The organism is Castellaniella sp. GW247-6E4 (assembly GCF_040276065.1).
Classification (GTDB): Bacteria; Pseudomonadota; Gammaproteobacteria; order Burkholderiales; family Burkholderiaceae_B; genus Castellaniella.
This window is the reverse complement of record NZ_JBELOI010000006.1, coordinates 171,255-226,788: the sequence shown is the minus strand read 5'-3', so window position 1 is coordinate 226,788 and position 55,534 is coordinate 171,255. Positions and strand designations below refer to the sequence as shown.

55 protein-coding genes (2 of these 55 only partly in view) are annotated in these 55,534 nt (G+C 69.0%); 24 read left to right on the top strand and 31 right to left on the bottom strand.

Annotation, left to right across the window (positions count from 1 at the left end):
* From ABS761_RS09675 to ABS761_RS09660, 4 genes are all read right to left on the bottom strand, one after another.
* On the bottom strand, positions 1-314 hold the 5' portion of the coding sequence (locus ABS761_RS09675) for a phasin family protein (protein ID WP_350408105.1). 262 nt of this gene lie to the left of the window's left edge; only the first 314 of its 576 coding nucleotides appear in the window; the start codon lies at positions 312-314; its stop codon lies beyond the left edge, outside the window.
* 146 nt (positions 315-460) lie between these two features.
* Positions 461-1,300, bottom strand: a complete 840-nt coding sequence (locus ABS761_RS09670; RefSeq protein WP_350408104.1) for an IclR family transcriptional regulator — start codon at positions 1,298-1,300, stop codon at positions 461-463.
* 129 nt (positions 1,301-1,429) lie between these two features.
* Positions 1,430-2,233 (bottom strand): competence/damage-inducible protein A, encoded by an 804-nt coding sequence (locus ABS761_RS09665; RefSeq protein WP_350408103.1) that lies wholly within the window; start codon positions 2,231-2,233, stop codon positions 1,430-1,432.
* A 5-nt stretch (positions 2,234-2,238) separates the two neighbouring features.
* Positions 2,239-3,030 (bottom strand): EI24 domain-containing protein, encoded by a 792-nt coding sequence (locus ABS761_RS09660; protein WP_350408102.1) that lies wholly within the window; start codon positions 3,028-3,030, stop codon positions 2,239-2,241.
* A 75-nt stretch (positions 3,031-3,105) separates the two neighbouring features.
* Between ABS761_RS09660 and ABS761_RS09655 the strand changes: the two genes are divergently transcribed.
* Positions 3,106-3,489 (top strand): thioredoxin family protein, encoded by a 384-nt coding sequence (locus ABS761_RS09655; protein WP_350408101.1) that lies wholly within the window; start codon positions 3,106-3,108, stop codon positions 3,487-3,489.
* Here the strand turns inward: ABS761_RS09655 and ABS761_RS09650 are convergent.
* The gene (locus ABS761_RS09650) at positions 3,460-4,854 is read right to left on the bottom strand and encodes a DEAD/DEAH box helicase (protein ID WP_350408100.1); all 1,395 of its coding nucleotides are present in this window, start codon (positions 4,852-4,854) and stop codon (positions 3,460-3,462) included. The two genes, ABS761_RS09655 and ABS761_RS09650, sit on opposite strands and share 30 nt — an antisense overlap.
* 126 nt (positions 4,855-4,980) lie before the next feature.
* Between ABS761_RS09650 and ABS761_RS09645 the strand changes: the two genes are divergently transcribed.
* Genes ABS761_RS09645 through ABS761_RS09630 form a run of 4 tightly spaced genes read left to right on the top strand, consistent with a single transcriptional unit; the run spans position 4,981 to position 7,689 of the window.
* Entirely contained in the window at positions 4,981-5,901 is a 921-nt protein-coding gene (locus ABS761_RS09645; RefSeq protein ID WP_350408099.1) for a branched-chain amino acid transaminase, read from the top strand.
* Between the two features lie 2 nt (positions 5,902-5,903).
* Positions 5,904-6,113 (top strand): zinc-finger domain-containing protein, encoded by a 210-nt coding sequence (locus tag ABS761_RS09640; RefSeq protein WP_350408098.1) that lies wholly within the window; start codon positions 5,904-5,906, stop codon positions 6,111-6,113.
* Between the two features lie 53 nt (positions 6,114-6,166).
* Complete coding sequence (locus ABS761_RS09635) at positions 6,167-6,589, top strand: YybH family protein (RefSeq protein ID WP_350408097.1); 423 nt, start codon at positions 6,167-6,169, stop codon at positions 6,587-6,589.
* A gap of 14 nt (positions 6,590-6,603) precedes the next feature.
* Positions 6,604-7,689, top strand: coding sequence for a YheT family hydrolase (locus ABS761_RS09630; RefSeq protein WP_350408096.1), 1,086 nt, complete (start codon positions 6,604-6,606; stop codon positions 7,687-7,689).
* Here the strand turns inward: ABS761_RS09630 and ABS761_RS09625 are convergent.
* Together ABS761_RS09625 and ABS761_RS09620 are read right to left on the bottom strand one after the other, a co-directional pair.
* Positions 7,679-9,154, bottom strand: coding sequence for a M48 family metalloprotease (locus ABS761_RS09625; protein WP_350408095.1), 1,476 nt, complete (start codon positions 9,152-9,154; stop codon positions 7,679-7,681). The two genes, ABS761_RS09630 and ABS761_RS09625, sit on opposite strands and share 11 nt — an antisense overlap.
* Positions 9,151-10,008 (bottom strand): cytochrome c oxidase assembly protein, encoded by an 858-nt coding sequence (locus ABS761_RS09620; RefSeq protein WP_350408094.1) that lies wholly within the window; start codon positions 10,006-10,008, stop codon positions 9,151-9,153. Before ABS761_RS09620 ends, ABS761_RS09625 begins: the two co-directional genes overlap by 4 nt.
* 141 nt (positions 10,009-10,149) lie before the next feature.
* On the opposite strand from ABS761_RS09620, the gene ABS761_RS09615 reads away from it, so the two are divergent.
* The 7 genes from ABS761_RS09615 (at position 10,150) to ruvB (ending at position 16,690) form a co-directional block, all read left to right on the top strand.
* Positions 10,150-11,301 (top strand): FAD-dependent monooxygenase, encoded by a 1,152-nt coding sequence (locus ABS761_RS09615; RefSeq protein ID WP_350408093.1) that lies wholly within the window; start codon positions 10,150-10,152, stop codon positions 11,299-11,301.
* A gap of 47 nt (positions 11,302-11,348) precedes the next feature.
* The gene (gene dusB / locus ABS761_RS09610) at positions 11,349-12,368 is read left to right on the top strand and encodes a tRNA dihydrouridine synthase DusB (protein WP_350408092.1); all 1,020 of its coding nucleotides are present in this window, start codon (positions 11,349-11,351) and stop codon (positions 12,366-12,368) included.
* Between the two features lie 18 nt (positions 12,369-12,386).
* Complete coding sequence (locus ABS761_RS09605; RefSeq protein WP_502881404.1) at positions 12,387-12,626, top strand: helix-turn-helix domain-containing protein; 240 nt, start codon at positions 12,387-12,389, stop codon at positions 12,624-12,626.
* A 66-nt stretch (positions 12,627-12,692) separates the two neighbouring features.
* Positions 12,693-14,285 (top strand): bifunctional phosphoribosylaminoimidazolecarboxamide formyltransferase/IMP cyclohydrolase, encoded by a 1,593-nt coding sequence (gene purH, locus ABS761_RS09600; RefSeq protein WP_350408091.1) that lies wholly within the window; start codon positions 12,693-12,695, stop codon positions 14,283-14,285.
* Between the two features lie 69 nt (positions 14,286-14,354).
* Positions 14,355-14,903, top strand: a complete 549-nt coding sequence (gene ruvC, locus ABS761_RS09595; protein WP_350408090.1) for a crossover junction endodeoxyribonuclease RuvC — start codon at positions 14,355-14,357, stop codon at positions 14,901-14,903.
* Between the two features lie 40 nt (positions 14,904-14,943).
* A complete protein-coding gene (gene ruvA / locus ABS761_RS09590) occupies positions 14,944-15,525 on the top strand; it encodes a Holliday junction branch migration protein RuvA (protein ID WP_350408089.1) in 582 nt (193 codons plus the stop codon).
* 103 nt (positions 15,526-15,628) lie between these two features.
* On the top strand, positions 15,629-16,690 hold the full coding sequence (gene ruvB / locus ABS761_RS09585; protein ID WP_350408088.1) for a Holliday junction branch migration DNA helicase RuvB: 1,062 nt from the start codon (positions 15,629-15,631) through the stop codon (positions 16,688-16,690).
* Between the two features lie 87 nt (positions 16,691-16,777).
* On the opposite strand, the gene recQ is transcribed toward ruvB, so the two are convergent.
* From recQ to ABS761_RS09570, 3 genes are all read right to left on the bottom strand, one after another.
* On the bottom strand, positions 16,778-18,598 hold the full coding sequence (gene recQ / locus ABS761_RS09580) for a DNA helicase RecQ (RefSeq protein ID WP_350408087.1): 1,821 nt from the start codon (positions 18,596-18,598) through the stop codon (positions 16,778-16,780).
* Positions 18,599-18,679: 81 nt separating this feature from the next.
* Positions 18,680-19,729: a cytochrome d ubiquinol oxidase subunit II gene (locus ABS761_RS09575; RefSeq protein WP_350408086.1), complete on the bottom strand. Its 1,050-nt coding sequence runs from the start codon at positions 19,727-19,729 to the stop codon at positions 18,680-18,682.
* Complete coding sequence (locus ABS761_RS09570) at positions 19,726-21,063, bottom strand: cytochrome ubiquinol oxidase subunit I (protein WP_350408085.1); 1,338 nt, start codon at positions 21,061-21,063, stop codon at positions 19,726-19,728. The genes ABS761_RS09575 and ABS761_RS09570 overlap by 4 nt, the downstream gene beginning before the upstream one ends.
* A 55-nt stretch (positions 21,064-21,118) precedes the next feature.
* Between ABS761_RS09570 and ABS761_RS09565 the strand changes: the two genes are divergently transcribed.
* The 4 genes from ABS761_RS09565 to minE all read left to right on the top strand — a co-directional run bounded on the left by ABS761_RS09565 (position 21,119) and on the right by minE (position 24,885).
* Entirely contained in the window at positions 21,119-22,876 is a 1,758-nt protein-coding gene (locus ABS761_RS09565) for a glutamine--tRNA ligase/YqeY domain fusion protein (RefSeq protein WP_350408084.1), read from the top strand.
* 5 nt (positions 22,877-22,881) lie between these two features.
* Positions 22,882-23,667, top strand: coding sequence for a septum site-determining protein MinC (gene minC, locus ABS761_RS09560; RefSeq protein ID WP_350408083.1), 786 nt, complete (start codon positions 22,882-22,884; stop codon positions 23,665-23,667).
* Between the two features lie 130 nt (positions 23,668-23,797).
* On the top strand, positions 23,798-24,613 hold the full coding sequence (gene minD / locus ABS761_RS09555) for a septum site-determining protein MinD (protein WP_350408082.1): 816 nt from the start codon (positions 23,798-23,800) through the stop codon (positions 24,611-24,613).
* A 2-nt stretch (positions 24,614-24,615) separates the two neighbouring features.
* Complete coding sequence (gene minE / locus ABS761_RS09550; RefSeq protein ID WP_350408081.1) at positions 24,616-24,885, top strand: cell division topological specificity factor MinE; 270 nt, start codon at positions 24,616-24,618, stop codon at positions 24,883-24,885.
* An 89-nt stretch (positions 24,886-24,974) separates the two neighbouring features.
* On the opposite strand, the gene ABS761_RS09545 is transcribed toward minE, so the two are convergent.
* A complete protein-coding gene (locus ABS761_RS09545) occupies positions 24,975-25,859 on the bottom strand; it encodes an AEC family transporter (RefSeq protein WP_350408080.1) in 885 nt (294 codons plus the stop codon).
* 134 nt (positions 25,860-25,993) lie between these two features.
* Here ABS761_RS09545 and ABS761_RS09540 point away from each other — a divergent pair, with 134 nt between their 5' ends.
* Complete coding sequence (locus ABS761_RS09540) at positions 25,994-27,049, top strand: XdhC family protein (RefSeq protein ID WP_350408079.1); 1,056 nt, start codon at positions 25,994-25,996, stop codon at positions 27,047-27,049.
* Positions 27,050-27,122: 73 nt separating this feature from the next.
* Here the strand turns inward: ABS761_RS09540 and ABS761_RS09535 are convergent, their stop codons facing one another.
* The 13 genes from ABS761_RS09535 to ettA all read right to left on the bottom strand — a co-directional run bounded on the left by ABS761_RS09535 (position 27,123) and on the right by ettA (position 41,041).
* Complete coding sequence (locus ABS761_RS09535) at positions 27,123-27,755, bottom strand: nucleotidyltransferase family protein (RefSeq protein WP_350408078.1); 633 nt, start codon at positions 27,753-27,755, stop codon at positions 27,123-27,125.
* Positions 27,756-27,761: 6 nt separating this feature from the next.
* Positions 27,762-28,529 carry a GntR family transcriptional regulator gene (locus tag ABS761_RS09530; RefSeq protein WP_350408077.1) on the bottom strand — a complete coding sequence of 256 codons (768 nt, stop codon included), beginning with the start codon at positions 28,527-28,529 and terminating at the stop codon, positions 27,762-27,764.
* Positions 28,530-28,538: 9 nt separating this feature from the next.
* Positions 28,539-31,334, bottom strand: coding sequence for a xanthine dehydrogenase subunit D (gene pucD / locus ABS761_RS09525; protein ID WP_350408076.1), 2,796 nt, complete (start codon positions 31,332-31,334; stop codon positions 28,539-28,541).
* Complete coding sequence (locus ABS761_RS09520) at positions 31,325-32,203, bottom strand: FAD binding domain-containing protein (protein ID WP_350408075.1); 879 nt, start codon at positions 32,201-32,203, stop codon at positions 31,325-31,327. Before ABS761_RS09520 ends, pucD begins: the two co-directional genes overlap by 10 nt.
* A 23-nt stretch (positions 32,204-32,226) precedes the next feature.
* Positions 32,227-32,745, bottom strand: coding sequence for a nucleoside deaminase (locus tag ABS761_RS09515; protein WP_350408074.1), 519 nt, complete (start codon positions 32,743-32,745; stop codon positions 32,227-32,229).
* Between the two features lie 32 nt (positions 32,746-32,777).
* A complete protein-coding gene (locus ABS761_RS09510; protein WP_350408073.1) occupies positions 32,778-33,698 on the bottom strand; it encodes an ABC transporter permease in 921 nt (306 codons plus the stop codon).
* Positions 33,698-34,792, bottom strand: a complete 1,095-nt coding sequence (locus tag ABS761_RS09505; protein WP_350408072.1) for an ABC transporter permease — start codon at positions 34,790-34,792, stop codon at positions 33,698-33,700. Before ABS761_RS09505 ends, ABS761_RS09510 begins: the two co-directional genes overlap by 1 nt.
* Entirely contained in the window at positions 34,782-36,362 is a 1,581-nt protein-coding gene (locus ABS761_RS09500; protein ID WP_350408071.1) for an ABC transporter ATP-binding protein, read from the bottom strand. The genes ABS761_RS09505 and ABS761_RS09500 overlap by 11 nt, the downstream gene beginning before the upstream one ends.
* Before the next feature lie 32 nt (positions 36,363-36,394).
* On the bottom strand, positions 36,395-37,468 hold the full coding sequence (locus ABS761_RS09495; RefSeq protein WP_350408070.1) for a BMP family ABC transporter substrate-binding protein: 1,074 nt from the start codon (positions 37,466-37,468) through the stop codon (positions 36,395-36,397).
* 300 nt (positions 37,469-37,768) lie between these two features.
* A complete protein-coding gene (gene bamE / locus ABS761_RS09490) occupies positions 37,769-38,065 on the bottom strand; it encodes an outer membrane protein assembly factor BamE domain-containing protein (RefSeq protein WP_350408068.1) in 297 nt (98 codons plus the stop codon).
* A 357-nt stretch (positions 38,066-38,422) separates the two neighbouring features.
* Positions 38,423-38,650 carry a YMGG-like glycine zipper-containing protein gene (locus tag ABS761_RS09485; RefSeq protein WP_269497361.1) on the bottom strand — a complete coding sequence of 76 codons (228 nt, stop codon included), beginning with the start codon at positions 38,648-38,650 and terminating at the stop codon, positions 38,423-38,425.
* A 110-nt stretch (positions 38,651-38,760) separates the two neighbouring features.
* On the bottom strand, positions 38,761-39,312 hold the full coding sequence (locus tag ABS761_RS09480; protein ID WP_350408067.1) for an isochorismatase family protein: 552 nt from the start codon (positions 39,310-39,312) through the stop codon (positions 38,761-38,763).
* Positions 39,313-39,367: 55 nt separating this feature from the next.
* On the bottom strand, positions 39,368-41,041 hold the full coding sequence (gene ettA, locus ABS761_RS09475) for an energy-dependent translational throttle protein EttA (RefSeq protein WP_350408066.1): 1,674 nt from the start codon (positions 41,039-41,041) through the stop codon (positions 39,368-39,370).
* Between the two features lie 182 nt (positions 41,042-41,223).
* Here ettA and ABS761_RS09470 point away from each other — a divergent pair, with 182 nt between their 5' ends.
* Complete coding sequence (locus ABS761_RS09470) at positions 41,224-41,748, top strand: hypothetical protein (protein WP_350408065.1); 525 nt, start codon at positions 41,224-41,226, stop codon at positions 41,746-41,748.
* Here the strand turns inward: ABS761_RS09470 and ABS761_RS09465 are convergent.
* The 3 genes from ABS761_RS09465 to ABS761_RS09455 all read right to left on the bottom strand — a co-directional run bounded on the left by ABS761_RS09465 (position 41,720) and on the right by ABS761_RS09455 (position 43,586).
* Positions 41,720-42,670 (bottom strand): glycosyltransferase family 2 protein, encoded by a 951-nt coding sequence (locus tag ABS761_RS09465; RefSeq protein WP_350408063.1) that lies wholly within the window; start codon positions 42,668-42,670, stop codon positions 41,720-41,722. The genes ABS761_RS09470 and ABS761_RS09465 overlap by 29 nt on opposite strands.
* 107 nt (positions 42,671-42,777) lie before the next feature.
* Positions 42,778-42,906 carry a hypothetical protein gene (locus tag ABS761_RS09460; RefSeq protein ID WP_350408061.1) on the bottom strand — a complete coding sequence of 43 codons (129 nt, stop codon included), beginning with the start codon at positions 42,904-42,906 and terminating at the stop codon, positions 42,778-42,780.
* A 107-nt stretch (positions 42,907-43,013) separates the two neighbouring features.
* Complete coding sequence (locus ABS761_RS09455; protein WP_350408059.1) at positions 43,014-43,586, bottom strand: YceI family protein; 573 nt, start codon at positions 43,584-43,586, stop codon at positions 43,014-43,016.
* Between the two features lie 218 nt (positions 43,587-43,804).
* Here ABS761_RS09455 and uvrA point away from each other — a divergent pair, with 218 nt between their 5' ends.
* Positions 43,805-49,504, top strand: a complete 5,700-nt coding sequence (uvrA, locus tag ABS761_RS09450; protein WP_350408057.1) for an excinuclease ABC subunit UvrA — start codon at positions 43,805-43,807, stop codon at positions 49,502-49,504.
* On the top strand, positions 49,501-50,205 hold the full coding sequence (locus tag ABS761_RS09445; protein ID WP_350408055.1) for an aminotransferase class IV: 705 nt from the start codon (positions 49,501-49,503) through the stop codon (positions 50,203-50,205). The genes uvrA and ABS761_RS09445 overlap by 4 nt, the downstream gene beginning before the upstream one ends.
* On the opposite strand, the gene ABS761_RS09440 is transcribed toward ABS761_RS09445, so the two are convergent.
* Positions 50,202-51,116 (bottom strand): tRNA threonylcarbamoyladenosine dehydratase, encoded by a 915-nt coding sequence (locus ABS761_RS09440; protein WP_350408053.1) that lies wholly within the window; start codon positions 51,114-51,116, stop codon positions 50,202-50,204. The two genes, ABS761_RS09445 and ABS761_RS09440, sit on opposite strands and share 4 nt — an antisense overlap.
* 149 nt (positions 51,117-51,265) lie before the next feature.
* Between ABS761_RS09440 and ABS761_RS09435 the strand changes: the two genes are divergently transcribed.
* The 4 genes from ABS761_RS09435 to purU are packed head-to-tail and all read left to right on the top strand — an operon-like array spanning position 51,266 to position 53,901.
* Positions 51,266-51,865 carry a gamma-glutamylcyclotransferase gene (locus ABS761_RS09435; protein WP_502881403.1) on the top strand — a complete coding sequence of 200 codons (600 nt, stop codon included), beginning with the start codon at positions 51,266-51,268 and terminating at the stop codon, positions 51,863-51,865.
* Positions 51,866-51,882: 17 nt separating this feature from the next.
* Complete coding sequence (pdxH, locus tag ABS761_RS09430) at positions 51,883-52,512, top strand: pyridoxamine 5'-phosphate oxidase (protein WP_350408051.1); 630 nt, start codon at positions 51,883-51,885, stop codon at positions 52,510-52,512.
* A gap of 8 nt (positions 52,513-52,520) precedes the next feature.
* A complete protein-coding gene (locus tag ABS761_RS09425) occupies positions 52,521-53,051 on the top strand; it encodes a flavin reductase family protein (protein WP_350408050.1) in 531 nt (176 codons plus the stop codon).
* Position 53,052: 1 nt separating this feature from the next.
* The gene (gene purU, locus ABS761_RS09420; protein WP_350408048.1) at positions 53,053-53,901 is read left to right on the top strand and encodes a formyltetrahydrofolate deformylase; all 849 of its coding nucleotides are present in this window, start codon (positions 53,053-53,055) and stop codon (positions 53,899-53,901) included.
* 23 nt (positions 53,902-53,924) lie between these two features.
* On the opposite strand, the gene ABS761_RS09415 is transcribed toward purU, so the two are convergent.
* The 3 genes from ABS761_RS09415 to ABS761_RS09405 all read right to left on the bottom strand — a co-directional run.
* The gene (locus tag ABS761_RS09415) at positions 53,925-54,428 is read right to left on the bottom strand and encodes an Lrp/AsnC family transcriptional regulator (RefSeq protein WP_350408046.1); all 504 of its coding nucleotides are present in this window, start codon (positions 54,426-54,428) and stop codon (positions 53,925-53,927) included.
* A gap of 73 nt (positions 54,429-54,501) precedes the next feature.
* Positions 54,502-55,263 (bottom strand): SDR family NAD(P)-dependent oxidoreductase, encoded by a 762-nt coding sequence (locus ABS761_RS09410; RefSeq protein WP_350408044.1) that lies wholly within the window; start codon positions 55,261-55,263, stop codon positions 54,502-54,504.
* Positions 55,264-55,275: 12 nt separating this feature from the next.
* Positions 55,276-55,534: the end of a zinc-binding dehydrogenase gene (locus ABS761_RS09405; RefSeq protein WP_350408042.1), read on the bottom strand. It continues 761 nt past the right edge of the window; the window shows 259 of its 1,020 coding nt (coding positions 762-1,020); its start codon lies off the right edge, out of view; it ends in the stop codon at positions 55,276-55,278.

The following is a 55,534-nucleotide window of genomic DNA, read 5'->3' as shown; positions in this document are numbered from 1 at the left end:
TCGCTGAACTGGGTTTCCGCCAGCTTGCTCAGGTCGCCTTGCACGTCGGACAGAATTTCGTAGACATGCTTGCTATAGGCCACGGCCTGGTCGGGACGGACCAGCGAAGAGGTGAAGGCCAGGACTTCCTGGGCGTCCTTCAGCTCGATGGCTTCCTGGGACTTGACGGCGGCGTCCTCGAACACGGCCTTGGTGGCCTTGAGGTTCAGGTCGACCAGCTTTTCAAAGCCGCTAAAGAAGGTGCCTTGGATGGCCAGCAGGTTTTCGAGGGCGGCTTTCTGGCCGGCCAGCAGGTTTTGGGGGGTTGCGCTCATGATGACTCCTGTAAGTGAAGAAGGTCGTCCTCGAGGCAGGTGCCCGGCGCCTTCTATGCTGCATTGCACAATTGAAATTGTACGCTGATCACAGGTCATGTCAAGAAAAATTTGTTGCGGTGCAACAAAAACGGAAAAAAGCGGATTCAGTGGGCGGCTTCGTAGCCCAGGGCCTCGGAAATCCGCGAGGCGGTGCCGAGCAGGACGGGGATCCAGTCGTCGCGCATGCGCTCGGCGGGCGCCGAGAGCGACAGCCCGGCCAGCAAGGCCCCGGTGTCGTCGTAGACCCCGGCGGCGATACAGCGCACGCCCAGTTCGAGTTCCTCGTTGTCGCGCGAATAGCCGTGGCGTCGCACCAGCGCCAGCTCGCGCTCGAGCGAGTCGAGCTGGGTGATGCTGTTGCGCGTGGTGCCGGCCAGGCCGGTGCGCATGGCGTAGCTGCGCACATTGCGCTGATCCCACACGGACAGGAACAGCTTGCCGGTCGAGGTCAGGTGCAGCGGCGCCCGCCCCCCGATGGCGCGCACGACCTGCATGCCGGAGCGCTCGCTCCAGGCGCGCTCGATGTAGACGATCTCGTCGCCCTGCTGCAGGGACAGGTTGACGGTCTGGCCGGTCTGTTTGTGCAGCTCGCGCATCGGGCCGATGGCCGCCGCGCGCACGTCCAGCCGCCCTTTGACCAGCGAGCCGAGCTCGAGCAGGCGCATGCCCAGCCGGTACAGGCCGCTGTCGACGCGCTCGACATAGCGCCCGGCGGCGAGGTCGCTGAGGATGCGGTGCGTCGTGGAGGCGTGCAGGCCGGTCGCGGCCGACAGGTCCTTGAGGGCGACGGGGTCGGACTGGCACGCCAGGACGTCGAGGATGCGCATCGCGCGATCCAGCACCTGGATGGTGATCGGACCATGATGCTCGACGCCTGCGGCCGTCGTGGCGCCGTTGGCGAAAGAGCTGGAGGACTGAGATGGAATGCTGTGGAGGCGGGCCATGGTGGACGGTTGATGCGACGCAACAATTCCATACTATGAAATATCCATGCCGCTGGCAAGCACTTTTTCAATCCGGCGGGGCCGGTGAGGGGTGAAAGCGGGTCCCGCGGCCGAGGGCGGGACCGGGGCTCACGCCTGGGGTGGAATCAGCAGGCCGCCGACACGCTGGGCCTCGGCGCGCAGATAGGCCAGGGCCTCGGCCGCCGGGCCGGGCGGGCCTTTGACACCCAGCTCGATGTGCGGGCGGGCGCCCTCGCCGCCCACGCTGGGCAGGCTGAATGCCTTGACGCCGACCCAACGGGCCTCCAGCGCCTCGAGCGCCGGGGCGATGCGCGATTCGGGCAGTTCGAAGACCAGAAAGGAATGCTCGATGCGTTCGACCTGGTGGTGCCAGCGGATGTAGCGGGTGTCCAGGGTCCAGGCCATCATGGGCTCGGCCATGACGGGAAAGCCCGGCATGAAGGTGTGGTCGCGGACGAAAAAGCCGGGAATCTTGTTGTACGGGTTGGGGACGATCTCGGCGCCGATGGGGAACACGCCCATCTGCAGGCGCTGGAGATTTTCCGGGGTGCGCATGTCGGCGCTGCCCTGGCCGCGCGCGGCCATGTCGGCGCAACGCTCGCCGATCAGGCGCTCGGCCTCGGGGTGCAGGGCGAGGCCCACACCCAGGGCGCGGGCGCAGGCCTGGCGGGTGCGGTCGTCGGGCGTGGCGCCGATGCCGCCGCAGCAAAAGACGATGTCGCCGGTGGCGAAGCTGCGCGCCAGGCACGCGGCGATGTCGTCCTCGTCGTCCGAGATGAACTCGGCGGCGTCCAATGACAGGCCCCGCGCCGACAGCAGCGCGATGAGCGTGGACAAATGCTTGTCCTGCCGGCGGCCCGACAGGATTTCATCGCCGATGGCGATCAGGCGGATTTTGGGCGGCTGGGGCATGGGCTTCAGACGTCGATGACGGTTTCGGCGCGCAGCCGGCGGATGGCCTCGAGGCAGAAGTGCGCATACACCAGGGCCGAGAACACCGGGATCACCAGCCAGGCGGGGGGGATCAGGTTGATCAGCGCGAGGCACCCGCCTATCAGCCAGAATTGGCGATTGTGGCGCCGCCACAGCAGGCGGCGCTCGGCCGGGCTGGCGTGCTCGATCATGGCGTCCACGCGCAGCATGCGTGTAAAGGCAAAAGCCCACCAGAACACCGGCAGGATCAGGGCGAGCGGCGGAATCAGCCACAAGGGCATGGTGAGCAGCCAGCCGATGCAAAACAGCACGCCGACCCAGATGGCGTTCCAGGTGCCCAGCACCAGGGCGTTTGCGCCCTGGCGCCCCACACCCTTGTATTCGCGAAGCTCGAGGTGCCGCAGCACCAGCGGCATCACGAACACCGCCGCGATCACCAGGCCGAGGATGCCGGCCATGGGCAGCAGGATGCCGGCGGCCATGACCGGCACCAGCCAGAGCTTCAGCGAAAACAGGCCGGCGGCGACCAGCCAGCCGTCGATGGTGTTGAGCACGCCCCAGCTCGAGGCCTCGCCGTTGAGCCAGGCTGTCAGGGGATCCCAGAACAGCCACAGCAGCACCACCGCGCCCAGGAACGCGATGACGAAGGGCAGCAACAGGGCCGCCAGCATGCGGGGATGCAATTGACTGATCAGGGCGCGGCGAAAGGCCTGCGCGACCAGCGCCAGGCCGGAGGGCCGCCCGTGCTTGCGCAAGGCCAGTTCATGTCGGGTCATGCGAACCTTCCCTTTCGGATAATACGATTATCATAGTCATCAATATCCCACTCGAACAACCGGATCGCCGCCCGTATGACCGTCTTTAACCCCCGCACCGATCTGCCGGCGCTGCGCGAGCGTCTCGAGGCCCATGCGGGCCTGAGGATCGCCTGTTATTGCGCCGCGTGGTGCGACACCTGCACGCAATACCGGCCCGCCTTCGAGGAATTGGCCCGGCGCATGCCCGAGGCCTTGTTCCTCTGGATCGACATCGAGGATGATCCAGAATGGCTGGGGGACGAGGACGTCGAGAATTTCCCGACCTTGCTGCTGCAGGACCAGGGGGGTACGCGATTCTGGGGAACTCAGTTGCCGCACATCCAGCACCTCGAGCGCCTGGCGCGCGCGGCGGGATCGATGCCGCCCGTCGACGCCGGGCCCGGCGACCTAAAAGAGTTTATGGGCGCCGCCGCCTAGCAGGACGCCCACGGCGCGGCCCGTGGACACGACGACCGGGCTCGCGACCGATGATTCCGCCGGCGGCGCGTCCGCATCGCGCGGCGCGGGGACGTAAGGCTTGGTAAAGAAATCATCCACCGGCGCATCGTCGTGCCAGTGGTGCGGGCCGCCGCGATGGCTGCCGACGGGGCGGCGGCGCGAGGCGCGGGGCAGGTCGAGCTCGCCACGCGGGATCTGGACCTTGATGAGTTTCTCGATGTCGGACAGGTAGCGTTCCTCGTCGGGGGCAAAGAACGCGATGGCCTCGCCCGAGGCCCCGGCCCGGCCGGTGCGGCCGATGCGGTGGACGTAATCCTCGGCGTTGTAGGGCAGATCGTAGTTGATGACGCAGGGTACCCCGGCGACATCCAGGCCGCGCGCGGCCACGTCGGTGGCCACCAGGACCTCGAGGTCGCCGGCCTTGAAGGCGTCCAGCGCCTTCATGCGCTCGATCTGGGACTTGTTGCCGTGGATGGACTCGGCGCGCACGCCGTCCTGCGCCAACTGGCGCGCCAGGCGGCTGCAGCCGATCTTGGTGTTGGAAAAAACGATGACCTGGTTCAGATTGCGCGATTTCACCAGGTGCACCACCGCCCGGCGCTTGTCGTCGCCGGCCAGGGGATAGGCGACCTGGGTGACGGTGTCGGCCGTCGCGTTGGGGCGGGCGACCTCGACCTCGACCGGATTGCGCAGAAAGGTGCGTCCGAGCTTGCGGATCTCGTTGCTGAAGGTCGCCGAGAACAGCAGGCCCTGCCGCCCCTCGGGCAACAGCCGCATGATGCGGTCCAGATCGGGCAGGAAGCCCATGTCGAGCATGCGGTCGGCCTCGTCCAGCACCAGGATGCCGACTTGTCCGAGGTTGACGTTGCGCTGCTCGACATGGTCGAGCAGGCGGCCCGGCGTGGCGATGAGGATCTCGCAACCCTGGCGCAGCAGGTCGCGCTGCGGCCGGATGTCGACGCCGCCGAACACCACGGCGGTGCGCAGCGGCACGTGGCTGCTGTAGAGGGCGACGTTGGCGTGCACCTGGTCGGCGAGCTCGCGCGTGGGCGTGAGGATCAGCGCGCGCACCGGGTGGCGGGCCGGGGAGGCGCTGTTGCTGGCAAAGGGCATCAGCCGGTGCAGGATCGGCAGCGAGAAGGCCGCGGTCTTGCCCGTGCCGGTCTGGGCGGCGCCCATGACGTCGCGCCCCGCCATGGCCAGCGGGATCGCGGCGGCCTGGATCGGGGTCGCCGAGGCATAGCCGGTCGCCTCGACCGCTTGCATGATGCCCGGGTGCAGGCCGAAGCTGGAAAAGGGAACGGGTTGCGCGACGGGGGGGTCGGTGCGAGGGGTTTCAGTCATCTGTGGCCGTTGTTGCGCGCGCCGCCGCGATGGGGCACGCGCGTCCATAACCTGTCTATTTTAGCGCGCTTAGCTCGAGGCCGGGCAATTGGTACAATAAACGCCTTCCCATCGAAGGAGAACGCGATGTCCATGGCAGACCGCGACGGCTTTATCTGGTATGACGGCAAGCTGGTTCCGTGGCGCGAGGCCACCACGCACGTGCTGACGCACTCGCTGCACTACGGGCTGGCGGTATTCGAGGGCGTCAGGGCCTACAAGACCGATCACGGCACCGCGATCTTCAGGCTCGCCGACCACACGCGCCGCCTGTTCAATTCGGCCCATATCTACCAGATGCGGATTCCGTATTCCCAGGACGCGATCTCCGAGGCCCACATCGAGGTCGTGCGCCGCAACGCGCTGGAATCCTGCTATATCCGTCCGCTGGTGTTCTACGGCTCGGAAAAAATGGGCGTCTCGCCGCGCGGCGCCTCGGTCCACGTCGCCATCGCCGCCTGGCCCTGGGGCGCCTATCTGGGCGAGGACGCCCTGCGTCAGGGCATCCGGGTCAAGGTCTCGTCCTACGCGCGCCAACACGTGAACGTCACCATGCCGCGCGCCAAGGTCGCCAGCACCTACGCCAATTCGATCCTGGCCAACGCCGAGGCGCTGGACCACGGCTACGACGAGGCCATCCTGCTCGACACCGATGGCTTCGTGGCCGAGGGCTCGGGGGAAAACATCTTCATGGTGCGCGACGGCGTGCTGTACGAGCCCGAGATCGCCTCGGCGCTGACGGGCATCACCCGCAACACCATCCATCAACTGGCGGCGGAACTGGGCCTCCAGATCGTGACGCGGCGCCTGACGCGCGACGATCTGTACATCGCCGACGAGGCGTTCTTTACCGGCACCGCCGCCGAGGTCACCCCCATCCGCGAGATCGACGGCCGCCAGATCGGCGCCGGCGAACGCGGGCCGATCACCGGGCAATTGCAAAAGGCGTTCTTCGACGTCGTCAGCGGCAAGACCCCGAAATTCCACCACTGGCTCGCCAAGGTCTGAACATGAGCACCCCGCCCAAGGTCCCCGAGCAGGACATCATCTACGTCGGCGCCGACGATCTGCCGGTCCATTGCCCCGGCCCCAAATCCCCCCTGTGGAGCATGCACCCGCGCATCTACATCGAGGTCCTCAAGTCCGACGTGGCCAAATGCCAGTACTGCGGCGCGCGCTACGCGTTGCGCGAGGGCGAGAAAGTCCACGGCCACCACTAGCAAGACCCCGAGACCCGCCGGCGGCCCGGCCCCGGCGCTTTGCGACACACTCCATGTTTCCGACCCCCGAAGAAGCCGAATACGCTTTCTACGAAGCCATGCGCCAAGCCGATGTGGCCATGATGATGCGCGTCTGGGGGGATGACGAGGATATCGTCTGCATCCACCCGGGCGGCCTGCGCGTGATCGGCCAGAGCGCCGTGCGCGACGCCTGGGAGCATATCCTCGCCAACGGCCCGATCGCCGCGTTCCCGATGCGCGCCACGGTGATGACGGGCGTGATGAGCTCGGTGCACGTGCTGATCGAACAGCTCATGGTCGATACGCCGCGCGGCAAGGACACCCTGAACTTCTACACCACCAACATCTACCACAAGGGCCCGCAAGGCTGGCGGATGGTGGTGCATCACACCTCGAACGCGCCCCGCCAGGCGGAATTGTTCGATCTGCGGGGCGACTCGCAGACCGTGCACTGACCGGGGCCGGGGCCATGGGCGCGCACATCGACGCCAGCCAGTGCCCGGTTCCGGGCTGGCTGCCGGGCGGCCACGCGCAGACCCTGTACAGCGCCCTGTTCGCCCAACACCATCACGTCCATTTCGTGCGCGAACGCCTGGAGCTGGCCGATGGCGACTTCCTCGACCTGGACTGGTGCGGCCCGGGGCTGCACCCCGAGCGCCTGCCCGATGGCGCGGCCGCGCCACACGAGGCCGCGCTGGCTCCGACGGGCGCGCGGCGCTGGATGCACGACGACGACTGGGCGCGGCTGCCCGCCGATTGCGACGCACTGATCCTGTTCCACGGCCTCGAGGGCGGCAGCCTCAGCCACTACAGCCAATCGATCGCGCACTATTTCCGGGCGCGCGGCTGGGTCGTGGCGATCGCCCACTTCCGCGGCTGCTCGGGCTTTCCCAACCGCATGGCGCGCGCCTATTACTCGGGCGACACGCCCGAAATCGAGAGCCTGCTGCAACACGCGCGCCGCCGCCTGCCGGGCGCGCGCTGGCGCGCCGCCGGGATCTCGCTGGGCGGCAACGCGCTGCTGAAATACCTGGGCGAGGCGGGGGCCGGCGCCATCCCGCTCGAGGCCGCGGCCGCGGTCTCGGTGCCCATGGACCTGCCCGCCTGCGGGCGCAAGCTCTCGGACACCTTTCTCGGCCGCCACCTGTATTCGCGCTATTTCCTGCGGACGATCCGGCGCAAGATCCTCGGCAAGGCCGACAGTTTCCCGGGCTCGATCGACGTCATGCGCACCCAGCAGCTACGCACGTTGCGCGAGCTCGATGATCTGTACACCGCGCCCATGCACGGCTACCGCAATGCGCTGGACTACTGGACGCGCGCCTCCAGCCTGCCGCTGCTGCAGGGCATCCGCCTGCCGACGCTGATCCTGAACGCGCGCAACGATCCGCTCGTGCCCCAGGCCTCGCTGCCCGGTTCGCGCGACGCCTCCGACGCCGTCCTGCTGCACCAGCCCGCGCAGGGTGGGCACACGGGGTTCGCCACGGGCGCCTTTCCCGGCAACCTGCTGTGGCTGCCGGCGCGCCTGGCGGGCTATTTCGACACTATGACTTGAAGCGTTCCAGCAAGGCGCGCCGAGTCTCGAGCTCGTCACGCAGGGCGCGGATGCGGGTGTCCAGCCTGGACTGCTCGTAGAAATCATCGCTCAGGGTGCGGGCCTGCTGCAAAAGCTCGACCGCCGTGGACAGGGCGCCGGTCTCTTCGTGATAACGGGCCATCGCCTCGCGGGCCTCGACCGCATTGCCCAGATGATCGAGGCTGCCGGCGAGCAGCTTTTGGAAATCCGCGGCCTCGGGCCACTGGCGGACGCGAGCCTGCAGGAACTCGACGGCCGCCTGGTCGCGGCCGGCCGCTTGCAGCGCCTGCGCGTAGGCCACCGCCACCCCCTGGCTGCCGGGCCAGCGGCGCCAGGCCGCGGCGGCGGTCTCGAGGGCGTCGCGGCCCTGCGCGCGCTCGAGCTGGATCGCCAGGACATCCAGCAGCGCGGCCGAGCCGGCCGCGCGCGCCTCGGTCAGGCGCTGGCTGGCCGCCTCATAGTCCTTGGCCTGCCAGTCCAGCCAGGCCAGGCCGTACAGGGCGGCGGCCTTGCGCACCCCCTGGGCCTCTTTCGCGTCGGTGCGCAGGGACAACTGCATACGCTGGCGGTCCGCATTGGACTGCGACTGGATCAGGCCCAGGCGCACCCGCGAGAACCAGAACCCGGCGCTGTCGGCGTGGGCCTTGGGCGCATACTCGCGCACGCGATTCTCGATGTCGGACATGCGCTGGATCGACAGCGGGTGGGTGGAGGCATAGCCGCCCCCGCGGCCTTCGTTCAGGCGCGAGGCGTTCATCAGGCGGCGGAACATCTCGACCATGCCGCGCGTGTCGAAGCCGGCCTGGCGCATCATCTGCAGGCCGGCGCGATCGGCCTCCTGCTCGGCGCTGCGCGAAAAACCCAGTTGGCGGTCGATGGCGGCGGCCTGACCAAAGGTGGCGACCCCCATGGCCAGGTCCCCCTGGCCGGCCAGCGCCGCCAGCAACGCCCCGACCATGCTGGCGACCATGATGCCGGTGCTCTGGGACTGCTGCGAAATCCCGCGCGCGATGTGGCGCTGCATGACGTGGCCGATCTCGTGGGCGAGCACCGCCGCCAGCTCGGACTCGCTCTGGGCGGCATACACCAGCCCGCTGTTGACGCCGATGTAGCCGCCGGGCATGGCGAAGGCGTTGATCTGCGGATCGCGCACCGGAAAGACGGTGATGCGCTGCTCGAGGGGCTGGGGCGCGTGCGCCGCCAGATCGCGGCCCAGCGCGGTCAGGTATTGATTGATGTCGGGGTCGGCGATGTAGGTGGGGTCGTGGCGGCCCTGCTCCATGATGGCGTCGCCCAGCAGGCGCTCGACCGGGGGCGAGAGCTCGTCGGACGAGGCCGAACCCATGCTGGGCAAGCCGGTGGGCTGCGCCGGCAAGGCGCAGGGCACGGCGAGCGCGGCCGCCAGGCACAGGCCGCGCGCCCACCCGGGTACGCGGCCGTTCATCCGGTGCCGGCCGGCGCGGGCCGTTGCCGGCGCGGGCGCTGCGGCAGGCGGTTGCGCTTGGACAGCCGCATCAGGGTGCCCAGCGCGACCATCAGGCCGAAGGTCTCGATCAGGCCCGCCGGGATCCACATGATCAAGCCGCCGAAAATCTGGTCATCGACGGCGCTGAAGTCCGACAGGGCGCGGCCGCACAGGTCGAACACCGGGTAGATGTCGTGCTCGGTGAACACGATGACCGCGCCGGCAATCATCTGCGGCACCATGGTGAGGATCGGCGAAAAGATCCGCGCGCCCGGACTCATGGCCGCCGGGGGGCTGGGGCGCCGATCGAGGATCAGGTTCCAGTACAGGCAGCCGCTGATCACCACCGACCAGTTCATGAAGCGGTAGATGCGCCAGTCCAGCATCGAGTAGAACTGGACGGTGGGCTCGAGCCAGACGAGCACCAGTGCGACGAACAGCAGCGGCACGAGCACCTTGTGCGTGGCCAGGGCCTCGATGACGCGGACTGCGCGGTTGTGTCGCCGTGCGCGGGCCAGCGCCGTGCGCCAGGCCAGCGGCAGGCCGGCGCGCATCACCTGGCCCGGAAACGCGGCCATCACCAGCAAGGGGCCCAGGTGATGCAGGACCAGGTGCTGCAGGCGATGGATGAAGAACATGCGTTCGGCGTAGTAGTCGATGCGGGTGTGCAAGGACAGATACAGCACGATCATGCCGGCCCAGAACAGCCACTGGCGGACCTTGCCCACGCGGTGCGCCCGGCGGCCGCGCACGAACAGGGCCGCGGCGGCGAGGAACACGAGCACGAACGTGGGCGAGAATTCCCAGGGCCGCAGCCAGCCGAGAACATCCATCGGAAAGACCATCCGTCGAGGAAAATGACCTCGCTAGTTTAAAGCATTTGGGGGCGACCCCACGGCGCGGCGCCGAGGGCCGCCGACTCCACTAAAATGAGCAATTCCTCGTCCACGGACGCGCTTCGCGACAGGCTCCCCATGGCTACTCCCGCATACGACATCGCGATCATCGGCACCGGGCCGGTGGGCTGCGCCCTGGCGCTGTGCCTGGCGCGGCGCGCGCCCGACCCCGGGCGCATCGCGCTGCTGGGCCCGGAACCGGCGCCGTGCGCCGAGGGCCGCTCGGTGGATCCGCGCACCCTGGCGCTGAACCACGGCAGCCGCGCGCTGCTCGAGTCCCTGGACGCCTGGCCGGCGCATGCGGCCGAGATCCTGACCGTCCACGTCTCGCAGGCCGGCCACCTGGGCCGCACCCTGATCGACCACCACGACCTGGGCGTGCCGCGCCTGGGCTGCGTGGTCTCCTACGACGAGGTCCTGGCCGCGCTGCACGCGGCGGCCCGCGCCAGCGGCATCGAACGCATCCTCGAGCGCCCCGGCCGCCCCCGGCCGGGCAGGCCGGTGCGACTGCGGGTGGGCGACCTGGATCTCGACGCGCGCGCCGCGCTGGTCTCGGACGGCGAGCGTCCGCGCGGACTGCACCGCGAATACGGCCAGCACGCCGTGCTGTCCACTATCCGCGCGTCCCGGCCGATCCCCGGCCGCGCCTTCGAACGCTTCACGCGCCACGGCCCGCTGGCCCTGTTGCCCCATCCCGACGGCGGAGACCTGTACAGCCTGGTCTGGTGCGTCCCGCCCGACCGCGCGCGGGCCCTCGAAGCCCTGGACGACGACGCCTTCGGCGCCGCCTTGCAGCAGGCCTTCGGCCAGCGCCTGGGCGCCTTGGGCAAGATCGGCGCGATGCACGTCTTTCCCCTGTCGATGCATGCGGGGCCGGCCCTGCGGGGCACCGGCGTGGCCTCGGTGGGCAACGCCGCCCAAACCTTGCATCCGGTCGCCGGGCAGGGGCTGAACCTCGGCCTGCGCGACGCCGCGCAACTGGCCGATGCCCTGGCGCCCTGGCTGGCCAGGCCCGACGAGGACGTCCAGCCCGCGCTGGAGCGCTTCGCCAGCCGGCGCCGCATCGACCGCGGCCTGACCCTGGCCGTCACCGATACCCTGCCCCGGGTGTTCGCCACCGGCAACCCGCTGCTGCGGCATCTGTGCGGCGCGGCCCTGGCGGCGCTGGACCTCGCCCCGGCGCTGCGCGCGCCGCTGGCGCGGCACCTGCTGCAGGGGCAACGCCATTAACATTAAGGCCCGCCAACGCGGTTTCCTCAAGGGTTAAAATGCCGCCCATGCGCATTGGTTCCTGGACCCTTCCCCACCCCGTTTGTGCGGCGCCGATGGCCGGCGTCACCGATCGCCCCTACCGGCGGCTGTGCAAGGCCCTGGGGGCCGCCTACGCGGTCTCGGAAATGGCGGCCAGCAACCCCCGGCTGTGGGACAGCGTCAAGACCTCGCGGCGAATCGACCACGCGGGCGAGCCCGATCCCATCGCGGTGCAGATCGCCGGCGCCGATCCCAACATGCTCGCCGAGGCGGCGGTGTTCAATATCCGCAAGGGCGCGCGCATCATCGACATCAATATGGGCTGTCCGGTGAAAAAGGTCTGCAGCGTGGCCTCGGGCTCGGCCCTGCTGCGCGACGAGGCCCTGATCGCGCGCATCCTCGAGCGCGTAGTGTCCAGTTGCGCGCCGCTGGGCGTGCCGGTGACCCTCAAGACCCGCACCGGCTGGGATCGCGACAGCCGCAACGCGGTGCGCGTCGCGCGCCTGGCCGAGGACTGCGGCGTCGCGGCGCTGACCCTGCACGGCCGCACGCGCTGCGACCTGTACGCGGGCGAGGCCGAGTACGACACCATCCGCGAGGTGCGCGCGGCCATTCGCATTCCGCTGATCGCCAACGGCGATATCGACACGCCCGAAAAGGCCCGCCAGGTGATGGACTACACTGGAGCCGACGCGATCATGATCGGCCGCGCGGCGCAGGGGCGCCCATGGATCTTTCGCGAGATCGCGCACTACCTGGCGCACGGCCGGCACCTGCCCGCGCCGACCTACGGTGAACTGCGCGGGCATCTGCTCGAGCACCTGGAGGATCACTATACGTTTTACGGCGAGCGCACCGGCGTGCGCTCGGCGCGCAAACACATCGGCTGGTACCTCGAGGGCCTGCCGGAGGCCGGCGAACTGCTGCCCGGCATCATGACCCTCGAAACCACCGGCGAGCAGACCGCGGCGCTGGAGCGCTGGTTCGACGGCCGGGACCTCGGCGCCCGGGCCGAGCCCGCCGGCGCCATGCCCCATCGACACTGACACATGACAAAAGCAAGCATGATGAGCACCACACCACTGGAACGAGCCGTGCGCGACCAACTGGATCGCTATTTCGAGGACCTGGGCGACTCCGAGGCGCACAACGTCCTGTCCATGGTGACTCATTGCGTCGAACGCACGGTCCTGCAAGTCGCCCTCGAGCGCACCGCGGGCAACCAGTCGCGCGCCGCCGACATGCTGGGGATCACGCGCGGCACCCTGCGCAAGAAACTCCAGGCCCACGGCCTCGCGGCCTAGGGCGCCCCGGCCGCCGCGCCGCCGCCCACGCACCGATTTCCCACTCTCTCATCCATTGTTCCCGTTATGACCATCCAGACCGCTTTGATCTCGGTATCCGACAAATCGGGCATCGTCGAATTTGCCCAGGCCCTCGCGCAGCGCGGCGTGCGCCTGCTGTCCACCGGCGGCACGGCGCGCCTGCTCGCCGAGGCCGGCCTCGAGGTGACCGAGGTGGCCGCCCACACCGGCTCCCCCGAGATTCTCGATGGCCGCGTCAAGACCCTGCATCCGCGCATCCACGGCGGCCTGCTGGCGCGCCGCGACAGCGCCGAGCACATGCGCACCCTGGCCGAGCAGGACATCCCGCCCATCGACCTGCTGGTGGTGAACCTCTATCCCTTCCAGAAAACCGTCGCCAAGCCCGACTGCATCCTGGCCGACGCGATCGAGAATATCGACATCGGCGGCCCGGCCATGCTGCGCTCGGCGGCCAAGAACCACGGTTCACCGGCCGGCGGCGTGACGGTGGTGATCGACCCGGTCGACTACGCGCGCGTGCTGGCCGATATGGACGGCCCCCAGCACCAGCCGTCTTACGGCCTGCGCCTCGAGCTCGCCGCCAAGGTCTACGCCCATACCGCCGCCTACGACGGCGCCATCGCCGACTACCTCAGCAGCCTGGCGGCCCGCGAGCCGGCGCCCGAGGCCGCGCCGCCGCGCGAGGACTGGCCGCGCACCCTGACGATCCAGATGCGCCGCGAGCAGGTGCTGCGCTATGGCGAAAACCCGCACCAGAAGGCCGCCTTCTACCGTGACGCGCAGGTGCGCCCCGGACTGCTCGCCGGCTACCGCCAGATCCAGGGCAAGGAGCTCTCCTACAACAACATCGCCGACGCGGATGCCGCCTGGGAATGCGTGCGCGACTTCCAGACGCCGGCCTGCGTGATCGTCAAACATGCCAACCCCTGCGGCGTGGCGCTGGGCGCCGATGCGCACGCGGCCTACCGCCGCGCCTTCCAGACCGACCCGACCTCGGCCTTCGGCGGCATCATCGCCTTCAACACGCCGGTCGACGAGGCCGCCGCGCAGGCCATCGGCGAACAATTCGTCGAGGTGCTGCTGGCGCCGGCCTACACCGGCAGCGCCCTCGCCCTGCTCTCGGCCAAAAAGAACGTCCGCGTGCTCGAGGTCGCGGCGGGTGCGGGCCACAATCCCTACGACGTCAAGCGCGTGGGCGGCGGCTGGCTGGTCCAGGATCCGGACGCGGCGCCGCTCGGCGCGGCCGACGTGCGCATCGTGACCCGCCAGGCGCCCACCGAGGCACAAATGCGCGACCTGCTGTTCGCCTGGACCGTGGCCCGGCACGTCAAGTCCAACGCCATCGTCTTCGTCGGCCAGGGCATGACGCTGGGGGTGGGCGCCGGCCAGATGAGCCGCATCGATTCGGCGCGCATCGCCTCGATCAAGGCCGAAAACGCCGGCCTGACCCTGGCGGGCTCGGCCGTCGCCTCGGACGCGTTCTTTCCGTTTCGCGACGGCCTGGACGTGGTGGCCGAGGCCGGCGCGACCTGCGTGATCCAGCCCGGCGGCAGCATCCGCGACGACGAGGTGATCGCCGCGGCCGACGAACGTGGACTTGCCATGGTGTATACCGGCATCCGCCACTTCCGCCACTAGGGCCCGGTGGCGCCACTCAAGGAGTCGCGAAGGCATGAAAAATCCGCTCGATCGTGTGAACAGGCCCTGATGCGCATCCTGGGCATCGATCCGGGCCTGCGGCGCACCGGCTTCGGCGTCATCGAGGTCCGGGGCGCCGCCCTGCGCTATGTCGCCAGCGGCACCATCGTGGCGCCCTCGACGCTGGCCCTGGCCGAGCGCCTCAAAGTCATCCTCGACAATCTGCGCGAGGTGGCGCGCGATGCCCGGCCGGACGTGGCCGCCATGGAAAAGGTGTTTCTCAACGCCAACCCGCAGTCCACCCTGCTGCTGGGCCAGGCGCGCGGCGCGGCGCTGTGCGCGCTGGCCGACAGCGGCCTGGCGGTGCATGAATACACCGCCCTGCAAATCAAGAAATCCGTGGTCGGCACCGGGCGCGCCGCCAAGGAGCAGGTCCAGGCCATGGTGCGCCGCCTGCTGTCGCTGGACGGCGACCCGGCGCCCGACGCCGCCGACGCGCTCGCCTGCGCCATCTGCCACGCGCACTTCGAGCCGCTGGCCCGGCGACTCGACACCCTGGCGGGCATGCCGCCGGCCCGGGGCGCGCGGCGCATCCGCGCGGGCCGGCTGATCACATGACGCCGACCCGCCGTCGACGGACCCCTCACAGGAGCTCATCATGATCGGCCGCATCACCGGCACCCTGCTGGAACTCACCCCCCCCACGGTCTGTATCGAGGCCGGCGGACTGGGTTATGAAATCGACGTGCCCATGAGCACGCTGTACAAGCTGCCGCCGGTCGGCCAGACCGTCACCCTGCACACCCACCTCGCGGTGCGCGAGGACGCGCACGTGCTGTACGGATTTTCCAGCCGCGACGAACGCGCGGCCTTTCGCGCGCTGATCAAGGTGACGGGCATCGGCGCGCGCACCGCGCTGTCCCTGCTCTCGGGAATGAGCGTGGCCGACCTGGCCGATGCGGTCGAGCTGCAGGAATCGGGCCGGCTGATCAAGGTGCCCGGGATCGGCAAGAAAACCGCCGAGCGGCTGCTGCTCGAACTGCGCGGCAAACTGGCGCCCGCAACCGGCGATGCGCGCGCCATGGACACCGGCCGCGGCGCGGGCGACGACGTGCTCAACGCCCTGCTGGCACTGGGCTATTCCGCCGCGGAATCGCGCAAGGCCCTCGAGGCCCTGCCCAAGGGGCTGGACGTCTCGGACGGCATCCGCCAGGCGCTGAAGTCCCTGGCGCGCGGCTAGGCGCGGGCGGCCCCGCGCGCGCAAACGCGGCGCCGGCGGCTCCCGCGCCGGGCCGCAGTGGTGTTAGCATACGACGGATACTGTATATCGACACAGCGTTTTCATGGCCATCCAACCCGACTCCCTGTCCAGCTCGCCCTTCGAGGCGCGCCTGGTCACCCCCGAGATCGCCTCCCCCGCCGAGGACTCGATCGAGCGCGCGCTGCGCCCCCGGACGCTGGGCGACTACGTGGGCCAGGCGCGGGTGCGCGAACAGCTCGACATCTTCATCGCGGCCGCGCGCGGCCGCGGCGAGGCCCTCGACCACGTCCTGCTGTTCGGCCCGCCGGGCCTGGGCAAGACCACCCTCGCGCATATCATCGCCCACGAGATGGGCGTGCAATTGCGCCAGACCTCGGGGCCGGTGCTCGAGCGTCCCGGCGACCTGGCGGCCATGCTGACCAACCTCGAACGCAACGATGTGCTGTTCATCGACGAAATCCACCGCCTCTCACCCGTGGTCGAGGAAATCCTCTATCCCGCCCTCGAGGACTTCCAGATCGACATCATGATCGGCGAGGGGCCGGCCGCGCGCAGCGTCAAGATCGACCTGCAGCCCTTCACGCTGGTGGGCGCCACCACGCGCGCCGGCATGCTGACCAACCCGCTGCGCGACCGGTTCGGGATCGTGTCGCGGCTCGAGTTCTACAGCGCCGAGGACCTCGCCCACATCGTCGGCCGCAGCGCCGGGCTGCTGGGCGCCAACGCGACCGCCGAGGGCGCGGCCGAAATCGCCCGCCGCGCGCGGGGCACGCCGCGCATCGCCAACCGCCTGTTGCGCCGCGTGCGCGACTACGCCGAGGTCAAGGCGGGCGGGCGCATCGACGTCCAGGTCGCGCACGCCGCGCTCGCCATGCTCGAGGTCGATCCCCAGGGGCTGGACCTGATGGACCGCAGGCTGCTCGAGGCCGTGGTGCACAAGTTCGACGGCGGCCCGGTGGGCGTGGACAGCCTGGCGGCGGCCATCGGCGAGGAGCGCGACACCATCGAGGACGTGATCGAGCCCTACCTGATCCAGCACGGCTACCTGCAACGCACCCCGCGCGGCCGCATGGCCACGCGCCGCTGCTGGCAGCACCTGGGCCTCAAGGCCCCGGCGGGCGGGTCGGAATCCGATCTGTTCTAGCACCCTGCTCGGTGAATACCCGCACCCCAATCCGGATGCGCCGAGCAGGACACTGATAGGGCCGCCTCGGGGCGCGCCCCCCCGGCCTCAATCGCGCAACTGCAGGACACAGGCCACCACGTCGGGGCCGTAGGTCTCGAGCTTGCGCTCGCCCACCCCGCTGACGCCGGCCAGCGCATCCAGGCTGTCGGGATTGCGCAGGGCGATTTCGCGCAGCGTCGCATCGTGAAAGATCACATACGCCGGTACGCTGTGCGCGCGCGCCACGCGGCCGCGCCAGGCGCGCAGGTGCTCGAAGCGCGCCAGGGCATCGGGCGGCAGGGCGTCCAACTGCGCCGCCGTGGTGGTGCGCTGGCGGCGGGGCTTGACGCGCTTGGTGTCCACGGGGCGCAGCATCAGGGTGCGCTCGCCCCTCAGCACGGCGCGGCTGGCCTCGGTCAGGGCCAGGGTGCCATAGCCTTCCAGATCCACCGTCAGCAGGCCCAGGGCCAGGGCCTGGCGCAGGACACCGCGCCAGGCGTCCACCGACAGGTTCTCGCCCACTCCAAAAACGCTCAGCGCCTGGTGCTCATGCTGTTTCACCCGGTCCGTCAGTTGGCCGCGCAGAATGTCGATCAGATGGCCGCCGCCAAAGCGCTGGCCGCGTTCGCGCCACAGGCGGTAGATGGCCGACAGCAGCTTTTGCACGGCGACCGTGCCGTCCCAGGCCGCCGGGGGCTCGAGGCAGGTGTCGCAATTGCCGCAGGGCTCGATGGCCTGTCCAAAATAGGCGAGCAGGTCCTGGCGCCGGCAGGTGACGGTCTCGCACAAGGCCAGCATGGCGTCCAACTGGCGCACCTGGCGGCGCTGGTGCAGGGCGTCGCCCTCGGAATCGTCGATCATGCGCCGCTGCTGCACCACGTCCTGCAGGCCGTAGGCCAGCCAGGCATCGGCGGGCAGGCCGTCGCGCCCGGCGCGCCCGGTCTCTTGGTAATAGCCCTCGATCGACTTGGGCAGGTCGATGTGGGCGACGAAGCGCACGTCGGGCTTGTTGACCCCCATGCCGAAGGCGATGGTGGCGACCATGACGATGCCGTCCTCGCGCAGAAAGCGCGCCTGGTGGTCGGCGCGGGTGCGCGCGTCCAGCCCGGCGTGGTAAGGCAAGGCGGCGATGCCGTGACGCGACAGGAACTCCGCCGTCTGCTCGACCCGCGCGCGCGACAGGGCATAGACGATGCCGCATTCCCCGGCATGCTCGGCGCGGATGAAGTCCAGCAACTGGCGGCGCACCTCGTGCTTTTCCACGATGCGGTAGCAGATGTTGGGCCGGTCGAAACTGGCGACGAAGCGGGGCGCATCCTCGAGCCCCAGGCGCGTGGCGATCTCGGCGCGCGTGGCGTCGGTGGCGGTCGCGGTCAGCGCGATGCGCGGCACCTCGGGCCAGCGCTCGGCGAGGACGGACAGGCCCAGGTATTCCGGCCGGAAGTCATGGCCCCACTGCGACACGCAGTGCGCCTCGTCGATGGCGAACAGGGCGATGCGGCCGCGCTCGAGCAATTCCATGCAGCGCGGCGTGAGCAGGCGCTCGGGTGCGACATACAGCAGGTCGAGCTCGCCCTGTGCATAGGCCCGCTCGACGCGCCGGGCCTCGGCCGCGTCCTGCGAGGAATTCAAGAACGCCGCCCGCACGCCGAGCTCGAGCAGGGCATCGACCTGGTCCTGCATCAAGGCGATCAGCGGCGAGACCACCACGCCGGTGCCGGGCCGCACGATGGCCGGGATCTGATAGCACAGGGACTTGCCCCCGCCGGTGGGCATCAGCACCAGGGCGTCGCCCCCGGCGACCACGTGCTCGATGATGTGTCCCTGTTCGCCCCGGAAGGACTCGTAGCCGAAAATCTGCCTCAGGGTTTCCAGGGGGGAGGTCATGCGAAAGCGTAGCGGAAGAAAGTTGCGTGAGGCCCCTATCATAGCCCGGCGGCGGGCGGCGCCCGGAACCGGCGCGCCCGCTCAGCCCGGAAAGCTCGGCGGCTCGGGGGGCCGCGAACGGCCGAACATGCGCCAATAGACCCAGAGGTTGAAGATCAGCGCCACCGGCAGCGCGATCACGGTGGCCGACAGCCCCAGGCGCAGGGTCTCGACAGGCGCGGCCGCGTCCCAGATCGTCACCTCGTCGAGGACGAGATAAGGGAAAAAGCTGTAAGCCAGGCCGCCCAGCACCACGAGGAACATCGCCAGCACCAGCCCGAAGGGCACGGCCGAGGCGCGGTAGCTGTGGTTGATCATGCGCTGCAGGGTCATTTCGGCCAGGACGAAGCACGTCAGCAGGACGCCCCAGGTCGCGCCGACCATCCAGCCGCGCGTCGCGTCGCCCCATTTCAGGAACACGCCCGCATTAGAGAAATCCAGCACCACCGACACGCCGACGGCGGCCACCGCCGTCCAGCGGATGGCCCGCCGCGCCCAAGTGACCGCGCGCATGCGCAGCTCGCCGCCCTCGCGCATCATCAGCCAGGCGGCGCCCAGCAGGCCGTACGCCGCCACGGCGCAGCCGCCCATGGCGACGGCAAAGCCGGTATAGCCGGGGCCGGACTCGTAGCCGACCGCGATGCGCGCCAGCATGGCGCCATGCGCAAAGGCGGTCAGCAGCGACCCCAGCCCGAAGCCGATCTGCCAGCGCCCTTGGAGCTCCGCCGGGGCGCGCAGGCGCAGCTCGAAGCAGGCCGAGCGCAGCAGCGTGCCCAGGGCCAGCAACGACATCGGCCCATACAGGCGGCCCAGGGTCTCGGCCCAGGCATAGGGAAAGGCGGCGGCATACAGGCCGATCCCGAGGAACATCCAGAATTCGTTGGCGTCGCGCCAGGGGCTGAGCAGCGACAGCATGCGCGGGCGCAAGGCTCGCGGCGCGATCAGGGACAGGCAGCCGACGCCAACGTCGAAACCGTCGAGGACCACGCCGGCGACGACGATGACAAAGAACACCCCGGCAAACGCCAGGGGCATCCAGAAGGCCGGGTCCTGGGCGCCCAGGCCGAGGATGGCGGCCAGCGACTCGATCATGCGCGCCCCCTGCGCCGGGCCACCGGCACCACGCCGTAGCGCGTGATGTGGCGCAGCAGTTGGTAAAAGCCCAGCAGCAGCACCGCATACACCAGCACATAGGCCAGGGTGATGGCGGCATGCTCGCCCAGATCGGTGACTGCATCGAGCTCGCGCAGGGTCACCGTGCCATAAATGGCGTAGGGCATGGCGCCGATGAATACGTGCGCAAACCCCGCGATCTGGATCACGCAGGCGAGCACCGTCGACAGGCGCAGGGCGGCGCGGCCGAGCGGCCGCAACCCGTCGGGCTCATGGCCCAGGCGCCAGCCGCGCCACCAGGCCGCGACCGCGATCAGCGCCAGCAAGGCCCCCGCCAGCAGGGCCACCCGCAACGTCCAGTAGGTGGCCAGGACCGGCGGCGTCATCCCCGAGAAATGGTCCAGGCCGCGCACCTCGCCGCCGGGATCGCGCGCGATCCAGCCCGGCGCCTCGATGGGCCAGCGCCACTCCCAATCGTTGGCCTGCCGCTCGGCGTCCGGCCAGGCCGCCACGGTCAGCTCGGCGCTCGGGGTGCTGTGCCACTGCGGCACCACCGCGGCCGCGCGCGCGGGCTGCGCGGGCATCAGCACACGGCCCAGGTTGACCACCAGCGCGGCCTGCGCCAGGATGCAGACGAGCAGCAGCCACACGCCGGTGGCGTAGACGCGGCGGTCGCCCTCGTCGCTGGGGCGCGTGCGCGTGCGCACCGCCGTGACGGCCAGCATCAAGGCGGCGGCGACCATCAGGCCGCCCACCGCCATCAGGCCGAACAGCGTGGGCGCGAGACGGCCGCCGAGGATCGGCAACCAGCTACGCACCTGATAGCGTCCGTCCACCAGCGAGGCGCCGATCGGCATCTGGGTCCAGGCCATGAAGGCCATGATCCAGTACGCGGTCAGGCTCGCGCCCACCACCACCATGAACACCGTGAGCGTATGCGTCCCGTCCGACAGGCGGCGCTGCCCATACAACATGGCGCCCAGAAAGCAGGACTTGAAGACAAAGGCGGTGAGCACGGCGGCGGCGACCAGCGGCCCGGCGACCTCGCCGGCCTTTTCCATGAAGTCCGGCCACAACGTGCCGAGCTGGATCAGGACGGGAATCGCGGCGGCGAAACTGAGGATCAGCGACAGGGCATACACCCGGACCCAAAATCGGTAGGCCAGCATCCACGACGCATCGCCCGCGCGGGCGCGCAGGCGAAGGTACAGCAGCACCCAGGCCAGGCCGAGCTCGAGCGCCAGGAACGCCAACATGAACCCGAGGCTCGTCAGGAATTGGGCCAGCGACAGAAACAATGCCGTTTGCGTCATAATGTGCGCTAGTTTATAGCTCTGTCCGCCATTTGCGCGCATTTCATCCAACTCTATGACCACAGACTCCCCGTCCGCGCCGATCTCCAACTTCCTGCGCACCATCATCGACAACGACCTCAGGGCCGGCCGCACCGCGGGCCGACTCTGGGCCGGCCGCCCCGGTCCGGCCGAGGTCCGTCGACAGGGCGAGGCCGACCCGGCGCGCATCCGCACCCGTTTCCCACCCGAGCCCAACGGCTATCTGCACATCGGACACGCCAAGAGCATCTGCCTGAATTTCGGCCTGGCACGCGACTACCAGGGGGCCTGCCACCTGCGCTTCGACGACACCAATCCCGAGAAAGAGGAGGACGAATACGTCCAGGCCATCATCGAGATGGTGCACTGGCTGGGGTTCGATTGGACGCACCATGGGCAGGAGCACCTGTATTACGCCAGTGATTATTTCGAGGTCATGTACCGCTTTGCCCAGGCGCTGGTCGCGAGCGGGCACGCCTACGTCGACGAGCAAAGCGCGGACCAGATGCGGGCCACGCGCGGCACGCTGACCGAGCCGGGCACCCACTCGCCCTGGCGAGACCGGCCGGCCGCCGAATCCCTGGCCCTGCTCGACGAAATGCGCCGCGGCGTCCACCCCGACGGCCGCATGGCCCTGCGCGCGCGCATCGACATGGCCTCGCCCAACATCAATATGCGCGACCCGGTGCTCTATCGCATCCGGCACGTCAGCCACCACCGCACGGGCGACGCCTGGTGCATCTACCCCATGTACACCTGGGCCCACCCGGTCGAGGATGCGCTCGAGGGCATCACGCACAGCATCTGCACCCTCGAGTTCGAGGACCAGCGCCCCTTCTACGACTGGATCCTCGAGCGCCTGGTCGAGCTGGACCAGCTCGCGGCCCCCCTGCCCCGCCAATACGAATTCGCGCGCCTGAACCTCAGCTACGTGGTGACCAGCAAGCGCAAACTGCGCCAACTGGTCGAGGAACGGCACGTCGCCGGATGGGACGATCCGCGCCTGCCGACGCTGGCCGGCCTGCGCCGGCGCGGCTACACTCCCTCCTCGATCCGCCTGTTCTGCGAGCGCCTCGGGGTCTCCAAGGCCGACTCGCGCATCGACTACGCCACGCTCGAGCAGGCGCTGCGCGACGACCTGGACCCGGTCGCGCCGCGCGCCGTCGCGGTCCTCGACCCGCTCAAGCTCATCATCACCAACTTCCCAGAGGATCAGGTCGAGCCCTGTTCGGCGCCGATCAACCCGCACGCCCCGGACGGTGCCCTGCGCCATTTCCCCTTCACGCGCGAGCTCTGGATCGAGCGCGACGATTTCCGCGAGGATCCCCCCCGGAAATACTTCCGCCTGTTCCCCGGCAACCTGGTCCGCCTGAAGTACGCCTACATCGTGCGCTGCACGGGCTGCGTCAAGGACGCGCAGGGACGCATCGTCGAGGTCCATGCCGAATACCTGCCCGAGACCCGCAGCGGCACGCCGGGGGCGGACTCGGTCAAGGTCAAGGGCACCGTGACCTGGGTCAGCGCCGACAGCGCGGTGCCGGCCGAGGTCCGCCTGTACGACCGGCTGTTTTCCGAGGCGCACCCCGACGCGGGCGACAAGGACTTCCTTGCGGCCCTCAACCCCGACTCGTGCCGCGTCGTGCAGGCCCTGCTCGAGCCGGGCACGCGGGCCGAGCCCGGCACCGCCTGGCAGTTCGAGCGGCTGGGCTACTTCGTCGCCGACCGCGAGGACTCGACCGCCGAGCGACCCGTCATCAACCGCGCGGTGACCCTGCGCGACACCTGGGTTTGAATACCGTGAGCGCCACCCCAAAGATCGCCCTGGACTTCAAGAGCGCCACCCTCTATGCCCTGCGTGCGGTGCTGCACAGCCCCGACACCAGCGCCCTGATCGCCGCCCTGGACCAGCGCATGGCCGAGGCCGGCGCATTCTACGAAAACGAGCCGGTCGTGCTCGATGCGCTGGCGCTCGAGCAGTCCCCGGACTGGGCGGCGGTCATCGCCGCGCTGCGCCGCCACGCGCTGTATCCCATCGGCGTGCTCGCCGAGGGCCCGGTGCGAGACCAGGCGATCGCCAGCGGCCTTGCGCCGGTCGAGGTCTCGGGCGCCCGCCAGGCGCCCGCCCAGGCGCAGGCCGCCCCGCAGGCCCCGGCCGACGCGCCGGAGGCGCCCCCCGCCACACCCAAGGCCGCGCGCCCGTCCCAGCCGGAGGCGGCCGATGCCGGCCCCGGCGACGCGGATGCGGACGCGGCCCCCGGCACCATGGTGATCCGCCATCCGCTGCGCTCGGGCCAGAGAATCTACGCGCGTGGCTGCGACCTGGTGGTGATCGGCATGGTCAGCCAGGGCGCCGAGGTGATCGCCGACGGCAACATCCACGTCTACGGCCCGCTGCGCGGCAAGGCGATGGCCGGCGCGCGCGGCGACACGCGGGCAATGATCCTGACGACCCAGCTCGACCCCGAGCTGCTGGCGATCGCGGGCGTCTACCGCGTGATCGAGACGCGCCTGTCCGACACCCTGCACAAGCAGCCCGCGCTGGTCCAGCTCGATGGCGACACCCTGCGCATCCGCCCGCTGTGAGGCCGGCGACCGACGCGGCGGGCGGCCCGCAATTTGTTGCGCGAGGACACGCGCGCACACAGATGGCCGCGTGAGGCGGCCCGTTTTGCTTTACGATTACATGATTTCGACAATAGGGGAATAATCCGTCATGGCGCGCATCGTTGTAGTGACCTCCGGCAAGGGCGGTGTGGGCAAGACCACCACCAGTGCAAGCTTCGCGGCCGGCCTGGCCATGCATGGCCACAAGACCGCAGTGATCGACTTCGACGTCGGCCTGCGCAACCTGGACCTGATCATGGGCTGCGAGCGCCGCGTGGTCTACGACTTCGTCAACGTCATCGGTGGCGAGGCCACGCTCAACCAGGCCCTGATCCGCGACAAGCAACTGGAAAACCTCTACATCCTGCCGGCCTCGCAGACGCGCGACAAGGACGCCCTGACTCGCAAGGGTGTCGAAAAAGTGCTGAACGACCTGGCCGACATGGACTTCGAATACATCGTGTGCGACTCGCCCGCCGGGATCGAGACCGGCGCGGTGATGGCCTCTTATTTCGCGGACGACGCGCTGGTGGTGACCAATCCCGAGGTGTCCTCGGTGCGCGACTCGGACCGCATCCTGGGCATCCTGTCGGCCAAGTCGCGGCGCGCCGAGCAAGGCGAGGAGCCCATCAAGGAACACCTGCTGCTGACGCGCTACAACCCGAAACGGGTGGCCGACGGCGAGATGCTCTCGCTCAAGGACATCGAGGACATCCTGCGGATCCGCCTGATCGGCGTGATCCCGGAATCGGAAACAGTGCTGCAAGCCTCCAACCAGGGGATTCCGGCCATCCACATTCGCGACAGCGACGTGGCGCTGGCCTATCAGGACGTGGTGGCGCGCTACCTCGGCGAGGACAAGCCGCTACGCTTTGTGGACTACGAGAAACCCGGCTTGCTCAAGCGCCTGTTCGGGGGGAAATAATCATGTCGTTCCTGGATTTTCTAAGGGGCCAGAAAAAATCCTCGGCCAGCGTCGCCAAGGACCGCCTGCAACTGATCCTGATCAACGAACGCGGCAGGGGGCGCAGCACGCCCGATTTCCTGCCGCAGTTGCAACGAGAGCTGATCGAGGTGATCTCCCGGTACGTGCACATCAACCCGGACGACATCAAGGTCAACCTCGACCGCCAGGACTCCCTCGAGGTGCTCGAGGTCAAGATCGAGATGCCGCAGGCCGAGGTCCGCGGCTCATAAGGCCCGGCCGCCCGCGGCGGGCCGCGCCCCCGGTGGAATGGCGCGCACCCGCGGCCCGAGTGTCCTGTCCGGCTAGGCCGTACCGGACACTAGACCAGGGTCAGCGTCAGCCACACCACCAGCGGAATGGTGGCGATCGACAATAGATTGCCCATGAGGACCACGCTCGCGACGGTGCCGGGCTCGACCTTGTAGTGCTCGCACAGCAGGTAGTTCAGCACCGCTGGCGGCAGCAGGGCCGACAGGGCCACCATCCGTGTCCACTCGGGCGTGAGCGGCAGCACCCACACCACGACGGCGAGGCTCAGGGCGCCGGCCAGCAGGTACATGCCGTTGATGCGCAGGGCCAGGCCCAGGTGATCGATGCGGTCCTGCGACAGGCGCACCCCGAGGCTGAACAACATCAAAGGCACGGCGATCTGGCCCAGCAGGTCCAGGCTGGTGAGGAGGAACTGCGGCAGCACGCCCGGCATCATGCCAAAGGCCAGGCCCAGCACCGCCGCCCAGATATTGGGATTGCGCAGCCACAGCCAGGTGTCGCGCCCGCCGGACAAAATGAACAATCCCACCGAGAAATGCAGCACGTTGGACAGGACGAACAGCACGACGATGTCGCCCAGCAGGTGCTTGCCGTAGGCCAGCATCATCAGCGGAATGCCGATATTGCCCGTGTTGCGAAAAATCCCGACCATGAGATAGGCGGGCCGGGCCAGGCCGGGCTTGCGCACACAGGCCAGGAAAAGCCCCGGCAGCAGGATGATCAGCACACCCGCCGCCAGCAGGGGCCAGCCTCTGACCAGGTCGATGGGGTTGGCGACCAGCGCCGAGAACACCAGCGCCGGCACGAACACCATGACATTGGCGTGGTTGATGAACGTCATGTCGGCCGTGCGCCGCTGGCGCCGCCCGAACACGAAACCCGTCGCCGCGATGGCAAAGACCGGAATGACGATATTCAACAGAGTGAGCAGCATGGCGGACGGACGGCGGTTCGCAGGCCGACAGTGTACAGCGCAACCCACGGCGGGGCGGCGGATGCGGATGCGGTCTGATTTTTGTCTACAATGACTGTGCGCATTCTTTCGCGGCGACAGGCCCATTCCCGATCATGGAAAACATCGACTTCATCGTACTCAAGGCGCTGGCCGACTGGCGCGCCCGGGGCCTGGCGGCCGTGCTCGTCACCGTGGTGCGCACCTGGGGATCGTCCCCCCGTCCCATCGGCTCCATCATGGCGCTGTGCCAGGACGGCACCGTGACGGGCTCGGTGTCGGGCGGCTGCATCGAGGATGATCTGATCGCCCGGCACCGGCCGGACGGCTCCGAGGGGACGGGCTGGCATACCCGGGGCGGCACGCAACTGTTGAAATACGGCGTCACCGCGGACGAGGCGCACCGCTTCGGCCTGCCCTGCGGCGGCACCCTGGAACTGGTCATCGAATACAACCCCGACCCGCAGGCCCTGCGGGAACTGCTCGGGCACCTCGAGGCCGGGCACCTGATGCACCGCACGCTGCGCCTTGCGGACGGCCGGGCGACGCTCACGGCCGCCGGCGCCCCCGCCGATCTCGCCATGGACGGCGAAACGCTCTCGGCCACCTTCGGCCCGAGCTACCGCATGCTGCTGATCGGGGCCGGCCAACTGGCCGAATACCTGGCCACCATGGCGCTGTTCTCGGGCTTCACCGTGACGGTCTGCGATCCACGCATCGAGTACACGCGCAGTTGGTCCGTCCCCGGCGCGCGACTCGTCTCGGACATGCCCGACGATGCGGTCATCGCCTGCCGGCCCGACCGCCGGACCTGCATCGTGGCCCTCAGCCACGACCCCAAGCTCGACGACCTGGCGCTGATCGAGGCCCTGGGCTCGGACGCCTTTTATGTCGGCGCCATCGGCTCACGCCGCAACCAGGACGCCCGCCGCCGCCGGTTGATCGAATACTTCGACCAGACCGAGGAATCCATGGACCGCCTGCGCGGCCCGGTCGGCATCTTCATCGGCAGCAAGACGCCGCCCGAGATCGCGGTCAGCATCATGGCCGAGATCATCGCCGTCAAGAACGGCATCCCGATCACCAAGGCGCTGGATGTGCGCACCGCCAAGGATGGCGGCTATGCCCTGGCGGGCCTGAGCGCGTCCTCCTGCGAGCTGCCCCGGGCCTGAGCCCGGCATCCCCAGGCCGCCGGCGGCGGCATCGGGGCGTGCGCCCGCGCGTCGGCGAATGCGCCGCGCCTGCTCAGCCCGCCGCCAAATCCCCCGGATGGTCGACATCGCGGAAGATCCCGGGGTCCGGCACCTCGATCTCGCACACCGGATGGGCCTTGAGCAGCTTGCGGGCGCCCTCGTCGCCGCCCAGCCGCAGCAGGCGCGGCAAGTGCGCGGCGCCAAAGGCCACGGGGTTGCCGCGCCGGCCCCCATGGACCGGAACGGCGATGGCGGCGCCCGCGGCCACGGCGCCGACCAGGGCGGCCAGGGTCTCGGGCCTCACATAGGGCATGTCGGCCAGGGCGATCAGGAACCCGTCCGCCGGCGCCGCCGCCCGCAGGCCGCAGACCAGCGACACCCCCATGCCCTGATCCGCATCGGCGCACACGACCGTGCGACAGCCGACGTCGCGCAGGACCTCGACCAGCTCGCCGCCGCCCGGCGGGACGACAGCGATGGCCGTGCCGGTCGCGGCCACCAGCGTCCGGGCGGCGGCCGCCGCCACCAGCCGGCCATCGGCCAGGGGTTGCAATAGCTTGTTGCGGCGGCCGGAGGGATCAAAACGCGACCCCCGGCCCGCCGCCAGCAGCACGCCGACAATCGTCGCGCCCACGGCGCCCTCTCCCGCCCCCAGACCCAACGCGATCTCCTTGAGTAGTGTCAACAGGCCCTAATCGAGCCCCAGCAGCAGCGACAGCTCGGACTTTTGCTCGGCGCGCCGCGGCTGCGCGCTTTGTTCGACGTGGCGCAAGTGCGCGTCCATGCAGGCCGCCGCCCGCTTCGGATCGCCCGAGGCGATGGCGTCGATGATCTCGGTGTGCTCGCGCGCCGAGCACGAGCGGCCCGGATGCCCGTGCCCGTCGGCCAGAAAAATCAGCGGCGTCTGGACCACCAGCCGCTCGAGAAAATCGGACAGCACCCGATTGTCGGCGCACTCGCCCAGCTTGATGTGAAAGCCCATCGACAGCCAGATGCCCGATCGCATGTCGCCGCTGTCGTAGCTGTCCTGCTCGGCCCTCACGAACGCGTGCAATTCCTCGATCCGGCGGGCCGACAGGGTGCCGGCCAGGCGTTCGATCAAGGCGATTTCCACGAGGCGGCGCGCCTCGAAGATCTGGTTCGCCTCTTTGCGCGAGGGGTTGGCCACGGCCGCCCCGTGATTTGCGCGCAGGCTCACGAGCTTGAGCGCCGCCAGGCGGGTGAGCGCCTTGCGGATCACGCCCCGCGTCACGCCGAACGCCTCGGCCAGGGGGACCTCCTTGAGCTTCATGCCCGGGGTCAGGCGGTGCTCGAGGATGCTGTCGAACAGCACCCGGTAGACGCGGTCCTCGCCGCTGTCCTCGCCGGCGGGCGATCCGCCCCCGGCATGGCGGGAGTGGAAATCGCTCAGGGCGTCTTCAAGCAAGGGATTGCGCCTGCCGGCGGGGTCCTGTTTCATGCGCTCGGGCTATCCCACGGCCTGGGCCTCAGCAGCCATCCCCTCGGTCGGGGAGCCGACTCCACCCGCGAAAACAATGTCGTCCGCGCGCACCGGCACGCGCGCCAGCTCGAGCCCGGTCGCGTCCCGCACCGCCGCCACGACGGCCGCGACGCTGGAGATGGTGGGCGGCTCGCCCACGCCCCGGACGCCGTAGGGGGCGTCCTGGTCCGGGTGCTCGATGATGCGCACCTGCATCGACGGCGCATCCACGATGGTGGGAATGAGGTAGTCCGTGAACGATGGGTTCTTCAGTTTCCCCTCATGCACCAGGAGCTCTTCCATGACTGCCAGCCCCATCCCCTGCAGCGCGCCGCCCTGGATCTGCCCCTTGACCGTCGTGGGATTGATCGCCCGGCCGACATCCTGCACGGCGTCCAGCGCCACCACCTTGATGATGCCCAGATCGGTGTCCACGTCGACCACCGCGCGGTGCGCGCAAAACGCGAATTGCAGGGTGACGGCGCCCTGCCCGTTGTCGGGGTTCAGGGGCTCGGTCGGCCGGTGGTGATGCCTGGCTGTTTCCGCGATCGGCGTATCGAGTAGTTCCGTCATTGGCAGGTCGGTGGTGGTGGAGGTGATCCGGCCGCGGTCGAACACGAGGTCCGAGCCGTCGGATTCCAGGCGGTCGGCCGCGCGTTGCAACAAGCATCGGCGGATCCGCTCGCACGCCATTTTAACGGCTCCGCCGCTCATGTAGGTCTGGCGCGAGGCGGACGTGGCGCCCGGGTCCCCCAACGAGGTGTCGCTCTTTTCGAAACGCACCTCGATGTCGCCGAGTTCCTCCCGGACGATCTGCCCGAGGATCGTGAGAATGCCCTGCCCGACTTCGGCCGCCGCGGTCCCCACGGTCGCGACGGGCCGCCCGTCCAGCCGTTCGAGCCGCAGGCCCGCGGTCGAATGATCGTCCGCGCCCTCGCCGAACGCGACATTCTTGAATCCGATCGCATAGCCGATGCCGCGTCGCACGCCCTCGCCGCGCGAGGTGCTGGCGAGCCCGCCGGGCATATTGCGCTGATCGCCGTCCAGGGACGGCGGCAGAGGCAGGTCGCGCACCAGCGCCAGCATCTCGGCCACCGGCGCCGGCGCCTCGACCCGCTGGCCGGTCGTCGGCATGGCGTCGCCCTGGGACAGCGCGTTTTTCTGCCGGAACTCGATCGGATGCATCCCGAGGGCCTTGGCCAGCTTGTCCATCTGCGCCTCGTAGGCAACGGCGACCTGTACCGCGCCAAAGCCCCGCATGGCCCCGCAGATGGGGTTGTTGGTGAACACCGCAAGGCACTCATTGTGCGTCGCCCGCGTCACGTAGGGGCCGGCCCCATACACGGCGGCATTGAAAATGACCTCGGGCGAACACGAGGCGTACGGCCCCCCGTCAAAGACGATAGTCGCCTCGACGTACTGCAGGACGCCATCGCGGCTGGCGCCGTGCTCGTAGCGCATGCGCACCGGATGCCGGTGGACGTGGCCGTGGAAGGATTCCTCGCGGTTGTACATCATCTTGACCGGCCGCCCGGTGCGCAAGGCCAGCATGCACGCGTGCACGTGGACGGTCAGGTCCTCGCGGCCGCCGAACGCGCCGCCGATTCCGGACAGTTCGACGCGCACCTGCTCCATCGGCAGATCCAGCGCGCGCGCGATCTGCATCCGGTCCAGATGGATCCACTGCGAGGCGACCCGCAGCTCGACCCCGCCGCCCGACAGCGGACGCGCCAGGCCGGCCTCGGGCCCGAGAAAGGCCTGATCCTGCATGCCGACCTCGTATTCGCCGGCCACCACCACGTCGGACGCGGCGCGCGCGGCCGCCATGTCGCCGCGCCGCACGGGAATGTGGCGGACGATGTTCCCCTCGGGATGAATCCTGGGGGCTGCGGCGTCGAACGCCGCCACCCAGGAATCGACGAGCGGCGCCAAGACCTCGTATTCGACGCGGATGGCCTCGAGCGCCCGCCGGGCGATCTCGGGATGCGTGGCGGCCACGATGGCGACCGGCTCGCCCTCGCAGCGCACGATGTCCTCGGCGAGGACGGGCTGGTCCGGCCGCTCGATGCCATGCCGGTTCAAGCCGGGCACGTCCGCCGCCGTCAGCACCGCATGCACCCCCGGCAGCGCCCGCGCGGCGTCGACGTCGAGCGCCACGATCCGGGCGTGGGGATGCGGGCTGCGCAGCGTCGCCCCCCACAGCATATCCGGCTCGCACAGGTCCGAGGCGTACTCGTAGCCGCCGGCGACCTTGGGCGCGGCATCGGGGCGCACCGGCGAATCGCCGATCCGCCCGCGGCTGACCGGCAGGGCGTCAAAGCCCCCCCGCCGTCCCGCCGCAAGTTCGACCGCGTCGATGATCTGCTCGTAGCCGGTGCAGCGGCACAGATTGCCGGCCAGGGCCTCGCGGATGTCCAGGCGGCTGGGCGTCGGATTGCGCGACAGCAGCTCGTGCGCGGCGACCACGATGCCGGGCGTGCAGAACCCGCACTGCACCCCGCCGCTCTCGGTCAGGGCCTCTTGGACGGCGGCCAATCCGCCGTCGTCGGCGATGCCCTCGACCGTCGTGATGTCCAGGCCCTCGGCCTGGCCGGCCGCCATCAGGCAGGCGCACACGGGGTCGCCGTCGATCAAGACGGTGCAGGAGCCGCATTCGCCCTGCTCGCACGCGTTTTTGGAACCGTAGAGCCCGAACCGTTCCCGCAGGACGTACAGCAGCGATTCGCCTTCCCAGACGTCCTCCGCGCAATGGACTTTGCCGTTGACGGTACAAGTCAGACGCATGTCGATCTCCTTTCCAATGCCCGCCACGCCCACGTCAGATTGCGCCGCGCCAGGGCCTCGAGCGAGCGCCGCCGGTAGCGCGCCGATCCGCGCATATCGTCGATGGGCGAACAGGCCCTGCTCACCAGGCCGCTGAACGCCTCCACCAGCGCGTCGTCCAGCGCCCCCGGGGGCCCGCCGTCCGTCGGCCAGGGGAGCGCCGCGCCCAGGGCCTCCATGCCCTCCACGAGCAGGACCTTGGGCGCCGCCGACCCGATGGCGCAGCGGATGGCCCGCTGCGCGGGCCGCAGATCCAGGGCGAGGCTGGAAATCGAAATCACCATGGCGTTGCGCGTGCCGACCTTGGAAAAAAGCTGCGGGCCGGCCTGGCGGCGCACGTGGACGGCCTCGATCAGTTCGTCGGGCCGCAAGGCGTTGCGCTTGGGGCCGATGAGGAATTCCTCGAGCGGCAGGCGCCGCGAGCCTCCGACCGAGGCGAGCTCCACCACCGCGCCGGCGGCGATCAGCGGCGGCAGGGTGTCCCCGGCGGGGGATGAGGTGGCGATATTGCCGCCGACCGTCGCGCGATTGCGGATCTGCGGCGAGCCCACCGTGCCCGCCGCCATGGCGAGGCTGGGCAGGGCATCGGCATAGTCCCCGTGCAGGCGCTTGCAGCTCACCCCGGCGCCGATGCGCAGGACGCCGTCCGGCCGCTCGACGATGGTTCGCAGCTCGGGCACGCCCGACAGGTCCAGCAGGGCGGGCGGGCGGCGCCGGTCGAAATTGATCATCACCATCAGGTCCGTCCCGCCGGCGATCGGGACGCAATCCGGAAACTCGGACTTGATGTTCAAGGCCTCTGGCAGGCTGGCCGGACGAAAGAATTTCATGCGTCGATCCAAATATCCAAGGTTCAGCGGTCGCGCCAGAATTCCCGCTGCAAGGCGCCCACCTCGGGAATCACCTCGGGGACCGGGCCGATCAGCTCGACCGCCTTCTGGCAGTGGTCGAACACATAGCGCGAGGACACGCTCATCGTCGGGTTCTCGGCGTGGTTCCCGGTGGCCTCGAGCAACTCGGCCTCGGTCAAGCCGAAGACGACACGCCCGATGTTGGCCCAATAGGCCGTGCCCGCGCACATGCAGCACGGCTCGACCGAGGTGTACAAGGTGCAGTGCCACAGGTATTCCGGCCGGAAATTGCGCGCCGCGATGCGCGCGAGCTCCGCCTCGGCGTGATTGACGGTGTCGATATTGCATTGCTCGATCAGCACGGTCTCGTGGTCCGGCGCCACCAGGATGGCGCCGAAGGGGTGATTCCCCAGGCCGATCGCGCGCTTGGCGACCTCGTTGCTGCGCAGCAGATGACGCACGACCTGCTCGCGCGTGGGCGAGGTCCTTTCGGACGGGAGTTGGGCAATGTCATGATTCATGGCGATCTTCCGGTTTGGACGCGGGACGCGCCCTACGACGTGGGTTCAAACAGGCGCCCGAGGGACGCCGGGGTGTGCAATCGGATCCGGACGGGGTTGCTGGATATCGCCACCAGCACCACGACCGTGGCGACGTACGGCAGCATGGACAGCAGGTGCGAGGACACCGCCACCCCGCGGCTCTGGGCAAAGAGCTGCGCGACCGTGATGCCGCCGAACAAATACGCGCCCAGCATGACCCGCCCGGGCCGCCAGGTGCCGAACACGACGAGCGCCAGGGCGATCCACCCGCGCCCGGCCGTCATGCCCTCGACCCACATGGGCGTGTACATCGTCGCCAGGAACGCGCCGCCCAGGCCGGCCATGGCGCCGCCGAACAGGATCGCGAGATAGCGGATGCCGATCACGGAATAGCCCAGCGCATGGGCCGAGGACGGCGACTCGCCGACCGCGCGCAGGGTCAGGCCGGCGCGGCTGCGGTACAGAAACCACCAGACGGCGGCGAACACGCCCCAGGACACATAGACCAGCGGCTGGTGCGCGAACAGCACCCGGCCCACGACCGGCAGGTCCGAGAGCAGCGGGATCTCGAGTTCGGGCTGGATCGGCAGCACGATGTTCAGGTAGGACTGGCCGACATAGGCGCTCAGGCCCACGCCGAATATCGTCAGCGCCAGCCCGCAGGCGATCTGGTTGGCCATCAGCGTCAGGGTCAGGAACGCGAACAACAGCGACATCACCATGCCGGCCAGGATGCCGGCGTTGACGCCCAGCCACAGGTTGCCGGTGGTGGAGGCGACGGCGAAGGCGGCGATCGCCCCCACCAGCATCATGCCTTCCACGCCGAGGTTCAGGACCCCGGATTTTTCGGCCACGAGCTCGCCCAGGGCGGCGAACAGGACCGCGGTGCCCGCCGGAATCGTGGCGATCAGGATCGGAAGCAGCAGTTCCATCAGGCGGTCGCTCCTTGGACGATACGGCGCGCGGGCAAGCCCGTGAAGCGCAGCCGATAAGTGATGAAGACTTCGGTGCCCAGCAGGATGAACAGCAGCATGCCCTGGAACAGGCCGGTGATGGCCGCGGGCAGGTTCAGGCTCATTTGCGCGGCCTCGCCGCCGAGGTACAGCAGGGCCATCAGCAGGCTGGCGAGCACGATTCCCACCGGATGCAGGCGCCCGACAAAGGCGACGATGATGGCGGCAAAGCCATAGCCCGGCGAGATGACCGGCAGCAACTGGCCGACCGGGCCGGCCACCTCGCCGATGCCGGCCACGCCCGAGGCCACCCCACCGATCAGCATGCTGACCCAGACGATGCGCTTGGACTTGATGCCCGAGTAACGGGCGGCGGGATCCGACAGGCCGGCAACCCGCATCTGATAGCCAAGGAAGCAGCGGCGCATGAAGAACCAGCCCGCGGCGACGGCGGCCAGCGCGACAAAGAGGCTGGCGTTCAGCCGCGTCCCCTCGATCAGGATGGGATACAGCGCCGCGGACTCGAACACGCGGGATTGCGGCAGGTTGAAGGCGGCCGGATCGCGCCAGGGGCCATAGACCAGATAGCCCAGGAACAGCAGCGCGATGTAATTCAGCATCAAGGTGGTGAGGATCTCGTTGGCGTTGAAGCGCGTGCGCAGAAACGCCGGGATCGCGGCCCACAGCGCGCCGCCCAGCGCCCCGGCCAGCACCATCGCCGGCAGCAGGAGCAGGCTCTCGCTGTCATGGAAATAAATGGCCAGGCCGCCGCCCGCGATGGCCCCCATGACGAGCTGGCCCTCGCCGCCGATGTTCCAGACGTTGGCGCGAAAGCCGATCGTCAGGCCGATGGCGATCAGCATCAGCGGCGAGGCCTTGATCAGCAATTCCCCGATGCCGAACAGGCTGCTGACCGGGATCACGAACAAGGCGTGGAACGCCTCCAGCGGATCGCGCCCCAGAAAGATGAACAGGCCCGTGCCGATCACCGCGGTCAGCAGCAGCGTGATGAGCGGCGAGCCATAGCGCATCACCCTCGACGGCTGGGCCCTGCGTTCCAATTTAAGCCACATGGCGCACCTCGCCCTCTGCGTCCCGCTCGGCGTCCCCGCCGGCACCGGGCCATAATCCGCTCATCCAGAGCCCCACTTCCTCGGTGTCCGTATCCCGCCGCCGCTTGGCCGGCGACAGCCGCCCGGCGGCGATCACCGCGATGCGGTCGCTGATCTCGAACAATTCGTCCAGGTCGTCGGAGACGACCAGAATGCCCACCCCCCGATCCCGCAGCGCGATCAGCGCGCGGCGGATAAAGGCGCTGGCCTGTACGTCGACTCCCCAGGTGGGCTGGGCGACCACCAGGACCTTGGGACTTTGCAGGATCTCGCGGCCGACGATGAATTTCTGCAGATTGCCGCCCGACAGGCTGTCGGCCAGCGCCTGCGGGCCGATGCACTTGACGCCGAACTCGTCGATGCAGCGCCGCGTGAATGCGCCCACCACCGGCTCGTCGATGAGGCCGTGGGCCACCATGCCCTGGCCAAACGCCGTCAGCAGCGTGTTTTCCAGCAGCGACATGCCGGGCACCGCGCCGCGCCCCAGGCGTTCCTCCGGCACGAAGCCCAGGCCCAGCCCGCGCCGGACCGCGGCGTCGAGATGCCCCGCGGCCACGCCCAGCAAGCGGATCGAGTCGGCCGCGCGCGCCTGGGCCTCGCCCGAGAGCAGGCCCAGCAATTCCTGCTGCCCGCTGCCCGAGACCCCGGCGATCCCGAGGATTTCGCCGCCATGGACCGTCAGGGACACCTCCTCGAGGTCGGTGCCGAAGATATCGTCGGCCGCCTTGGACAGGTTCTCGACCACCAGCACCGGGCCGCCCACCACGCTGGATTCCGAAGCCTCGCAGGTCTGGACCTCGGCGCCCACCATCAGCCGCGCCATCGTCGCCGTGGTTTCCTGCCGGGGATCGCAGGTGCCGATCACCCGGCCGCCGCGCAGGACGGTCACCGAATCGCACAGCGCCTTGATCTCGTGCAGTTTGTGGCTGATGTAGAGGATGCTGCAGCCGCCCTCGGACAACTGGCGCAGCGTGTCGAACAGCTTGTCGACCGCCTGCGGGGTCAGCACCGAGGTCGGCTCGTCCATGATCAGCAGCCGGGGGTTTTGCAGCAGGCAGCGGATGATCTCGACCCGCTGGCGCTCGCCCACCGACAGGGTGTGGATGGCGCGCCGGGGATCCGTCGCCAGCCCGTAGCGGTGCGAGACGGCCTCGATCCGCGCCGCCAAGTCCTTGAGGTCCGGCTTGCCGGGCAGCGCCAGGGCGGCGTTCTCGGTCACGGTGAGCGTCTCGAACAACGAGAAGTGCTGGAACACCATGCCGATGCCCAGTTCGCGGGCATGGGCGGGGCTGTGGACCGTCACCGGCTTGCCCTCCCAGCGGATCTCGCCGGCATCGGGCCGCACCACGCCGTAGATGCTCTTCATGAGCGTGCTCTTGCCGGCGCCGTTCTCGCCGAGCACGGCGTGGATTTCCCCGGGCTGGACCGTCAGGTCCACCCGGTCGTTGGCCACGATGCCTGGATACGCCTTGGTCAGGCCGCGGATTTCAAGCCGCGGTCCGGACACCGGGGGTACGAGATTTGCTGTCATGCGGACCGTCCCTCACTGGAAAGCGGGGTTGCTCAAGACGGCAGGCGGCCCTGGATGCCGGCGGCCAGCCAATCGATCTTGTGTTTCTGTTCGTCGGTGAGCGTCGTGCCCGCGGGGACGCGTTCCTTGCCGTCCTGATCGACGATGGGACCGGTGAAGGGCTGCAGCGAGCCGTCCGCAAAGCCGGCCTCGAGCTTGAGCACCTGCTCCTTGACATCCGCCGGGATGTCATCGTGCAGCGCAATCATCCGGACCGCGTCATCCTTGACGCCCAGCCAGTCGTTGTGCGAGGCCCAGGTCTTGTCCAGGACCGCCTGGGTGTTGCGGATATAGAACCCGGACCAGTCGAGCAAGGCACAGCTCAGTTGGGACTTGCCGTACTTGGACATGTCGCTCTGGAAGGTCGCCGCGTAGACGCCCTTTTCCTGGGCGACCTGGACCGCCACGGGCGAGGACAGCTCAGAGATCAGGATGTCGGCGCCGTCGGACAGCAGCGCATTGGCGGCCTCGCGTTCGCGGCCCGGGTCGTACCAGGTGTTCAGCCAGGTGACCTTGGCCACCGCCTTGGGATTGACGCTGCGCATGGCGATCATCATGGCGTTGATGTCCTGGATGACTTCCGGGACGGGCATCGAGGCGATGAAGCCGATGACGCCGGTCTTGCTCATCTTGGCGGCCAGGTAGCCGTTCATGTAGAAGCCCTGGTAGGTGCGCGCCGCGTACACCCCCATGTTCTTGCCGGTCATGAAGCCCTGGCAATTCATGAAGACGGTCTTGGGGAACTGTTTGGCCACCTTGGACATGGGCGTCATGTAGCCAAAGGTCACGCCGTAGATCAGGTCGGCGCCGCCCTGCGCCAAGGTGCGCATGACGCGCTCGGAGTCGGCGCCGGCGGCCACCTGCACATAGCGGGTCTTGATCTTGCCGCCCAGGGCTTTTTCCAGGGCGAGGCGGCCGTTTTCATGCTGCCGCACCCAACCCACGTCGCCGATCGGGTTGTCGTACAGAAAGACGACATCCAGCGGCTTGGCGGCTTGCGCGTACACGCGCGGGGCGGCGGCCATGGCCGCCAGCGAAAGAAGGACGGTCCTGCGACTTGTCGTCATCGTTGTCTCCGGGTTGATTCGCAAAGCGCTGCGAATTCTTTTTTGTGCGGGGATATCGGGCCTGCGCCGAGGGTTGAGCCCTCGTCACCGGCCGCCCTCGGGGCGCGGCGCGGTTCAAGGATCTTATGGTTTGTGCACAATTTATGTCAACATAACAGGGCTATGGAAAACCCCTGCTTAATATTGACTATTCGACGGAGACCATAATGGTCGTGGGGCCACGGGATTGCCCTCGCGGCCGTTGGAGCCTGTACGCGCCGGCGGGCGCCGCGCCGGTGCAGCCGGGAATGCCCGCCCCCCCTATTGCGCCCCGTTCACGATGTCCAGGCACTGGTGGCGGCGCCAGGCGGCCTCCTCGACCCGCTGTTCGGCGTCGAACACCACCTTGTACTGGCACACCATGTAGTTCTGCGAACGCGGCAGCCGGAATGTGAAGTTGTAGTTCCAGGCGCCGTCCGCCGGGCCGCTCTCCAGCGGCCGGCCGATCAGGCGCACCACCTCGGCCGCCGGCAGGCCCGGGACGATCTGCCGGAAGCGCTGCGGCTGCGACATGACCCCGTCGCGCTGGAACGGCTCGTCATAGTCGGGCAGTTCCATCTGCACGTCCGGATACATCGGAAAGCGGACACCCGGTCATAGACCTGCATGGAAAAGATGATGCTCGCCAGCGCCATCAGGTTCGACACCAGCGACGCCAACAGGACGTGGGCATAGGGACGCAGGTCGGCGAACACGATATGGCGCAGCCAGTGGCGCTCGACCGGCTTGATGTAGTGATCGACGCGCGGATCCAGGCCGCAGCCGATGGTCTCGAACGGAACTGTCGCACCGCCACGACAAGCGTATTGCCCGCGCCCACGAAAAACGCGCCATGAACGGCGCGTTTCCGATCGCCCCCGTGCGGGGGCGCGTTGCGGTCAGAGCCCCGCCGGCAGGCGGCGTGGCTCCGTGCGATTACTTGTTCTTGCCGACCTGGTCGCCGATCACGCCGCCGATGGCGGCCCCCCCGACCGTGCCCAGGACGCCACCGCCCGTGACGACGGCACCCGCCACCCCGCCGATACCGGCGCCGGTCACGGCGGATTTCTGGCGATGGCTCATGTTGTCCCACGAAGAGCATCCGGCCATGGCGATGACCATGAGGCCGGCCGCCCCATACTTCCCGAGTGTCTTGATGTTCATGTCGCGTTCTCCTTCAAGGCCCGTGGCGAGCTCGATTCAACAACGATGCTTCTTTTATAAACCAGATGCCCGCCAGGGTCTGTGAGCCGACGCTACAGTTGTATCCGTCGTCAGGATGACTTGACGAGGGCCAGGACGTCGCGAAAACGTGGGTGGGCCGGCGTCCGCAGCCATTCGAACAAGGCCATTTCAGAGGTGAGGATTTCCAGGCCGTGGTGCCGCCAGCGCTCGCAGGCGGCCAGGCGATCGGACTCGCGGCGCGAGCCGATGCCATCGGCCAGCAAGGCGGGGCGCAAACCGGCCGCGGCCAGGCCCAGGCCAGTTTGTAACACGCAGATGTGTGCTTCGGTGCCCATGAGCAACACGCGGTCACGGTGGCGGGGCAACTCGTCGGTGAAGCCGGGCTCGCGGCAGGCGTCGAAATGGGTTTTGGCGACGATGTGGTCGATATGCGGCGCCAGGTCGGCGTGGGTGGGGCCGATCTTGTCGGGCCAGTGTTCGGTGGCCCAGACCGGCACCTCGAGCAGGCGCGCCGCCTGGGCGATGCGGGCGGCCCGACCGCGCAATGCCTCGGCGTCGTGGATGGCGGGCAGGAGCTTGTTCTGCATGTCGATCACCAGCAGCATGCAATGGTGGGCTTCCAGCGTGGCGTGGGTGTTCATGGCGTATCCTGTTCAGCGCCCGTCGCGGGCGGTCGTCCGCGACGGGCCGCCGCGATCAACGCAGCGCCTTGAAGCGCAGGCGCCGGGGCTTGGCGGCCTCTTCGCCCAGGCGACGTTTCTTGTCGGCCTCGTATTCCTGGTAATTGCCATCGAAGAACACCACCTTGGAATCGCCCTCGAACGCCAGGATGTGGGTGGCGATGCGGTCGAGGAACCAGCGGTCGTGGCTGATGACCATGACGCAGCCCGCGAACTCGAGCAAGGCATCCTCGAGCGCGCGCAGGGTCTCGACGTCGAGGTCGTTGGACGGCTCGTCGAGCAGCAGGACGTTGCCGCCGGCGATCAGGGTCTTGGCGAGGTGCAGGCGCCCGCGCTCGCCGCCGGAGAGCTTGCCGACGAGCTTGTTCTGGTCCGCGCCCTTGAAGTTGAAGCGGCCGAGGTAGGCGCGCGAGGCCATCTCGAAGCGACCCACGGTCAGCAAGTCGGCGCCGTCCGAGATCGTGTCGAATACCGTGCGCTCGTCGGGCAGGGACTCGCGCGACTGGTCGACATAGGCGAGCCGGACGGTCTGGCCGATTTCGACCGAGCCCGAATCCGGTTGCTCGCGCCCGGCGATCATGCGAAACAGGGTCGATTTGCCGGCGCCGTTGGGGCCGATGATCCCGACGATGGCGCCGGGCGGCACCTTGAAACTCAGGTCGTCGATCAGCAGGCGCTCGCCATAGGCCTTGGAGACGTTGCGGAATTCGATGGCCTCGTTGCCCAGGCGCTCGGCCACGGGAATGAAAATTTCCTGGGTCTCGTTGCGCTTCTGGTATTCATGCGAGGACAGCTCATCAAAGCGCGCAAGGCGGGCCTTGGCCTTGGCCTGGCGTCCCTTGGGATTCTGGCGCACCCATTCGAGCTCCTTCTTGATCGTGCGCTGGCGGGCGGACTCGGCGGCCTCTTCGTGCTTGAGACGATCATCCTTCTGTTCCAACCAGGAGCTGTAGTTGCCTTTCCAGGGAATGCCGTGACCGCGGTCGAGCTCGAGAATCCATTCGGCGGCATTGTCGAGGAAGTAGCGGTCGTGGGTGACGGCCACCACGGTGCCGGGGAATTGGCGCAGGAACACCTCGAGCCATTCGACGCTCTCGGCGTCGAGGTGGTTGGTGGGCTCGTCCAGCAACAGCATGTCGGGCTTGGAGAGCAGCAGGCGGCACAAGGCGACGCGGCGCTTTTCGCCACCGGACAAGCGGCCGACATTGGCGTCCCAGGGCGGCAGGCGCAAGGCGTCGGCGGCGATCTCCATCTGGGTCTCGATGTCGTCGCTGCCGCTGGAGGCGGCCGCGGCGATCACGGCCTCGAGCTCGGCCTGCTCGGCGGCCAGGGCGTCGAAGTCCGCATCGGGCTCGGCATAGGCGGCATAGACCTCATCCAGGCGCTGGCGCGCGGAAAAGACCTCGCCCAGGCCGGCTTCGACCGCCTGGCGCACCGTGTGCTCGGCATCGAGCTGGGGCTCTTGGGGCAAATAGCCGATCCGCAGGCCGGGCATGGGGATGGCCTCGCCCTCGATATCCTTGTCGACGCCGGCCATGATCTTGAGCAGCGTGGACTTGCCCGAGCCGTTGAGGCCCAGCACGCCGATCTTGGCGCCGGGAAAGAAGGATAGCGAGATGTCGCGCAGGATCTGGCGCTTGGGCGGCACGATCTTGCCGACCCGGTTCATGGAATAGACGTACTGAGCCATAGGGAAATCGTGAGGGTTACCTTGCAAAAAGCGGACCGAACCGTTCGGTCGCGGGAAAGCCCGATTGTAGGCCGAGCGGCCCGCCGACGGGCCAAAGGGCACGCTACGCCGCCCGAGGCCTTAAAATCCAGGGTTCCCCTCCCGGCCCGGGCACGCCCGGGCCCTTGCACGAGACCCCTCCGATGACGCCACCCTTGACATTCACCGACGCCGAAGCCACGCTGCTGGGCCGCACCGCCGACGCCCTCAGCGCCTATATGGGCAAGCCGGTCATTGCCGAAATCATTGCCGAGGCCGACGAGGGATTCGAATGGGCGCTGTTCGCGGTGCCGCTCGCGCCCGGCGAGGACGCCGCCGAGCGGCGCGTGGTCCAGGCCGGCGGCCCGGGCGCGCGGTTCGTGGGCGGCCTGGGCGGCCTGAGGCTCGAGGACGACCAACCCCTGGAATGCGAGTTCCTGTGGGCGGTCCAATTGTGCGCCCTGGAGGGCGTGCGCTTCATCAAGGTGGACGGCGAGGGCGAGGAAGTCGCCTGGACGGACTCGCTGCCCGACCTCCTGCCCTTCGACCTGCGCGAGGCGCCGCCCGAAGAGGACGGCGACGATGAGGACGGCGACGATGAGGACGAGGACGAGGAGGACGAGGAGGACGACGAGGACGACGGCGCGGGCGGCCCGGCGCTCAACAGGCGGCCGCGCGCGCCGCGCTGAGGCGGTCGCGCAGATAGAGGCCGGCGCCCACCGGCCACATCAGGCAGACCAGCAACCTGGAGGCTGGGTGCGTCAGGCGCCGGCCCTGGGGCCGGGCCTGGCCGCGGTCGCGCATGTGCAGGGCAAAGCGCGTGTAGCGCGCCGCGGCGAGGAAAAAAGAGCCCGGCTGGTAGCGGAACCAGGCCAGACAGAACTCGACCGTATCGTGGGCCAGCAGCCACAGGCCGAGCGCGTGGCGCGCGCTCTCGGCGCCACGGCCCTGGCGCGACAGGCTGTCGTCGCTGTCGTGATAGACGCGGAACACCTGGTTGACGAAGCGCGTGAGGTACCCCGCGCGGGCGATGGCGCGCCAAACGAGGCTTTCGGGCACGAAGCCCGGAATATCCTCGGGAAACGGGAACTGGCGCAGCACGTCGGTGCGCAGGCAGCCGAATTTCTCGCCGCGCACGTGGTAGCGGAACGTCATGTCGAGCGAGGTCGCATCCAGGATGTCCTCGGGGTACATGTCGCCCACGATGCGACCATCCGGCCGGGCGCACAGGCCGGTGATCGCCACGTAGCGGCCGCGCTGCGCCGGGGGGACGTCCTCCCATGACCGGGCCATGCCGTAGAGCGCGTTCGGGTCCAGGGCGTCGTCACTGTCCAATGCCACCAGCCATTCCCCGCGCGCATGGCGCACCCCATTGTTGAAGGCGGTCTTTTTGTGCTGGTTGGGCTGCCACACATAGTGGATGGGGAAGCTGGCCTCCTGTTGCCAGCCCTGGACGAGCGCACGCGTATCGTCCGTCGAACCGTCGTCCACCACCACCCACTCGAAATCCTGGAAGGACTGCTCGCGCAAGGACTGATACACGCGATCCAGCGTGTGCGCGCGATTGAATGTGGGTGTGACAACGGAAAACAGATGGCGCCAGCCAACCATACCGGACAAATCCTCTCTGAAACTGGACCCATGATAGCCATAAAGAAAAACCACGGGCTTGCGACCCGTGGTTTTCCCTGATGCTGATTTGTATGAAAACGAAACGCTCAGGCGCGTTTGACCTTTTCCAGCATCTTGAAGACGCCCTTGGGCGAGCGCGCGAAAAGGCGCTTGAAGGCCTTGCCAAGGCAACGGCGCTCGAGGGTGTTGCGGCGCGTGCGTTTGATTTCTGCCATGAGGATCTCCTGGATTTGTATTCGGGCGTGGAAAGCAAAACACACCATTTTAACAAAAAAGCTACCCGTGACGCGCCGGGCCCTCGACGCAAGGCCCGGCGGCGGCGTTACTGCCGGATCGCCTCGATCTGGACGACCAGGCGCACGGCGTCCGGAATGCCGGGCAGGCCGAAGCCCATGCCCCATTGGCTGCGCTGGATTTCGGCCTGGAAGTCCCCGCCGCAGACCTCGCGGCCGATGCGCGCGTTCTGGTAGCAATTGAAGCGCTCGGCGCGCAGCTCGACCTCATGGGCGGCGCCCAGCAGGGTCAGCCGCCCCCGGACGGCGGCGAGGCGCTCGCCGTCGAAGACGAAGGCGGTGGACTGGAAGCGCGCCTCGGGAAACTGGGCAATGTGCAAGAAATCGGCGCCGCGCAGGTGCTCGTCGAAGGGATCGGAGCCGCTATCGACCGAGGCGGTGTCGATGCGGATGTCGGCCTGGCCGCTGCGGGCGGCCGGATCGAAGGATACCCGGCCCTCGATGGCGTCGAACCGGCCACGGGTGGTGGAGGTGCCGTTGTGCAGCACCTCGAAGGTGACGAAGGTGTGGTGCGGCTCGACCTCGTAGTCGGCGGCCAGGGCGGGCGAGAGGCCGGCGAAGCCGGCAAGGCTCAGCAGGGTCACGGCGAGGGTGCGGATCATGGCGGGCTCCAGGCAAGGAAAAGACGGGCGCGGTCCGGTCGGACGGCGTCATGTCTCTAGGATAAGGCTGTGGCGGGCCGCGCGCGCGCCACCGCGTGGACGGATGCTGACCTCGATCAAAGGAGCGGCCCGGCCGCCGGGCACGGGGTCGTCGACATGGCCTCGCGCGCGCCACGGACTGCGCGCCCGGGGTGCCCGGAACGGATTATGATGGCGCGATGAACGCTCCCATCCGCATCGTCGGCGCACGCCAGAACAACCTCAAGAATCTCAATGTCACCATCAACACGGGGGAACTGCTGGTCATCACCGGCGTATCCGGATCGGGCAAGAGTTCGCTCGCCTTCGACACCCTCTATGCCGAGGGCCAGCGCCGCTATGTAGAGACCTTTTCGCCCTACGCGCGGCAGTTCCTCGACCGCATGGATAAACCACAGGTCGACCGCATCGAGGGGATTTTGCCCGCGATCGCCATCGACCAGGTGAACCCGGTGCGCAATTCGCGCAGCACCGTGGGCACCATGACCGAGCTCAACGACCACCTGAAACTGCTCTACGCGCGCGTGGGCCATCTGCACTGCGCGGGCTGCGCACGACCGGTCGAGCGCGACACGCCCGCGAGCATCGCCCGTCGGCTCGCCGCGCGCTGCGCGGCCCGCGACCCGCGCCTGATCGTGACGTTCCCGGTCGCGGTGCCGGCGAATTTCAGCGACGACGAGGTGCGCGGCTTTCTCGAGCAGCAGGGCTACACCCGCATTCACCGCGCCGAGGACCCCGCGCCTCCGCCTCCGCCGCCGCCCGGCCGCAAGGCCACTGGCAAGGCCGCAAAGACGATCCCGGCCAAGCGCATCCTGCATGTGATCCAGGACCGTTTCCGCCTGGGCAACGCCGAATCCTCGCGCGTGGACGAAGCCCTCGAGACCGCGCTGGCGCAGGGCAACGGGCGGGTGACGGTGCACGCCCAGTTCGACGAGGCCGAGGAGGACTGGCGCTTCAGTGCGGGCCTGCATTGCGCCCACTGCGACATCGAGTACAGCACGCCGCTGCCCAGCACCTTTTCCTTCAACTCGCCCCTGGGCGCCTGCGAACACTGCCGGGGCTTCGGGCGGGTGATGGGCATCGACTACGGCCTGGTGGTGCCGGACCCGTCACGCAGCCTGCGCGACGGCGCGATCAAGCCCTGGCAGACCGCCAGCTACAAGGAATGCCAAGAGGAAATGGAGCGGTACGCGCCGCGCGCCGGCGTGCGCCTGGACGTGCCCTGGCGCGCGCTCGAGCCCGCCGAGCGCGACTGGGTGATCGGCGGCGCGCCCGACTGGAAGGGAGGCCGCTCGGCCTGGAAGCACCAGTGGTACGGCGCCCAGCGCTTTTTCGACTGGCTCGAGTCGCGCGCCTACAAGATGCACGTGCGCGTGCTGCTGTCCAAGTATCGCAGCTACACCCCCTGCCCCCATTGCGGCGGCTCGCGCCTCAAGCCCGACGCGACGCTCTGGCGGCTGGGGCGCGATACCTCGCCGCAACCCGGCTACCCGCGCTTCATGCCGGTGCACGCCCGCTGGACGCCGGCGCAGCTCGACGCCCTGCCCGGCCTGGGCCTGCACGACCTGATGCGCCTGCCCATCGAGCGCGTGCGTGAATGCTTCGAACGCATCGAATTCGGCCAGGCGGTCGACGAGGCCCTGGGCCAACTGCTCGACGAGGTTCGCACGCGCCTGCGCTTCCTCTGCGATGTGGGGCTGGGCTATCTGTCGCTGGACCGGCAGAGCCGCACCTTGTCGGGCGGCGAGGTCCAGCGCATCAACCTGACGACGGCGCTGGGCACCTCGCTGGTGAACACCTTGTTCGTGCTGGACGAGCCCTCGATCGGCCTGCATCCGCGCGACATCCACCGCATCGTGCAGGTGATGCACCGCCTGCGCACGCACGGCAACACGCTGGTGGTGGTCGAGCACGATCCGCAGGTCATGGTCGCCGCCGACCGCGTCCTGGACATCGGCCCCGGGCCAGGCGAGCGCGGCGGGCGCATCATGTTCGACGGCACGCCCGAGGCCCTGGCGCGTTCGGACACGCTGACGGGCCGCTACCTGAGCGGCGAGGCGCGGATCGAGGCGCCGCGCCCCATGCCGGTGGCCGACGCCACGCCACGCCTGATCCTGCAAGGCGTCCGGGCGAACAACCTGCAAAACCTCTCGGTCTCCATCCCCCTCGGCCGCCTGGTGTGCCTGACGGGCGTATCGGGCTCGGGCAAATCGACGCTGGTCCAGGATGTGCTGTACCCGGCGATGCTCAAGCAGTTGGGCCGGCCGACCGAGGCGCCGGGCGCGCACGACGCCCTGCTGGGCGCCGAACGGCTTGCCGATATCGTGCTGGTGGATCAGGCGCCGATCGGCAAGACCGCGCGCTCGAACCCGGCGAGCTATGTCGGCGCCTTCGACGCGATCCGCAAGCTGTTCGCCGCCGCGCCCATGGCGCGCGAGCGCGGCTACACGGCGGGTACCTTCAGCTTCAACACCGGCGACGGCCGTTGTCCGGGCTGCGGCGGCACGGGCTTCGAGCATGTCGAGATGCAATTCCTGTCGGACGTGTACCTGCGCTGCCCGGACTGCGACGGTCGGCGCTTCCGGCCGCAGATCCTCGAGGTCCGCATCGAGCACATGGGCCGCGACGCCTCGATCGACGAGGTCCTGGACATGACGGTCAGCGAGGCGCTGGATTTCTTCAAGGGCCTGCGCGACGTGCAATGGGCGCTGGCGCCGCTGGCCGACGTGGGCCTCGAGTACCTGCGCCTGGGCCAGCCCGTGCCCACGCTGTCGGGCGGCGAGGCCCAGCGCCTGAAGCTCGCCGGCCACCTGGCCCAGGCCGCAAAGACCCACACCTCCCGGCAGCGCCTGGCCACCCGGGGCAGCCTGTTCCTGTTCGACGAGCCGACCACGGGCCTGCATTTCGACGACATCGCGCGCCTGATGCGCGCCTTCCGCAAGCTGCTGGCCGCGGGCCACTCGCTGCTGATCATCGAGCACAATCTGGATGTGATCCGCGCCGCCGACTGGCTGATCGACCTCGGCCCCGAAGGCGGCGACCAGGGCGGCCGGCTGGTTGCCGAGGGCACCCCGGAAGCGCTGATGGCGCGCGGCGACACGCATACCGGCCGCGCCCTGGCGGACTATGTCCGCGACCTGGAATCGCGCCGCGGCCTGTTGTCCGAGCCGCCCACGGCCTACGCCGCCGCCGTGCGCGCCGAGCCCGCGCGCGACATCCACATCGTCAACGCCCGCGAGCACAACCTCAAGGGCATCGACGTGCACATCCCGCGCGACGCCTTCACCGTGATCACCGGCGTCTCGGGTTCGGGCAAATCGACCCTGGCCTTCGACATCCTGTTCAACGAGGGACAACGCCGCTACCTGGAGTCCCTGAACGCCTATGCGCGCGCCATCGTCCAGCCCGCGGGCAAGCCGGACGTGGATGCGATCTACGGTATCCCGCCCACGGTGGCGATCGAGCAGCGCACCAGCCGGGGCGGGCGCAAGTCCACCGTGGCGACGATGACCGAGATCCATCATTTCCTGCGCCTGCTATACGTCAAGCTGGGCACCCAGATGTGCCCGGATTGCCACGTCGCGGTCGAGCCCCAGACCCCGGAACAAATCGTCGCGCAAATTCTGCGCGACCACGCGGACCAGCACATCGGCCTGCTGGCGCCCCTGGTCGTGGCGCGCAAGGGCTACTACACCGACCTCGCGAAATGGGCGGCGTCGCACGGCCACACGCACCTGAGGGTGGATGGCGAGTTCATTCCGGTGGCCCCCTGGCCGCGCCTCGACCGCTATCGGGAGCACACGATCGAGCTGCCGGTGCGCGATCTGGTCGTGGACGTGCGCGACGAGGGGGCGCTGCGCGAGGCGGTGCGCGAGGCCCTGGCCCTCGGCCGCGGGCGCTTCAGCCTGCTGACCGGCCTGACCGCCGGAAACGGCGACCTGGGCGCGCGCCGCGCCTCGGGCCTCGCGGCCCAGCCCAAAACCCTGACCTTTTCGATCAAGCGCGCCTGCCCGAGCTGCGGCACCAGCTTCCCGGAGCCCGATCCCCGGCTGTTTTCCTACAACTCGCGCCACGGCTGGTGCACGCATTGTTTCGGCACCGGCCTGCAGCTCAAGGGTTTCACCGAGGATCAGAGCGGCGAGGAGACCGCCTGGAACGAATGGGCGGGCGACGAACTGGCGCCCTGCCCGCATTGCAAGGGCCAGCGCCTCAACCGCGTGGCGCTGGCCTTTCGCTGGCGCGACCGCTCGATCGCCGAGCTGGCCTCGATGGCGGTCAGCGACGCCCAGCGCTTTTTCCTCGGCATCAGCGGGCGGGGCCGCGAGGCCGAGATCGCGCGCGACGTGCTCGCCGAGATTCGCAGCCGCCTGAATTTCATGGAATCCGTCGGCCTGGGCTACCTGGCGCTGGACCGGGCCTCGCCCACGCTCTCGGGCGGCGAGGCGCAACGCATCCGCCTGGCCGCGCAACTGGGCTCGAACCTGCAAGGCGTGTGCTATGTGCTGGACGAGCCCACGATCGGCCTGCACCCGCGCGACAACCGCATTCTGCTCGACGCCCTGGCGCGCCTGGAGGACAACGGCAACACCCTGGTGGTGGTCGAGCACGACGAGGACACGATCCGCCGGGCGGGCCACGTCATCGATATCGGCCCGGGCGCGGGCGTGCGCGGCGGCATGGTGGTGGCGCAGGGCAGCGTCGAGGACATCATGGGCAACCCCGCCTCGCTCACGGGCCGCTACTTGCGCGAGCCGCTGCGCCACCCGATGGCCGGGCGCCGCGCGATCGAGGCACATACGCCGATGATCGAAATCATCGACGCGAGCCTGCACAATCTGCGGCAGGTGCACGCGCGCATCCCCGTGGGGCGGCTCAGTGTCGTGACCGGCGTCTCGGGCTCGGGCAAATCGACCCTGGCGCGCGATGTGCTGCTGGACAATCTGGCGCGCGCGGTGTCCGCCCGCAAGGCGCCCGCGTGGCGCGGCTGCGCCTCGATCGCGGGATGGCAGGCGATCGACCGGGTGCTCGAGGTGGACCAGACGCCGATCGGCAAGACGCCGCGCTCCTGCCCGGCGACCTACGTGGGCTTCTGGGACGATGTGCGCAAGCTGTTTGCCGCCACGCGCGAGGCGCGCATGCGGGGCTGGACCAGCTCGCGCTTCTCGTTCAACACGGGCGAGGGCCGCTGCCCGGAATGCGAGGGCCAGGGCATGCGCACCATCGAGATGAGCTTCCTGCCCGACGTCAAGGTGCCCTGCGACGCCTGCCACGGCGCGCGCTTCAACCAAGAGACCCTGGGCGTGCGCTGGCGCGAGCGCAGCGCGGGCGATCTGCTGCGCATGGAGGTGGACGAGGCGGTCGGCCATTTCGCCGCGCACCGCAAGATTTCACGCGCCCTGCGACTGATGCAGGACGTGGGCCTGGGCTATCTGACGCTGGGCCAGCCCTCGCCCACGCTGTCGGGCGGCGAGGCGCAGCGCATCAAGCTGGTCACCGAACTGACCAAGGCGCACCTGGACGAGGGGCTGACGCGCACCGGCCGCGCCTCGCGCGCGCCGCACACCCTGTATGTGCTGGACGAGCCCACGGTGGGCCTGTCGACCGCCGACGTGGAAAAGCTGATCCACGTGCTGCACCGGCTGGTGGACGCGGGCAATACCGTGGTGGTGATCGAGCACAATCTGGACATCATCGCCGAGGCGGACTGGATTCTGGACCTGGGTCCGGAAGGCGGCGAGGACGGCGGCCGGCTGGTCGCCGACGGCAGCCCCGAACACCTTGCGACCGCCGCCACCCACACCGGCCGCGTCCTGGCCGAGTTCCTGGCCCGGCAAGCGGGCATGGCGCGCCGCCCCGCCCTCCCGGAGGGCGCGGGATGACGGCCGCGCGGGTGCCCGCGCCCGGCGCACCGCCCGAGCTGATCGAGACCATGCGCCTGGAGGATGGCACGATCGCCCTGTGGCCGGGGCACCGCGCGCGCCTCGCGCGTTCGGCCGCGGCCCTGGGATACCCCCTGGACCTGCCCGCGCTGGACGCCCGGATCGCACACGCCCGCGCGGCCGCTCCGACCGGCGTCTTCCGTCTGCGCCTGCTGGTGGGCCCCGACGGCGCGAGCCGCATCGCCTCTGATCCGCTGCCCGACACCCCGCAGCCCGTGCGCCTGCGGCTGGCACCCGCGCCCCTGGACGCGGACGCCTTCTGGCTGGCGCACAAGACCACGCACCGGCCCTGGTTCGCGGCGGACGAGGCGTGGCTGGCGACGCATCCGGGGGTGTTCGACGTGATTTACGGCAACGCGCGCAGTGAGCTGTGCGAAGGCAGCCGCAGCAATGTGTACATCCGTGACGAGGACGGCGCCTGGCTGACGCCGCCGCTGGCCAGCGGACTGCTGCCGGGGGTGCGGCGCCAGGCCCTGCTGGATGCCGGTCTGGCGCGCGAGGCCCGGTTGTCGGTGGCCGACCTGCGCGCGGCCTCGGCGCTGCGGGTCTCGAACGCCCTGCGCGGCTGGCTGGACGCCCGCCTGGACACGGTGGACGGCCCCCCCGGGGATCGGGGTCCGGACGGCGTCGGCGAGGCCTAAAGCCCGGCCAGGGCCAGGCCCTGGCGCAGTGCCCGGTCGGCGGCGGCCATGCCCATGGCGGCCGTGACCGCGACGGCCGAGCCGTAACCCGCGCAGGACAGGCCCTGCGGCGCCTCGGCCGGGGCGGGCGCGCCGTCGGCGCCGCGCCAGGCCGACGGCAGCACGGCCGGCTGGTCGAACCACAGGCACGAAACCCCCATGCGGGCCGGCCGGCGGCTGGGCTTGCCGCCCGCCGCGCCGCCCTTGGGATAGCCGTGGCGCTGGCGCAGCACCTGGCGCACGCGCCCCAGCAAGGCATCGTGCACGGCCTGGGACAGGTCGCCGGCGCGCAGGGCCAGCGGGTCGGTCTTGCCGCCGGCCCCGCCGCACACGATCAGCGGCCAGTGCGCGGCCCGGGCCGCGAGGACCATCGCCACCTTGGCCGGCACCTGATCGGTGCAATCCACGAGGATGCCCGGCCCCGGCCGGACCGCCAGGATGCCGGCCACGTTGTCGGCGTCCACGAAATCATCGATCAGGCGCACGGCACAGGCGGGATTGATGTCGCCCACGCGTTCGGCCATGGCCTCGACCTTGGAGCGGCCCAGGGTGCTGCCCAGGGCATGGGCCTGGCGATTGATATTGGACTCGGCGATGTGGTCCAGGTCGACCAGGGTCAGGGCACCGGCGCCGGAGCGCGCCAGGGCCTCGACGCACCACGTCCCGACCCCGCCGATGCCGGCGACCACGACGTGCAGGCCCGCCAGCGCCTCGAGGGCGCCCGCGCCGTACAGCCGGTCGATCCCGCCAAAGCGCCGCCCGGCGTCGACGGGTCCGGCCGCGTCGGCCGGCGAGGGGCGCGCGTCCGGCCAAGGCGCGGAAATCGGGGGCGCGGCATCGTCCGCCGCCGCTGGGGAAGGGTCTGGGATCATGGGGGAGTGTCCGATATCGCGGCCATTTTAACGGACAAGTCCTCTACAATAGGGGTACGATTCCCGCAGCCCCCGGATTGCCAACCCCCGTGAACGCCCCCAAGTCGTCCCCCCGCCGATCTCCGCCCACCGTCCGGAGCTTCAGGCTGTTGGACGCCGCCGCGCATCGTGCGTCGATCGACCACACGCTGAGCCACTGGGACGGACACAGCGATCTATGGGTCTTTGGCTACGGCTCGCTGATCTGGCGCCCAGAGTTCGATCACGTCGAATCCCGCCTGGGCCGCATCCACGGCTATCACCGCGCCCTGTGCCTGTGGTCGCGCGTGAACCGGGGCACGCCCGAGGCCCCCGGCCTGGTGTTCGGCCTGGACATGGGCGGCTCATGCCAGGGCCGGGCCTATCGGATCGCCGCCGGCCAGGTGCCGCCCATCATGGACGCGCTGTGGTGGCGCGAGATGCCCACCGGGGCCTATATTCCGCGCTGGCTGAGCTGCCAGACTCCCCAAGGCCCCCTCCAGGCGCTGGTGTTCACCATGAACCGCGCCGACGACGGCTATGTGCCGGGCCTGTCGGTGGACCAGATCGTGCCCATCGTGCGCCAGGGCCATGGCCGCTATGGCCCCTGCACCGAATACGTCCTGCAAACCGCCCGCGCCCTCGAGGCCGCCGGCATCCACGACCGCAAGCTGCGCGCCATCGCGCGGGCCGTCGCGGCCGGCCACCCCTCCACCGAGCACCCGCGCTGACCGCCCCGGAACCCCACATGTCCATCGCCGATATCCGCCAGACCTACCAGAAGTTCGAATTGCTGGAATCCTCCGCCGCCGCCGATCCCATCACCCAGTTCGGGACCTGGTTCGAGCAGGCCCTGCACAGCGAGGTGCGCGAGCCCACGGCGATGGCCCTGGCGACAGCCACGCCCGAGGGCCGGCCCGCCGCGCGGATCGTGCTGCTCAAGGGCTACGACGCGCAGGGCTTCGTGTTCTATACCAACTACGAATCGCGCAAGGGCCTCGAGCTCGAGGCCAACGCCTGCGCCAGCCTGTTGTTCTTCTGGCCCGAACTCGAGCGCCAGGTCCGCATCGAGGGCGGCGTCGCGCGGGTCGCCGCCGAGGAATCCGACGCCTATTTCAGCAGCCGCCCGCTGGGCTCGCGCATCGGCGCCTGGGCCTCGGCGCAGAGCCGGCCGACGACCCACGAGGCCCTGGCCGCGCGCATGCGCGAGCTCACGCAATCCCTGGGGGACGACCCCGCCCGCCCACCGCACTGGGGAGGCTACCGGCTGGCGCCGCAATCCATCGAGTTCTGGCAGGGCCGCCCCTCGCGGCTGCACGACCGCCTGGTCTATGCGCGCCAGGGCGAGGGCTGGGTCCTGCGGCGCCTGGCGCCCTGATCGACTCCATGCCCGCATCCCCCGCCTCCGCCGATTTTCCGGATCTGTACTTTCGGTCCGCCCTGGGCCGTTTCCCCAGCGGCGTCACCGTGGTCACGGCCGAGCACCCCGACACCGGCGCCCCGCTGGGCCTGACCATCAGCTCGTTCAGCTCGGTGTCGCTGGCGCCCCCCATGGTGCTGTGGACCCTGACGCACGCCGCCTCGTCGCTGCCGGCGTTCACGCGCGCCGAGCGCTACGTCATCCATGTGTTGTCGGCCTCTCAGGTCGACCTCGCGCGGCGATTCTCGCACGGCCCGCAGGCCGCGCGTTTCCTCGGCCTGGACCTGGACCGCGCGCCCAACGGCACGCTGATGCTCGCCGACCCCCGCTGCGCCGCCTGGTTTGAATGCCACAACACGCAACGGCACGCGGCGGGCGACCATACCATCCTGGTCGGCCGGGTCGAACACTGCTGGCGGCAGCTCATCGCGCCGTTGATCTACCATGCGGGCGATTTCGACCTGACCCCCGCGAGCGAGCCCCTGTCACGCAACTGAAATGCGCGAATACATCCTGACCCTGTCCTGCCCCGACCGCATGGGGATCGTCCATCACGTCTCGGGCTGGCTGCTGACGCGGCACGGCAACATCATCCATTCACAACAGTTCGGCGACAGCGATACCGAGCGGTTTTTCCTGCGCATCCATTTCTCGCTGCCCCACGAGTCGGCGATCGACGAGCTGGCGCGGGATTTCGAGGGCGTGGCGCGGCGCTTTTCGATGCACTTCGAGATCCACGACAAGCGCCGCAAGGCCCGCCTGCTGATCCTGGTCAGCCGCCAGGGGCACTGCTTGAACGACCTGCTGTTTCGCACGCAAAGCGGCCAACTGCCGGTCGAGATCGCGGGGGTCGTGTCCAACCACCCGGATTTCGGGCCGCTGGCCCAGGCGCACGGCGTGCCGTTCCATCACCTGCCGGTGAGCCCCGAGACCCGTGCCGCGCAGGAGCGACGCATCCTGGACCTGGCCGAGCGCGAGCGCGTCGATCTGGTGGTGCTGGCGCGCTATATGCAGATCCTGACCCAGGACATGTGCCGCGCGCTCGAAGGCCGCGCGATCAATATCCACCACAGCTTCCTGCCCAGCTTCAAGGGTGCGCGCCCCTACCATCAGGCGCACGACCGGGGGGTCAAGATCATCGGCGCGACCGCCCACTATGTCACCCAGGATCTGGACGAGGGCCCAATCATCGAGCAAGACATCGAACGCGTCGATCACTCGATGGACGCCCAGGCCCTCACCCGGATCGGCAGCGACGTGGAATCCCTGGTGCTTTCGCGCGCGGTGCGCTGGCAGGTCGAGCACCGCGTCCTGCTCCACGGCGGGCGCACGGTCGTGTTCCGCTAGCGCGGACACTGCAATGAAAGCCGCTATTTCGACTTGCGCATGCCGCGATGCTGCGGGGTGGCCGATTCGTCCTCGAGTTCAATTGGAAGCGCCGTGGAGTACTTTATTCTCTCCATTGCAAAACTAGCGCTGACATCGTGCAGCTCGCAGGCTTGAATCAGCCGTTTGTAGACTGAGTCGTATCCCTGTATGTCCCGAGCGACAATTCGCAAGAGATAATCCACGTCGCCGCTCAACCGATAGGCTTCCACTATTTCAGGAATGTCCTGGACCGCGCGGGTGAATTGCTGCAGCCAGGCCTCATTGTGCTGATTCGTGGATATTCTCACAAAGACCGTGGTGCTCAAGTCCAGCAAATCGGGGTCGCACAGCACCACCTGTTTCTGGATGACGCGGTCATCCTTGAGCTTTTGTATCCGTTTCCAGCATGGCGTACTGGACAAGCCGACCCTGGCTGCCACCTCGCTGACAGCCAAATCGGCGTCCTCCTGCAGCACCGCTAGGATATGACGATCAATTCCGTCCAATTGGCACCATCCTCGATCCATTGCCCGGGCCCATCCGGCTTGGCGCGCCCGGGAGGATCATTGATCAAAATAATCAAATGCGTTGGCCGCCGCTGACCTCGATGCACTGTGCAGTCACCCAACGCGCTTCGTCACCGGCCAGGAAGGCAATGACCTCCGCAATATCGTCGGGCCGCCCAAGCCGGCCCAAGGCGATGCTGGAGATCGCCAGCCTGGCCGCCTCCGAACCTGCTTCCAGGGGATTCATGCCGGTATCCGTCAGACCGGGGCAGACCGCATTCACCGTGATCCCCCGCCCCCCGAGGTGTGCCGCCAGTATACGGGTGAGCGCCTCCAGGCCCGCCTTGGCGGGCGCATAGGCAGCCATCGTCGGAAAGGCCACCCGGGTACTCATCGATGACACATTGATGATGCGCCCATGGTCACGCAAGCGGGGCAGGAGGTGCTGTATCAGAAAGAAGGGCGCCCTCAGGTTGACGGCCAGCGTCAGGTCGAACTGTTCCGGCGTGACGGTTTCGATCGGTTCACGCTTGAGCGCACCGGCATTGTTGACCAGGATATCCAGGCCCGGATCGCCGAAACGCGCTCGCAGCAGCTCCTCCAGCATGTCGCACAAGTGGGCGGGCCCATCCTTGTGCGAGAGATCCGCTTGCAGCACGGCGCCGCCGCCGCCAGCGGACTCGATCTCGAGCACCAGCGCATCGGCCGCCTCGACGGAACGATTCCCATGGACCACGACAAACGCACCCTTGCCCGCCAGCTTGCGGGCGATCGCGCGGCCAATGCCCTGGCTTGCGCCGGTCACAAGCGCGGTTTTTCCTTCGAGGGGGGCCATGGCTGTCCGTCCTTAGGGAACGATGATGAGCTTGCCAAAGGCCTGGCGATCCTCGAGCGCCTGGAAAGCCTTGGGCGCGTCCGCCAGCGCAAAGCGCATGTCGACCGGCGGATTGAGCTGTCCTTGCTGAACCAACTCAAGCAGCGAGTGCAGGTCTTCGCGCAGCCACCCGTTGGAGCCTATGATATTGAGTTCGAAGGTCCAGATGTAACGCATATCGGTCTTGGGGTCGAAACCCGCCGTCGCCCCGCAGGTCAGCAGGCTGCCGCCC

Bases quoted from the DNA above. Each gene is read 5' to 3' on its own strand.
- ABS761_RS09480 (WP_350408067.1), bottom strand. From the start codon at position 39,312: ATGAACACCCACGCCACGCTGGAAGCCCACCATTGCATGCTGCTGGTG.
- ABS761_RS09445 (WP_350408055.1), top strand. From the start codon at position 49,501: ATGACGGCCGCGCGGGTGCCCGCGCCCGGCGCACCGCCCGAGCTGATC.
- ruvB (WP_350408088.1), top strand. From the start codon at position 15,629: ATGGCCATCCAACCCGACTCCCTGTCCAGCTCGCCCTTCGAGGCGCGC.
- ABS761_RS09495 (WP_350408070.1), bottom strand. From the start codon at position 37,468: ATGACGACAAGTCGCAGGACCGTCCTTCTTTCGCTGGCGGCCATGGCC.
- ruvC (WP_350408090.1), top strand. From the start codon at position 14,355: ATGCGCATCCTGGGCATCGATCCGGGCCTGCGGCGCACCGGCTTCGGC.
- ABS761_RS09670 (WP_350408104.1), bottom strand. From the start codon at position 1,300: ATGGCCCGCCTCCACAGCATTCCATCTCAGTCCTCCAGCTCTTTCGCC.
- ABS761_RS09540 (WP_350408079.1), top strand. From the start codon at position 25,994: ATGGAAAACATCGACTTCATCGTACTCAAGGCGCTGGCCGACTGGCGC.
- ABS761_RS09630 (WP_350408096.1), top strand. From the start codon at position 6,604: ATGGGCGCGCACATCGACGCCAGCCAGTGCCCGGTTCCGGGCTGGCTG.
- ABS761_RS09640 (WP_350408098.1), top strand. From the start codon at position 5,904: ATGAGCACCCCGCCCAAGGTCCCCGAGCAGGACATCATCTACGTCGGC.
- ABS761_RS09605 (WP_502881404.1), top strand. From the start codon at position 12,387: ATGATGAGCACCACACCACTGGAACGAGCCGTGCGCGACCAACTGGAT.
- pucD (WP_350408076.1), bottom strand. From the start codon at position 31,334: ATGCGTCTGACTTGTACCGTCAACGGCAAAGTCCATTGCGCGGAGGAC.
- ABS761_RS09425 (WP_350408050.1), top strand. From the start codon at position 52,521: ATGCCCGCATCCCCCGCCTCCGCCGATTTTCCGGATCTGTACTTTCGG.
- ABS761_RS09505 (WP_350408072.1), bottom strand. From the start codon at position 34,792: ATGTGGCTTAAATTGGAACGCAGGGCCCAGCCGTCGAGGGTGATGCGC.
- ABS761_RS09510 (WP_350408073.1), bottom strand. From the start codon at position 33,698: ATGGAACTGCTGCTTCCGATCCTGATCGCCACGATTCCGGCGGGCACC.
- ABS761_RS09570 (WP_350408085.1), bottom strand. From the start codon at position 21,063: ATGACGCAAACGGCATTGTTTCTGTCGCTGGCCCAATTCCTGACGAGC.
- ABS761_RS09470 (WP_350408065.1), top strand. From the start codon at position 41,224: ATGACGCCACCCTTGACATTCACCGACGCCGAAGCCACGCTGCTGGGC.
- minD (WP_350408082.1), top strand. From the start codon at position 23,798: ATGGCGCGCATCGTTGTAGTGACCTCCGGCAAGGGCGGTGTGGGCAAG.
- ABS761_RS09485 (WP_269497361.1), bottom strand. From the start codon at position 38,650: ATGAACATCAAGACACTCGGGAAGTATGGGGCGGCCGGCCTCATGGTC.
- purU (WP_350408048.1), top strand. From the start codon at position 53,053: ATGCGCGAATACATCCTGACCCTGTCCTGCCCCGACCGCATGGGGATC.
- dusB (WP_350408092.1), top strand. From the start codon at position 11,349: ATGCGCATTGGTTCCTGGACCCTTCCCCACCCCGTTTGTGCGGCGCCG.
- ABS761_RS09635 (WP_350408097.1), top strand. From the start codon at position 6,167: ATGTTTCCGACCCCCGAAGAAGCCGAATACGCTTTCTACGAAGCCATG.
- ABS761_RS09520 (WP_350408075.1), bottom strand. From the start codon at position 32,203: ATGAAATTCTTTCGTCCGGCCAGCCTGCCAGAGGCCTTGAACATCAAG.
- minE (WP_350408081.1), top strand. From the start codon at position 24,616: ATGTCGTTCCTGGATTTTCTAAGGGGCCAGAAAAAATCCTCGGCCAGC.
- ABS761_RS09460 (WP_350408061.1), bottom strand. From the start codon at position 42,906: ATGGCAGAAATCAAACGCACGCGCCGCAACACCCTCGAGCGCCGTTGC.
- ABS761_RS09465 (WP_350408063.1), bottom strand. From the start codon at position 42,670: ATGGTTGGCTGGCGCCATCTGTTTTCCGTTGTCACACCCACATTCAAT.
- ABS761_RS09650 (WP_350408100.1), bottom strand. From the start codon at position 4,854: ATGACTGAAACCCCTCGCACCGACCCCCCCGTCGCGCAACCCGTTCCC.
- recQ (WP_350408087.1), bottom strand. From the start codon at position 18,598: ATGACCTCCCCCCTGGAAACCCTGAGGCAGATTTTCGGCTACGAGTCC.
- ABS761_RS09500 (WP_350408071.1), bottom strand. From the start codon at position 36,362: ATGACAGCAAATCTCGTACCCCCGGTGTCCGGACCGCGGCTTGAAATC.
- ABS761_RS09665 (WP_350408103.1), bottom strand. From the start codon at position 2,233: ATGCCCCAGCCGCCCAAAATCCGCCTGATCGCCATCGGCGATGAAATC.
- ABS761_RS09660 (WP_350408102.1), bottom strand. From the start codon at position 3,030: ATGACCCGACATGAACTGGCCTTGCGCAAGCACGGGCGGCCCTCCGGC.
- uvrA (WP_350408057.1), top strand. From the start codon at position 43,805: ATGAACGCTCCCATCCGCATCGTCGGCGCACGCCAGAACAACCTCAAG.
- ABS761_RS09440 (WP_350408053.1), bottom strand. From the start codon at position 51,116: ATGATCCCAGACCCTTCCCCAGCGGCGGCGGACGATGCCGCGCCCCCG.
- ABS761_RS09645 (WP_350408099.1), top strand. From the start codon at position 4,981: ATGTCCATGGCAGACCGCGACGGCTTTATCTGGTATGACGGCAAGCTG.
- pdxH (WP_350408051.1), top strand. From the start codon at position 51,883: ATGTCCATCGCCGATATCCGCCAGACCTACCAGAAGTTCGAATTGCTG.
- ABS761_RS09545 (WP_350408080.1), bottom strand. From the start codon at position 25,859: ATGCTGCTCACTCTGTTGAATATCGTCATTCCGGTCTTTGCCATCGCG.
- purH (WP_350408091.1), top strand. From the start codon at position 12,693: ATGACCATCCAGACCGCTTTGATCTCGGTATCCGACAAATCGGGCATC.
- ABS761_RS09455 (WP_350408059.1), bottom strand. From the start codon at position 43,586: ATGATCCGCACCCTCGCCGTGACCCTGCTGAGCCTTGCCGGCTTCGCC.
- ABS761_RS09655 (WP_350408101.1), top strand. From the start codon at position 3,106: ATGACCGTCTTTAACCCCCGCACCGATCTGCCGGCGCTGCGCGAGCGT.
- ABS761_RS09625 (WP_350408095.1), bottom strand. From the start codon at position 9,154: ATGAACGGCCGCGTACCCGGGTGGGCGCGCGGCCTGTGCCTGGCGGCC.
- ABS761_RS09565 (WP_350408084.1), top strand. From the start codon at position 21,119: ATGACCACAGACTCCCCGTCCGCGCCGATCTCCAACTTCCTGCGCACC.
- ABS761_RS09530 (WP_350408077.1), bottom strand. From the start codon at position 28,529: ATGAAACAGGACCCCGCCGGCAGGCGCAATCCCTTGCTTGAAGACGCC.
- ABS761_RS09515 (WP_350408074.1), bottom strand. From the start codon at position 32,745: ATGAATCATGACATTGCCCAACTCCCGTCCGAAAGGACCTCGCCCACG.
- ABS761_RS09575 (WP_350408086.1), bottom strand. From the start codon at position 19,729: ATGATCGAGTCGCTGGCCGCCATCCTCGGCCTGGGCGCCCAGGACCCG.
- ettA (WP_350408066.1), bottom strand. From the start codon at position 41,041: ATGGCTCAGTACGTCTATTCCATGAACCGGGTCGGCAAGATCGTGCCG.
- ABS761_RS09615 (WP_350408093.1), top strand. From the start codon at position 10,150: ATGGCTACTCCCGCATACGACATCGCGATCATCGGCACCGGGCCGGTG.
- ruvA (WP_350408089.1), top strand. From the start codon at position 14,944: ATGATCGGCCGCATCACCGGCACCCTGCTGGAACTCACCCCCCCCACG.
- ABS761_RS09410 (WP_350408044.1), bottom strand. From the start codon at position 55,263: ATGGCCCCCCTCGAAGGAAAAACCGCGCTTGTGACCGGCGCAAGCCAG.
- bamE (WP_350408068.1), bottom strand. From the start codon at position 38,065: ATGGAACTGCCCGACTATGACGAGCCGTTCCAGCGCGACGGGGTCATG.
- ABS761_RS09620 (WP_350408094.1), bottom strand. From the start codon at position 10,008: ATGGATGTTCTCGGCTGGCTGCGGCCCTGGGAATTCTCGCCCACGTTC.